This window comes from Legionella pneumophila subsp. fraseri, assembly GCF_000586315.1.
GTDB classification, from domain to species: Bacteria; Pseudomonadota; Gammaproteobacteria; order Legionellales; family Legionellaceae; genus Legionella; species Legionella pneumophila_B.
Window position 1 is genome coordinate 57136 of record NZ_KK074229.1, and the last position, 57147, is coordinate 114282.

Sequence of the window (57147 nt, forward strand, 5' to 3'; positions counted from 1 at the left end):
CATCCGATTGTGTGATCAGAATGACCAGGTTGTTATCTTTGTTAGGCCCAAGCACAGTGGGTGAGTTGGCATAACTGTTGGACAAACCAATTCCAACTGGGTAGGCTCCATTATACTGATCGGCAATATCGAAGCCTCCATCGCCGGAAATATCAAATCGCGCATATTGGAAAGCTCCACCATTTAAGAAATTCAGTTCCAGCAGCATGGATGTGAAACCAAAGCCACACGAATTAAGAGGTGGCGTGTTTATTGTTGCAATAAATGCCCCGTTAATTAGTTCAGGTGTAGTGATTAGTCTTTGTCCCGCTATAGGCAGATCGGCAAACCATCCTACTTTGTTGCTCCAGTTGATGGTATTCGCTGTCGCAGTGATAATGTCCGCAGATAAACCGGATGTCGCTGAGTTAACCAAGGTCAACGTTTGTTGTTGGAGATTGGCACGAACATAAGGTACTGATGAAAGCGGCTTGTCCCATACTCCATAAATGGTTTGTCTTTGGGTAGTGACCAAATCGGCTGTTGTCAGAAGTTGCCCGGTGCCAAACACAACAAAAAGGCCTTGATTGCGGGGATAATTAGGATTCAATGTCACTAAAGGAGGTGTAGTGATAGGCTGTGGTGTACCAGCAGAGTCTCTTGCCTGGAATAATACGCGGGCACTCCAACTGGCAGGATCAGCGGAGGAAACATCTATTGCCCACAGATTGCCTTGTAAATCGCCGGCATACACTACAGTAATAGGATCAGCTTGCAGTCCGTCTTTTTGTCCCAAAGCAACTGTCGATAATCCCTGGGGTAAATTGACATTACAGGCTGAAGGGACAGCAGCGCAAAGATCTATTTTTCTTAGTAGTGTGCCTGTTTGCGGGTCGACAGCATAAAATACGGATTTGTTGTTAGTGCTGTTGTATCCATTGCCGAAAAAGACGGCAAAATTTAATGAAGATGGACTTCCGGATCTGATTTGACCTATTTGAGGTTTGCTATAAGTTAACCCTAAATCCGTATCAGTAAATTCCCATAGCACGGCATTGGCCACTCCTGGTTCAGAACTCAGGTTTGTCGGATTAGTGATATCCAGGGCAAAGATGCTTTTACCACCTGCATTTTCACCTCCTACCAGAATGGTATGCCAGGAACCATCGGAAAACTGTACATCAGCACTTTCAGGAGATCCGTTGACAAAGAATAAATGATTTTGGTTGTACAGGGGAGAGGTGAGTTGATGAAGATTATTAAATACGGCATTGGGGATAAACGCAAAAAACTCTTCTCCAGTGGTTGCATTAAAAGCATGAAGCATTCCGTCATTTGCACCAACGTATAACATGGGCTGTCGATTGGCATTGGCTTTTGCAAAGCTGATGTAACTGGCTGTTAAATAGGGAGCGCTTGGCGGGCCAACATAGATCACCTGGCTATCGATAATGTCTCCCAATACATGCGAGCGATCACGGAATGTTCCTCCGTTTCTTTTTTCCAAACCAGCATTGCCACGCAGGTACTCTAATCGGTTTTCTCCTAATAAATCACTTGGTTGTAATTGTGCTTGTTGGGTTGCATTAATATTGGCCCAGCGAAACGGTATTCCATCTGCGGCTATGGGATCCCAAGTGGCTATCTTCCGGTTAGTCGACCATCCGGTTCCTGATACTAAGGAATCAAGTGTCGATTGGGCTGACCATTGTATAGAATTGGTTGGTTCTCCGGTATCCTCATCGAGTTCTATGGCTGTCAAATTACCTGTCCAATCCTGATAAGGTGTATCTCTTGTAATAAAATTGGCTTGATATTCCACGGTACTGCTGTCGATACGAGTTGAGCTGATGGCTGCGGCAGAGGTTGAAAAAGAGCCATTTTGGATATTCGATAGAATGGAATTTAAACTACTTACCAGAGCTTCAGGACTCGTCGCTGGATAATAGTTTTCAGTGCCTCCTGCAACGGCCATGGCTCTGAGGGTTGCTGCTGCTTCAGGATTTACAGCAGGATCCACACCTGCTCCCATGCCTATGACAAAAGTAAGAACACCATCATTTTTTAAAGCTTTTATTTCATTGATTGCATCGGACAGGGCCTGACTGTTGGTGCTGCTCAGTGAGCCATCTGCATTAAATGTTGCGGTGACTCCATACCCGGTGGCAGCGGCACTACCTAATGGTGGCCAATATCTTGCCTGGAGGTCTTGGGTTGGTAATCCATCAGAAATTAATATGATGTATTGTTTTTGCGGGCAATTGCCACTGGTAGTTCCAACAGTCTTCATAAAACTTCGAGATCTGGTTAATAGTCCCGCAAGAGGGGATTGTACAGCAGCTGCTTTGATTTCAGTCGTGGCTGTAGAATTTGTTTCAGGTCGAAGATGAGGTAAAAACGCATTGATGGCATTGGTAACACTGGTCGTGGTTGGATTGGTTCCGGCTGTAGTCATATTGACTCGCATATTACCCGTGTTAAAAGATTGATTACTATAGTAGCCAAAACCGCGTTGTACATACATTACCTGTTGTGAAAAGGGAACAAAACCTGCATTGGTAGGCCCTGTAGCGAAACTTCCAATCGACGGTCTGGTTGAAGAATAGGAAAGAAGCACATTACCATTATTATAATTGCCAAGAGAAAAATTGGGAGGATAAGGGGTTGCTGGAGATGGGCCATTAAAGCTTACAAAAACCCCGGGAAATCCACTCCCAGCATAGAGAACGTCATTAATAGTTGGATCATCGCTTGATCCACCAATTTGTAAATACTGGCTTGAAGAAACCAGAGTAGTACCATACAAGTTTCCAATGGATGAGCAGTTACTTGAAACAGTTGATGAAGCGGAACCGTAATTATAACAAGGATTGATAACGTACCGATTTCCAGCTACCGGGGTATTGGTGAACACAAAATTACTTCCGGGTGGCGACATGTAATAAACCCATGTGTTATACGAGCTGATGTTACTTGTACTGTAGGTGCCCAATGCAAAGTCGGTGGTAGGCATGTAATTTTCAATAATGGCTTTCACTCCAGCTTTGGCCACATTGAGTCGGCTTGCGCTGTTATCTACTTTATTTCCTCCCTGGATGACAGTATAAGGCGCCAGGCCGTTGGCATCAGGGCCTTGTACTGGCGGGGTGAAACCAGCCGGTACGGTATAATTCACAGGTGAGCTGGAATTGTAAAGGGAGCTTAAACCAGTTGACAGAGAGCCGGAGCCCGTCATAATTGCTCCACTCAAATTACCATCCATCGATTGGGAGTTACCTATGAGTATCAGCACTTGAGGATGAATCGGGCTGGCAATGATGAGTGGGATTTGTGGAATTGTTAATGGAACAGCATAAAGAGAAACAGAGGCAGACAATAAAATAGCTATAAATGTTCGGGGTAGAATTTTAATTGCTTTCTGACTTCCCTTTCTGATTAAATTCGAAAATTTTAAAGCGTCCATGATAATCAAAACCTACTGTTGAATTTGAATTGTACTTTGTATGAGTACGGAACTATCCCCGCTTGCTCCTGCTGATCGGGCAGTTATTCTGTAAACATTACTTGGTTTTTTCATACTCTGGCCTGGCATGATAACGGACGGCAGTTTTTCAAGGAAATAGCTGGCTTGTGCTCCTGTGTTGCCTTGAAAGCTGTTAATGACTGCCGAACCATTTGACCAGTTAATCGTTTTCCAAAGCGGAGTAGTCGCACTTTGGTCAAATAAATACATTCCATTATTACTGGCGAGAAAACTCTGAGGATTATAAGTACCATTGATGACCAGATTGATGGCTTCATTAATGGCACCTTCAGTTTTTTCAAAACTGATTTCTGAATCGGTTGCATTGGTTGCAATCCGAGTTTGAGACGTGTTTTGTGATATCTGGGTCAAGGCCAAGACAGTGAGCATTGACATAAGCACAAGAGAGGTTATCAGGACATAACCCTGTTGCTTTGAATATTGATTTGTGGGGGTTATGTTCATGATATGGAGTTCCTCAAGTTGATGGTCAATTCAAAAACATGCCTTAAGCGGTTATCAGCGGGTACCGTGATTTGCGTATCCAAAACGTTATATTGTCTCGTTGTTAAGCTTCCTGATCCGAGTTGACCTGCTATCAAAAATCCCAAGCGAATAGCATAGACCTGTGCCCAATCGGTTACGGCATTGGCAGAAACGTATCGAGTAATGACACCATTGTTACCAATGCCATACTGTACTTTCATTATTTCCACGCCAGGAACCAATGGTTGTATTGTCCAGTTGTTGCCAACGAGAGAGGCCCGCATTAAAGAACTTTGCCCTCCTTGGCCTTGACCAACAAAAAATGCAGTTTGTTGGATGGGTATGAATTGGGAGCCGGTTTGAAAATTGACAGGGAAAGCACTGCTTGCATTTTGCAGTACTCCGGCACCCGCATCATGAGTAATCGTAGTTCCTGCTACTCCAGTGATTTGAAATATTACGGTTTTACCACAATCAGAGACTGCTCCAAACATTCCAGAGGTAAGGGACATCCCGCTAGTGCCTTGAACTACAAAGGTATTGCTGCCGGGATCAATCGTGGTTATTCCTGTTGGATAGCTGTCAGAGGTAGAACCTAATACCACCAACACATCACTACCTTGTTGAGCATTGCCAACAAGGGTAGAGTCTAATGCGGGTGACCAATGACTGGCATTGGTGCTATTTGCAGGATTACTTTGGGTTATGGTAAAGCTTGCTCCGCTTCCATTGTAACCCATGAGAATCGTTGGTGTTGTATTCAATATTCCCAAAGGCCTTGGGCCACCAGCATTTAGACTAGAAAGTGCGGTGATGATGGATCCGCAGCCGGCAAATCCAGCCGATCTGATCGTTGGTATGAGTAAATTGGATATGGCATTTTCAGTGCTTTGAATCAGATCCTGCGAGTTCGATGCTTTGTAGAGTTGGGTTTGAGCCAGGTATATTTGTAAAATAGAATAAGTGAGTATCAGTCCAACCAAGGTAGCTATCATCAACTCGACTAATGAAAATCCTTGTTGTAGCCTGTAGTTAATATTCATATCTGACTCTGTACTCTGAATTGAACGAAATTAGCAGTTCCTGATGAAGCGCTGCTAGCTCCTAACTCATTTTGTGCTTTACTATCATCCCATTGTACAGTGACCGTAATCACGGTATTCCCCGCCACACCCGAAAGAGCGGAGGTAATTGAACCACTTCCATTAGGCAGTTGGGACACCACTCTGGTAAGCCAATACCAGGTATCGTATTGTGCCAGTTGATTGGGATTGCATACCGATGCATTGCATAATACCGAAGGAGTATTTACGGTCGTAGGGTATCCATTACTGCCAATATTACTGATATTATAACTCCCATTCGATGCCGCTTCTGAATTCGCCCGAATTCTGTCAAAAATATCGTAGACTGCTTGTACGGCTTGCAGTTTTGCATAACTGGAATTATTCGCTTTGTTGCTGACTATCAACATGCTGGCAATCCCTAACATGCCAATGGCTAATATGACAACGGAAATCAATACTTCCAGCAAAGTCATTCCTTTGTATTTTGCGAATGTATCCATTCTGTTCATCATATTCTATCTCCGCTAAGGGCAGTTTAGAGCCCCATTATTCCAGACAGCCTGGCCGGGTGTTGCTCCAGATTGGACAAATCCGGTAGCTAAAACCATTGCTGATCGGGCAAACGCATTTCCTCGGTTATCACACACAGTGAAGTTACTTTGGGTAGTTGATAATCCATGCGGGTCAAAAACAACACTGGATACATTAGATGTGATAACAGGGTCATTCACTGAGGTTTGGTGAGTTTTTAAAAGAGTGGGTGTGCCGGCCGCGGGTTGGGTTACTACTATCCATCCTGAGCTCCAGTTGGCGCCACAGGCCGTTGAACCCGGTGAACCTAACGGACATACTGCCACATTGACGGCCCGATCAAGTGCCACTCCACGCGCATAGTTTAATGAGCTTACCAGTGAGTCAATGTTTGAAGTCAAACGGTTATTCAAAATCATAGTTCTTAATGAAGGCACAATTAGAGTTAAGATGATGGCGAAAACAGATAGGGTGACTAATAATTCAACTAGCGTGAATCCTGCTATGGATAGAGGGTTACTGCTAAGGGGGATTTCAGTATCAAAGCTGTCTTTGCAAAGGTCATTGTATATTATTTTTGTTTCTTTATTTTGTGCTATATTAGATTGTGTGGGCAACACACTTGTGTCCACACAAAATAATAAAGTAGCGATATTGCGCACAGTGAACCTTTGTGATTCCCTTATCACTTTATTCAAAGCCTTATCCCTATCGTTTGATCAAGCCCATTACATTGTAAATTATAGTACAAATTAGTTGATTTTTTTTACAATTGGTTGTCGTAACAACAGTTGGTTGTCGTAATTTTAAAGATTGCATCTCTACTGATACTAAAGAGAGAGAATCATATAGGCGCTCGGGCAAGTAATCTGGCAAAAACTATTTACAGCTTGAAGACTTCATGGTGATTATTAATCCCAATCCATAAATGATTCTATATTTAAATCCGTTTCTTCTTCGACAGGTTTTTTTGTAAGCATTCGAGTTTTATGACAATGATAGTTGTCTTTGAATGTTTTGAGGGCGTCTTCCAGGCTCACAAAAGTGTAACCATTTTGTTTGTATAAATTAATAATATCAGGTAGGACATAGGCATTCAGTAAGTTAGCATGAATTAACAGGATTTGCGCTTGATCTGGATTACGATGATATTGCGTATGCTCTTCAGCCTTTAAAGTTTGTTGCCATATGAAGTCAAGATAAAATGGTTTCAACTCATCCAGATAAGCTCGCCTTCCCAGTTCAGGGACAGATAATAAGCGTTGATTAAAGACAAAATCTTTGCTGTCAATAGTAATCGGGGCAACACGATAGTGATGTTTTTCAAGATAACAGAGGATTTTATTTTTTTTATTTCCAGAACTCATTGCCAAATAGGGATAGCGAAAATACTTGGGTTCAGTGAGGACGGACATTAAAAGTGAATCTGCTTCTTTAATTTCCTGGATATATTCTTTCGCTTTAAGCTTGTTTAAATTGGCATGAGAAAAAGTATGGTTGCCCAATCCGAAACCTGCATCACGGAATTTATGAAGCATTTCCCAGTTATCAGGCCTTACTTCTTTGGCAATGATAAAACCTGTTGCTGGTACTTTTTCATCTTTCATCGTATTCATCATCATATTCAGATGAAAGTTTCGGTATTCACCAACAAAGGGCAAATCATCAATTGTGATTGCCATGGCCTTTTTTTGAGCAAATACGTTGTTAAATCCTATCAGGCAAAATATTGAGAAAAGTAGTAAATATCTCGTAACAGTCTTGATTTTCATTCGAAATTTAATATGTGTAAGGTCAATTGAGAAAAATATTGTCACTATTGTAACAAAAATTACGATGAATAGCTTATATTTAAGAATTTATTAAAATAAGAAATACAAATAAACAGCCTTACTTTTAAAATAAGGCTGTTTATGATAGAGAATCGATATTAATTGCTCAAATTAACTATACTGTCAGTTTACCACTTTCTTCCGCAGTATTTTGATCTTTTAAGTCATCTTCTTCGTCTTCTTCAGACGTGGTTGGTGCCTTTTTAAACCAGCTACCAACATATCCAGTGACTGAACTCGCAATGGAATAACCCTCTTTTTTGGGTTTTAATGCTTCCAGCTCTTCCTTACGTTTGGTGACGCAAGCTTCAATGGCATCAGTACGACATGTTTTTATCATGTTTTGTATTAACGTCAAGACAGAAACCAATTGGAATCCGGCTATGTCTGAAAACATGTTGTTTTCTCGAATGGATTCCTTGGTAATTTTTTTATTTGACTGTTCAGAACGTTCAATGACCATATGACGAATGAACTTATTGGCAGCAGCAATCAGTACTTCCTTATCTTCACAGCAATCGGCATTAGCATGAAGTATAGTGCTTAAACCAGTATGAATCACAGTAGCGCTGATTTTATCGTTGCTTAATGGATCTTTTCCATACTCCTGGGCTATTTGGCCACGAACGATATACATTGCTCCAGCAAGAATTGCCATTTTTTCAGACGACTCAAGAGATTGGTTAGGGATCTTGTCCAGTTGTTCTGCCATGGTTTGTAAAAATTTCAGTTGTGCTGAACGGGCTTGACTTAAAGCAGAAATTTTAGCTACGTTCTTATCAGAAAGTTCATCAAGAATTAATTGATGAAGAGCGCCTTTCATCTCATCCCAGGATTTGAATTGCTCAACAATGGATGAGTCGATTTGTTTTTCTACATGGAAGCTATTCGCATTGACTTTGGTTTTTCCATCAGCAGTCAATTTTGCCAAAGCACTATTTTCAGCTGATTCTTCTTGTTCATAACTCAATTTCGCTAGAGAGAATATCTTTTTTAACGAAAGGACTTGCAGGAAATGCTCCTTTTTTAAGCCTTGACGAGAATCATTGTTTTCATAAATGAAATTTAAGAATTTATTTAATCCTCTGTAAAACATAATGTTTTGCTCAGAGGTCGGCATGTTTTCATCAGTAATACCCATTCCATCCATCAAGCGAGTAAAGAGTAAGCTGTTTTCTTTCTTTTCCATCACCCGCAGATTATTTTCAACGTCTTTGCAAACTAGCAGCATAGCACCATAAAACACATGGACATAGCTTGCCAATGAACGTGGTTTCAGTTCATCTATTTTTGCTTCCAATTGATTGAGAACAGCAGTCAGAAATTGAAGCTCTTCTTTTCTGGGGTTGGGAAGGTCTTCAATTTTGTCCTTTTTTTCGCGTTGAAGGATGATTTTAACGGTGTCATTAAAATGACTTTTCAGTACATCAAATTCCTTTAAAACAAACGTCATGTTAGTCTCCAAAAATCCAAGTAAGATTAATGTAAGAAATACTTACAGTGGCCAGTGTAAACTAAACTTAAGCTGACGTCATGTATTTTCATTATACAATTTAAAAATATATAATAATCATTTTAAAATTAAGAAGCCGCGCTTAGACATGAAGGTCTATCAAAAAACAGGAAACGCAATTTAGGGAATAATTGGCTTTATGGACTTTATTCCCGGGAGCACTTTGTCCGTGGTAACCACAGGCACACTCCAATACTCCACTGGATGCTACCCGGATTTAGTGGTTTAAATAACAGAGGTATATTTTGAGTTTTCAAATAGATAAAGAGATCCAGAAAAAATTCTTTAATTACACCCTGTTTGCATTGATTTTTCTGCTGATATGTCGATTGGTTGCCAATTATTTTTTTCCTTTGTTTGATACGACCGAATCCCGTTACGCTGAAATTGCACGCAAAATGCTGGAGACAGGGAACTGGGTGATTTTGCAGCAGGATTATGGCGTTCCTTTTTGGGCTAAACCGCCTTTATCCACCTGGTTGTCTGCTTTTTTTATGCAACTATTGGGTGTCAATGAATTTGCAGTCCGCTTGCCGGGTCTTTTGCTGTCTATTGGTGTTTTATGGTTGGTTTGGGGAGTGGCAAAAAAACAGAGTGGCTCAATGGCTGCGCTCTTTTCCCTATTAACACTGGCAGGGTCGCTTTATTTTTTCCTTGATGCAGGGACCGTGATGACTGACCCTGCCCTACTTTTTTGTATCACGCTTGCAAGTGTCTCGTTTTGGCATGCCATGGTTTATGAAAACAAGATATGGTCTTATGCATTTTTCGCAGGATTGGGCCTGGGTTTATTAGCAAAAGGCCCAATTGCTGTGGTACTGGTCGGAATGGTTGTATTTTTCTGGGTTCTGCTACGCAATGAATGGCTTAATCTATGGAAGAGATTACCGTGGTTTAAGGGCACATTTCTTCTTTTGTTAATTGCTATGCCCTGGTATATTCTGGCTGAATTACGAACTCCTGGATTTTTAAATTATTTTATCCTGGGAGAGCATTTCCATCGATTTTTAACCCCGGGCTGGTCTGGTGATAAATACGGGATAGTACATCATGTACCTAAAGGAACGATATGGTTATATGCTATAGCAGGCATCTTTCCGTGGAATATTATAGCAGGCGGCTTGCTGGTGACACATGGAAAAGAGCTGCCTTCTCTATGCCAAAGTGAAGACGGATGGTTAAGTTATTTAACTCTTTGGATGATCGCGCCACTTCTTTTTTTCACTTTTGCCAGCAACATTATATATCCCTATGTGTTTCCTTCTCTACCCGCATTTGCTTTGCTTTTTGCTGAAGTTTTGAATCGCTTGAATTTAGGACTGAAACATTTGAAGTGGATCTCTATCTCATCGTTACTCTGTGGAGTTTTATTTTTGGCAGTAGCCTTTGTAGTTGGTGTAAAACCAGACCTTGTGCCTAATACACATAAACCGATTATTGCTACATGGCTGAATCAGAAACCAACTAAAGGCAGTCACCTTGTATATTGGGGATACAAGACAGATTTCTCCGCCGAGTTTTACTCAGGTGGTCAAGTGAAATCTGTTAAAAACCCAAGCGAATTATGTAAATTATTCTCTAACCATTTGGAAAACTATTTGGTTATCAATAACAAAGAAACTCAGCAGATTCCCGGAGAAGTACTTGCAAAATTGACACCCATCAACACATTCAGAGTTCATCGGGATACCTTGATATTGTTCCATTCTCCTGTGCTGACTTGTTGAGCAGTGGTTTCTAATTCCATCTCATAGTAAAGTAAAGCAAACGAAGCTGAAAATAATAAATCTATGGCAAAATTATATTTCTACTATGCCGCTATGAACGCAGGTAAAAGTACCGTCTTACTACAGTCCAGTTATAATTACAGAGAGCGAGGTATGCAAACTCTGTTATTTACCCCAGCCATTGATACACGTTACCAATATGGAACTATCAGTTCACGAATAGGTTTATCTGAGCAGGCTTATGCGTTTAACAATACAGATAATCTCTATGTTTTGACTCAGGAATTGCAACTACAAGCCCCAAAATACTCGTGTGTCCTGATTGACGAGGCTCAATTTTTGACTCGAGAGCAAGTATATCAATTAACTGAAATAACCGATCAAATGTCTATCCCCGTATTGGCTTATGGCTTGCGTACTGACTTTAGAGGTGAATTATTTCCAGGGAGTCAATTTTTACTCGCATGGGCAGACGAGTTAATTGAATTAAAGACAATCTGTCATTGTGGCCGTAAAGCAATTATGAACATGAGAATTGATGAAAATGGGGAGGCTGTTGTTGAGGGTGAGCAGGTATTAATAGGTGGCAATGAATCCTATGTTGCTACCTGTCGGTTGCATTATAAACGAAGTGAAGCAGGAATGAAGTTTCCGCGAAATAAATTGTTCAATAAAGATACCAATGTTTTTTAAGTTTTGCTATAATTTGTCGCAATTTTTAGACCTTAAATAAAGGAGAGATGGTGTCGCATTCTGTCGCATTGGAATCGAGAGCTTTTGTTCCTCGTGGTGACTTTATGGCTTGGGTGGTTTGTCTTTCTGCGGGTCTTTTCTTTTTATACGAGTTTTTTCAACTCAATATTTTTGATGTGATTAATCAGTCGCTTCGAGAAGATTTCCATATAGATGCCACCCAATTAAGCTGGATGTCCAGTACTTATTTATGGGCCGATATCCTTTTTCTTTTACCAGCTGGTCTTATTCTCGATAGATTTTCAACCAGAAAAGTTATTCTGACAGCGATGTTTGTTTGTGTTGTTGGAACCATAGGGTTTGCAATTACAGAATCATTTTTTCTCGCCTCGTTTTTCCATTTTCTCTCAGGAATAGGTAATGCCTTCTGTTTTTTATCTTGTGTTGTTCTGGTCTCTCATTGGTTTCCTCCCAGAAGGCAGGCGTTAGTCATTGGTTCATTAGTGACTATGGCCTTTATTGGTGGCATGATGGCACACACACCTTTTGCGTACTTGAATGATTTGTTTGGCTGGCGGCGCGCATTGTTAATTGATGGGATTGTAGGGGCTTTCTTAATAGTATGGATATACATGATTGTACGAGACAGACCTGAAGAGTCGCCAGCATATAAGTTAACCAATGAAGGACAGATACTATCGAGTTTCATGAAAGCTTTGTCCAATAAACAAAATTGGCTGGCAGGCTTGTATACCTCTTTACTTAATTTACCTATTATGGTCTTGTGTGCCCTATGGGGTGCGAGCTACCTGCAAGTGGCTCATCATTTGTCTGATATTGCGGCAAGTAATGTTGTCAGTCTTATCTTCATGGGTAGCGTTGTCGGTTGCCCATTGGTTGGTTGGTTATCTGATACCCAAGGGCGTCGTAAACCTTTAATGATTTTCGGAGCGGTAGCTACTTTAATTACTACTATTCCTCTATTTATCAATGTGGTTCTGACTCAAATGAGTCTCAGTATCCTCTTTTTTGCTTTGGGATTGTTTACCAGTACCCAAGTGATTTCTTACCCCTTGGTTGCTGAAAGCAATCAGGCAGAAAATACTGGTGCTGCAACTGGAATTGCCTCTGTCATTATCATGGGTGGGGGCGGCGTTGCTCAAGTTCTGTTTGGTTGGCTTATGACACATCACGCGGGAACAAATGTTACGGCGTATACGGTTAGCGATTTTCAATTTGCCATGTGGATGTTCCCCGTTGCCGCAATCGCAGGTCTCGTTGCTGTGCTCATGACTCGTGAAACATACTGCAAGAGATAGAGAGAGGAGAAATAATGCAGGTAGTGGATGAATTTAAGGGATACGATATCAAAGCATCGTTAATACCCTGGCTGGTTTGTTTTGCAGCAACTATGTTTTTCTTTTACGAATTTATTCAGGGAAATATGTTTGCTTCCATTGCAGCAAATATCATGCAGGATTTTCATATTCAAGCCGATAAAATGGCTTATTTATCGAGCATCTATTACTTGGCAAATGTCATTTTTTTGTTTATCGCCGGTATGGTTTTGGATCGGTTTTCAATTAAAAACACCATTTTAATTGCTATGTTTCTCTGTGTGATCAGTACCTTTATCCTTTCTTATTCAGATTCTTTTTACGTGGCTTTATTTTGCAGGTTTGTAACTGGCATAGGGAGCGCATTTTGCTTTTTAGGTCCCGTCCGTTTGGCATCTCATTGGTTTCCTCCTCAGCGTATGGCATTAGTGACTGGCGCTATTGTAACCGTTGCAATGACAGGTGGAATGCTGGCGCAATATCCTTTAACCAAACTCGTTTTATATGTTGGTTGGCGCCAAGCAGTTCAGGACGTCGGGATATTGGGTTTGGCCATGTTAGTTCTGATGTTTTTTTGGATTAAAGAAAGGCCTCAAGTCGCAGTCAAGAAAGAAGGAAAACCTATCAATGTGTTTGTGGCGGCAAGAAAAGCCTACTTAAATGCTCAAAATTTGCGTGCGGCCTTATACACTAGTCTTATGAACATGGCCATTGCAGTATTTGGCGCCATGATGGGGACTTTGTATCTTGAACAGAGATTGGGTATTAGCCCTGACCAGGCAGCTATGATTAATGGTATGCTGTTTTTTGGAGCCATTATAGGATCACCTTTGATGGGGTGGATATCTGATAAGGTAGGATTGCGTGTGCTGCCCATGAAAGGAGGTGTTTTTGCCTCTTTGCTTATTTTGATGGGAGTACTTTATTTACCTGTTTCAGTAACAATGATGTCCGTATTGTTCTTTCTATTGGGATTATTTACCTCAGCTCAAGTTATCAGCTATGCTTTGGTAGCTGAAAGCAGCCCTCCCATGATGACTGCAACAGCCGTCAGTGTTGTTTCCATATTAACTCAAGGCGGATATCTTATTTATCAAAACTTGTTCAGTACTCTGTTGACGAATTATGGTGATGTTCGTTTGATAAATGGTGTGCCAGTCTATTTGCTTGAAGCTTATCAGCATGCAGCAATTATTTTACCCATAGGGTTATTGATCGCATTAATTTTGTTATTCGGATTAAAAGAAACTCGCTGCCAACAAATTGAGCATACAGTATGACCGGGCGAGTTTGCGTATTGCTAATGGATTCTTTTGGAATCGGAGCCAGCCTTGATGCTGCCCGTTATGGAGATGCGGGAGCTAACACCTTGGTTCACATTTATGAAGCCTGTATGCGAGGCGAATGTGATATTAGTGGAGTTCGTCAAGGTCCTTTAATGCTTCCAAATCTTGCGGGCAAGGGGCTTTACCATGCTGCCATGGCCAGTTCAGGATTACCTTTTATTGATTTGGCTACTTTAGCTATTCCTTCTGGATATTATGGATATGCGGTAGAGCAAAGCTTGGGCAAGGATACTCCAAGCGGTCATTGGGAAATGGCTGGAGTGCCTGTGACTTTTGAGTGGGGATATTTCCCGGATAAACCTTACTGTTTCCCTAAAGAATTAATTTCAGAATTCATTAAACAATGTAATTTGCCAGGAGTTTTGGGAGAAAAGCATGCTTCAGGAACGGTCATTATAGACGAGCTTGGTGAGGAGCATATTCATACCGGTAAGCCGATAGTGTACACTTCTGCCGACAGCGTGTTTCAAATCGCCGCACATGAAGAAGCATTTGGTTTGCAGCGTCTATATGATATCTGCAAAATTGCTCGAAACTTGGTAGATCAATATCAAATTGGCCGAGTGATTGCTCGTCCCTTTACAGGTAATCCGGGTTCGTTTAAAAGAACAGGCAATAGAAAAGATTATGCTACTCCTCCTCCCGAAAAGACTTTGCTTGATTTTTTAAAGGAAGCCGGTCGGGAAGTGATTGCTATAGGAAAGATTGCAGACATCTATGCGCATCAAGGGGTTACGCAAGAAATCAAAGCAGATGGCAATATGGCCTTGTTTGATGCCACTTTATCCGCAATGAAAACAGCCCCGGAAGGTAGCTTGGTATTTACAAATTTTGTTGATTTTGATTCTTCTTATGGGCATAGGCGTGATGTAGCTGGTTATGCGTATGCACTAGAAGAATTCGACGCGCGTCTGCCAGAGTTGGATGCTCTCTTACAACCCGATGACATGGTTTTTATCGCAGCAGATCACGGATGTGATCCGACTTTCCCAGGATCGGATCATACTCGTGAGCACATTCCAGTGTTAGTATTTGGTCCTCAAGTAAAGAGCAAGTTTATTGGGCGAAGAGATTGTTTCGCTGATATCGGTCAGAGTATTGCCGAGCATTTGCAATTATTATCCCCGCTCTCCCATGGTGTTTCTTTTTTGTAAAAGATTATGTTTTTTATATCCACTCCCTTACGGTCGTGGCTCGGATTATCGTTCAAACCGAGCCACGACCGTAAGGGAGTGGATATGTGGATATAACGCTTAATACTTTGAGATATTAAGAACACTTAATTTTTCTCCCCTCCCTATTGATTTTTTACGTATCATCCCCATTTACCTCGTTTCTGCAATGTAATTGAGGATTTTATTTTGGAACAATTTCATGGGACAACAATACTTTCGGTACGACGCGGTAATCAGGTGGTCATAGGTGGAGATGGGCAAGTTACTCTTGGCAATACCGTGATGAAAGGCAATGCACGTAAAGTTCGGAGGTTGTATAAAGATAAAGTGATTGCTGGTTTTGCAGGCGGAACAGCAGATGCTTTTACTCTTTTCGAACGGTTTGAAGCAAAACTGGAAATGCATCAGGGGCATTTGATTAGAGCAGCTGTTGAATTGGCTAAAGATTGGCGAACCGATAGAATTCTGCGTCGATTAGAGGCAGTGCTTGCAGTAGCGGATAGCAAGGCTTCTTTAATTATTACTGGTAATGGCGATGTGATTGAACCCGAAGAAAGTTTAATTGCAATCGGCTCTGGTGGTCCCTTTGCTCAAGCTGCAGCCAGAGCTCTTATGGAAAACACACAGTTATCTGCCAAGGAGATTGTCCAGAAAGCTTTAACAATCGCTGGTGACATTTGTATTTACACTAACAACAATTTAACCATAGAAGAATTAAATGATGAAGGCAAATAATATGGTCATGACCCCTCGAGAGATAGTACAGGAATTAGATAAGCACATTATTGGTCAAGATGATGCAAAACGTGCGGTAGCCATTGCATTACGTAATCGTTGGCGTCGAATGAAAATCAAAGATCCGACATTGCGCAATGAGATAATGCCTAAAAATATTTTAATGATAGGCCCTACCGGTGTTGGTAAAACGGAGATTGCAAGGCGTTTGGCTAATTTAGCTAAAGCACCGTTTATTAAAGTGGAAGCAACCAAATTCACGGAAGTGGGATATGTAGGGCGCGACGTCGATTCGATCATTCGTGATTTAACGGATATTGCAATCAAGCAAGAGCGTGAATTCGCTATGAAAAAAGTGGAGCATTTGGCAGAAGATGCGGCCGAAGAGCGAATCCTGGATGCTTTACTCCCTCCTGCTCGAGGGGCATTAACTCCCAGCGAGAAAAACACGACCGCTCGTCAAGTGTTTCGCAAGCAACTGCGTGAAGGCGAACTTAATGATAATGAAATAGAAATTGAAGTAGCGGCAACACCTGTCGGCATTGAAATTATGGCTCCTCCTGGTATGGAAGAGATGACCAGCCAATTGCAGTCTATGTTTCAACAAGTTGGGAGTTATAGAACGAAAACTCGAAAAATGACCGTTGCCAAGGCAATGAAAATTTTGAGAGAGGAAGAAGCGGCAAAATTAATTAACGAAGAAGATATTAAGTTAAAAGCGATTGAAAGTGTTGAGCAAAATGGAATAGTGTTCATTGATGAGCTGGATAAAATCGCCAAACGTTCTGATACTGTTGGTGGGGGAGATGTATCGCGTGAAGGTGTTCAGCGAGATTTATTGCCTTTGGTTGAAGGAACTACCGTTTCAACAAAATACGGTATGGTAAAATCCGATCACATTTTATTTATTGCTTCGGGCGCTTTTCATGTAGCTAAGCCCTCTGATTTAATCGCTGAATTGCAAGGACGTTTACCTATACGTGTTGAGTTGTCAGCTCTCTCGGTGGAAGATTTTGTACGAATCCTTACTGAGCCAACTGCCTCTTTGACGTTACAGTATTCTGCATTGATGGAAACTGAAGGGTTAACTCTTACCTTTGATGAAACAGGTATTCGACGTATTGCTGAAGTAGCTTGGCAAGTGAATGAGCGTACAGAAAACATTGGAGCAAGAAGATTATATACTGTTATGGAGCGTTTATTGGAAGTGGTGTCATTTGAAGCGACTGATAAAGCAGGTGAAACAGTACATGTGGATAAAACCTATGTAGAAAAGAACTTGGGCCAACTAATCGCTGATGAAGATTTGGCGCGTTATATTTTGTAATTTAAAACAGTTAAAACTGAAATTAAGCATTAAAATTTTTTAATATATCAACTTATTATGGGAGATATTTCTTGAAGAAGGAGGTATCTCTCATCGGAGTTTAATTACCTGGTCAAACAATTTTCTTTGCACAAAACAAGCCACTGCCAGTATATTTTGATATCATTATGTACATAATGGTCGTTTTTATTAGTGATATATGAAAACCAAGCGAATTCTTGATCCCAATATTGATATTAGAACGTTTCCTGAAGTAACAGCAGATTTTTCCATGACCGATATTAGCATGGGAGATTTGCACGCTAATGCCTTACTTTTTCTCAATATCCTTGTTCGCCAGGGAATAATTGATATTTCTCCCGAAAACTATGCCAAATTTGCTGAAATTTATACGTTGCCAGAGCTTCAGGCAGATTACTGGGGGACAGAAGCACCTGTTTTTAGCGCTAAAAATAAAAAAGAGCGCCTGGAGGAAATCAAGGAACAATACAATGCATTAATAGCGCAAATCAAAATTATTAATACTAAAAAACTGGTTCGCTTGATAGGTGATGAATTAGTCGATCGCGGTGTTATTGATTATTTCATCTTAAAATTATTAAAAGCTTTACACGATCAAGGTGCTGATTTTGAAATATTACTATCAAATCATGGAATTGAGTTTGTAGAGGCATGTGAACTATTCAAGGAAAATGGTAACAAATTAGTCGCAAAAAGATTGGGAAATATTGAGCATGGTAATTCATTTCATGCTTTACAAGAAGCAATAGCTGCGGGTGCGATTTCAAATGAAGAGGTGTTAAATATTTATCATCAAGTTTACAAAAAACACTTGAAAATTATTTCTTACTCCTTGGATCCTGATGCAAATGAAATTAAAGTTTTTAGCCATGCTGGTATTGGTTTAAGTCATATTCGAGGGCTTGCCCGAAAATTTAAAGTACCCTATTCAGAAGAGTCGGCTGTTGATTTGGCTAAAACAATTGATGCAATTAACAAAAAATTCGCAGAAAAAGCATCTGCGGGAGAAATTCACACGCTTTATACCCATGATATGATGTATAGAGGTTATGCAGGCGAATATTTAAATTCAACAGACGAAGTGGTTGCCGCAACGGTCTGGGGACGTGAATATGGGGATTTAATTCGAACGTCTAAAAAATTTAAAGTCACATTTATTCATGGCCACGATAGTTACGATCCTGAAAAGGTAGAACATGTCACTTTAAATAATCAATTAGGACAATTCCAAAATAATGTAGGTGATTTATATCTCTATGCTACCAATGGCTTGAGAGCAGTTCCAACACAATATTTAAATCCAGATAAAAAAATTCAGAATCAAAGGGAAAAAAATCGACCAGCTAAGTCTAATGATTACGTTGTAAAAATCCATCATACAAAACCATCATTTTTTAAAACAACTAATCCCAAGATGACATTCCCGGACAGTTACAAACAAATATGGGACAGTACAAAAGGGGGATCCAATATCGCCAGGATTAAGGCATTACTTAAAGATTATACCAAGGAAGACAGTGTCTTTGGCTCGTTCTGGGGGTTAATATTCACATTGCACTGGGGGAGACATCATGTCAAATCGGTACATCAGATTGCGCAAACCAGATACACATCTGTAGAAGCAATTCTCGCTGATTTGAAAGCACTTAAGCCAAGAGAAGGCGGTTCATTGGATAAACGCATTAAGTTTATTGAATCGCAAATTATGATTCTGAGGGGTGATAATCCAGGTTCACAATTCAATTTGTAATACGTTTTTGTGCTGCTCAATTGCTTAAGTTATCATTCAGGTTTTAGAAGCCAGTGATACTGGTTTCAGATTGCATTACAGGGCTATCTTGTCTCCTGAATAACCTGAAATCATTACAAGAGGTTATTTAAGTACTATTCCTGTCTTCTTGAATAATTCTTCCAGGTTAATATCCAGGGATTTTTTCAATTCTTCATTATGCCTTTTAAAAGCAGCTCTCCATTGTTCAGCAAGGGATGCTTTGGAATATTGCAGTTCCAGATGAGTTGGCAAGCGATAGGGTAATAATTGAGTCAAATCATAGAGAGTAACGTGACTGAGATCACGACTTAACATGTAATGCCCATCTGCGGTAGCATGGATCAGTTCATGATAAATCAGAGCATTGATCATTTCATCCACGTCCACAGCGAAAGGTTGTTTACTGGCATCCACCAGATCATTAAAACTTAATCCTTTCCCATGTTGTTGCGCTAGCCATAACTGGTGCAGCCAGAGCAATGCGTGTGAAAAGCCATCGAGAGATTTCCCTCCTCGACGCTGATGATGCACTGAAAAGGCATAACTGATTTCAGCACCTAACAAAGTAATAATCCATACCCAATAAACCCAGATGAAAAATATAGGTACTGTGGCAAATGCCCCGTACAACAATTCATAGGTATTATAGCGTATCAAATAATAAGCGAATGCATGCTTGGCTGATTCAAACAAGATGGCGGCAACCAGCCCACCCCAAAAAGCATGGCGGATCTTGACAGGGCAATTAGGCACCACCACGTATAAAAAGGTAAAGCCAATCAGTGAAAGAAAAAATGGGGAATAGTGAAGAATGGTGTAAGGGGCTCCATGATCTGCCAATATTGGCATTGAGAATAAATAAGAGCTTGCTGCCAGGCTCAAACCTAATAAAACCGGGGCAAGAGAGATGATAGCCCAATAGAGTAAAAAGGCAGAGACACCATGTCGAGATGAACTCACCCTCCAGATTTTATTCATAGCCCGTTCAATAGTGAACATGACTAATAAAGCAGTGAAAATTAGAAAGACTACACCCCAAATTGAGAGTTTTGATACCTGGGAGGTAAATTGCTGTAAATAGCTTTGCACAATTTTGCCTGTAGCTGGAACGAAATTGTCAAAAATAAAATTCTGTACCGGCTCAGCCAAACCTTTGAATACGGGAAATGAAGAAAATATCGCCAAACCCACAGACATCAATGGCACAACGGCCAGCAGGCTTGTAAAGGCCAATGCCGAGGCAATATAGGTACAATCGTCTTGTATGAAATGTTGGATAACAAACCGAACAAAGCGATCGCAGGAATAGAATTTAGTTTTTATTTTATCTTTCCAATTCATGGATTAAATAGAAGATTTTTATTGTATAACTATATCGTTTTATACCTGTTTTTGTATAGCCAGGATTTGCGCAAAATTCCAATCCCATTGTTAAAAAAGGTTTTTAATTCGGTCATTTAGGCTGTTTAAACTCTCATGAACAAATCAATTCATAAAAAGTTATTTATCTAATTATCCAATTTATCGATAATATAATACTTCTTTACAATTTTGTGATCATTCAATTGCCCTATCCAATCTAGGCAAGTCAATAGCATATATCAAAACTGTTAAAGCAAAAAAACCTATAAAAACAAGATATAATTATATCAATATGATTCAAATGTTTACATTTATGTTACATTTTAACCGCATGGAAGCATAATCCTTGAACTATTATTAATATGAATAATAGTAAATTTTGAGGACAGGACATGTTAGTAGAATCTGTTATCGGTATAGTGAGAGCCGTCAATGGATTGCTTGAAAAAGTAAATGCGCAAGGACAGGCAAGCCTGGTAAAGTCAGGTGCTCGATTAGAGGAAGGGGATGTACTTACTTTATTAAGTGGTGAGGCTTACATACAATTTATTCATGGATTTCCTGAAGCTCTAGCTTTGGGAAAACCGGTCAAATTGGATGGTGTTTCACCCGCACTGCAAAATGGTGTGGAAGATTTAAATGAGCAACTGGTCCAGGAAGCAATAGCCAAAGGTATTGATCCTTCAGTCATACTTGATGTTCTCGGCTCAGCAGCAGCGGGTGCGGTAGCTGTTGGTTCAGGTGGTGATGCTTTTATTATCGATCCTTTGTTTGGTTTCGGACAGGTCACAGCAGGATATCCTACTGGCCCCATTTCCTTTGCTTATGAGGCAGATACCCAGCAACTATTTTGGTTCGTGCCAGAAGATACAGGGGTGATTGCAGAATCCGAATCGATTACCGAACCTGAATTTATTCCGCAAATTCCCCAATTCACCACAAATCAATCGGTGCTAACAGTCTTTGAGGATGCCTTGCCAAGTGGTATTCCTGATTCAGCAGGACAAGCAAGAACGGCAAGTTCTTCTTTAAGTTCTTTGCTTACATCTTCACCAGATGTTGCTTCCTCCTTTGCTTTTAACACCAATTACAGTGCACTTCCTAAATTAACGTCAGACGGCATAGATCTAATTTATAGTCTATCCGCTGATAAGCGCACCTTATCAGCATCAACTCCTAGCGGGGCAGTCGTTATGCAATTTGAGTTGACAGCAGATGGACAGTTAACTCAAACATTGATGGATTCGATTGATCACCCAACAGCTGATGGCGATGATAGCGAATGGATGAGATTAGATCTTTCACCTTTAATTGATGTGACTTTCACAAGAACAAGTGATGGCACTGTTTTAGAGTCAAGAACACTGCCTGCTAATGCAGTTGTTGCAGGAATTCAAGACGATGTTCCAATAGCAAGGGCTCAATTGACCAATAATGAAATCCTGCTGGATGAAACTATAGGAATGAAAGTCGGTGATGCTGATGCAGCTAATGACGATTTTAATCCAACAACTACAGTGGATCCTTTTAATAATATTTATGGTACACCCATAGGTTTGGTGCAAAATGCGAAACTTATTGATACTAGTACTTCTGAAATGGGGGGGGATTATAAAAATGCAACAATGGCCCATTTCTTAAAAATTACCAATGCGGTTTCAGGATTACAAGCAACAGATGGTACTCCTATCAATCTCTTTTTGGAATCCAATGGTGATATTACCGGAAGAGCAGGTGACATTGGTGCCTCTGCACTTTTTGCAATTCGCATGAATCCAAATACCGGTGCAATTACTGTTGCACAGTATGGCCCAATCAAACAGTTTGATACCAGCAGCCATGATGAAGCGGTTGATTTAACAGGACGCATTTCAGCTTTAGTGATAGTTATAGATGGTGATGGGGATGTATCTAATGCAGAAATACCTATAGGACAGCTGATTGTTTTTGAAGACGACGGTCCTGTGGTGGATATGTCTGTGAAGGCTGGCGCTGCCTTGACGCTTGATGAAACGAAAGGGGCGAAAGTTGGTGATGCGAATGCGAACGACGAAGCGGTGTCTGCCGATGCCAATGACATTGGTTATGCGAAGCTTGTCGGCAGCGATTTGTTTACGCTAACGAAAGACGCGGGCTCTGATGGGGAGCAATCCACACTCTTTAAGCTTGTGGTGGGTGCCCCGGCCTCGGGTTTGGTGGATACGGCCACCAACCAGGCGATCGTCTTGTCTGCCAATGCGGGCGGTACGGAAGTGTTGGGCAAGAATGGCAATGGGGATGTGGTGTTTAAGGTGGCATTAAACGCCAGCAATGGGGATGTGGAAGTTTTTCAATACCGAGCCATCAAACACGAGAATGCCAGCGACCATGACGAGTCTGGCGCCGGAGGCATCATAGAGCGCATTCAAGCCGGGTCTTTGAAATTGGAAGTGACGGTAACGGACAAAGACGGGGACAGTGCGAAAGACGAGCTGGATTTGGGTCAAGTGATGCGCTTTGAAGACGACGGTCCAACAGTTGGCACCATAAGCCTGGTAGCTGATGAGGACAATTTGCCGAGAGGTAATAATGACACAGCTTCCGGAGATGCTGCTCAAAGCAATTTAACTGGTACATTGCCTGTTAATTTTGGTGCTGATGGTGCTGGTAGTGTTGATTTTCAAGGTATGCATGGTCTGAGTGCTGTCATAGGTAATGACAATATTACTTATAACTGGAGTGTTGGTAACTGGAGTGCTGGTACGAATACACTGACAGCCTATCGAACAGGAGGAACCTTAGGGGTTAACGATGTGTTTAAAATAGTAGTTAATCCGACAACAGGTCAGTATACGTTTACTCTGCTGGCTGCTATTAATCATCATGCTGTTGCTGATAATACCGAAGGATTGGTTGATCCATTTGTGAATCTTAATTATCGAGTTATTGATGGCGATGGGGATACTGCAATTGGAACTCTAAAAGTAACAATTGATGACGATGTACCTAAAGCAATTACACCTGAAGAAGGTTTTGTAACGAATCAAGCTGGTATTGTAAGAACATTTGATCTGGATTTTGATGCCAATATTGATAATAACGTCGGTGCTGATCAACTCGGTACAATTGCTTTTTCAGGCATCACTAACGGGCAACTTGTTACAGGGACAGTTGATGGTGTTCCTAATCAGACTTTAACCTCTGGAGGGTCTGCCATTCACTATTACGTGAGTGGTAATAATGTGGTTGAGGGATGGATTAATGGTGGGCCTGGTGACGTGGGTTCCTCAATTGTGTTTAGGACTACTTTGCAGCCGGATATGAACTATAACGCAAGTAATGACACCTATAAATTTGAATTGTTCCAGCCTATTAGTACATCAACGAATGTGAGCATTACAAATTTTAATGGGGTTAATGCGACTAGCAGAGAGTTTATATATCTTGAGAATGCCAGTGCTCCCGGAGAAGATATATTATTTTCTGGTTACATACGAAACGATAATGGCACTTTTACTGACGCTACTGTTAATACAAGTACTCAAGGTATAGGCGTCAATAATCAAAATATGAATGATCGCGAGAATTTACGCCTTGATTTTGTCAGGAATGCTTCTACTAATGGCACAACCTCCAATATGACTTATGAATACGATGATCATTATACCGTTAATAATTTTAGTTTTAAAATTGTTCAGGTTACAGGAAGTCCTCCGGCAGGATCAATAGAAGTATGGGTTCGTGCTTATAATGCTGATGATGATGATCCAACTAACAATACAGTTAGTGCTGCAAATAATTTAGCGCATCAAGATGCATTGAGAGATGATCCGCAAGTAGCGCTCACACAAATTTTAGTGAATGGTGTGCCGGTTACTCCAACCGCGGTTAATGCTAGTGGTGGGTATTTAATTAGCGGTTTAAATTTAAATGATACGATAACACTTAGATCAGCTAATGGATATGATCGCGTAGAGATAGAAAACGCACGTTCAGGAGCTCATGGAGTTTCAAACTCCAGTTTAAATGGTGAAACATTTGATATTGGTTTATTCTCTTACGATACAATTAAAACGACTCCTTCTGAAATCAATATTAATATGGGTCTTTCATTGACTGATTCAGATGGTGATAAAATAACTTCTTCAATAGAAATTAATCTGTCTCCTTCAGTATTTAAGGTTGGAGAAAATGTCGATGATACTTCCATCTCTAATGTCCCTCACCGTGTGGGAGGTGACACTGGTGTTATTGATGGAAGTGCAGGCGCGGATATTTTGATTGGTGATGTTGGCGGTGTAGAGATTGTTGGTACTACTGCTCGAATTGCATTTATCTTAGATGAATCAGGTAGTATGGGTCAAAATTTCGGAGGAACAACTCGTTTAGAAGTACTAAAACAAACGATGACTGATATATTAACTGAGTTAAGTAATACACCTAATGCTAGTATTACAGTTCATTTAGTCAAATTTGCATCAGTAGTTAATGGTACAGGCACTTTTGAAATTACTGGTGGAGAATTGCAACAGGCTTTAGACTTTATATCTGGATTACAGATACAACAAGGTTTATTAGCTGGAACAAACTATGAGGCAGCTTTAGGGCAAACCTTACAATGGTATAATAGCCAGTCTGGAACAGTGGATGTGCAACAAACTCTATTTTTTACTGATGGCGCTCCTACTTTTTATATGGATGGGAATAGTACTGAATATACAAATATTGCTCGTGTCTATGGAAATGGAAGCCAAACAGAGGAAGTTCTCTGGGAAAATCTATTCGGTGAGCATGCTGGAGGACAAGCTACATCGGATCGCATTAATAATCTCACAGAGTCTGACCCCAGAGATTTGGATGGTACTCAAAGCTATTCTGTTGACACTAATGGTGATGGTATTTTTGAAACTCAATCGGTAAATTCACGTAGTTCTGGAACAACACAAACTACAAATGACTACGTAAGAAGTATTGCAGATACTTTCAATGAAGTAGACGCTTTGCAAGCGTATGGTCCTTTGCGTGCGGTTTCTATAGCGGATAATTTTAGCGTTTATTTACAAGAAATAGATAGTACAGGCCAACCTTATATTGCTGACTCTCCTGAAGTGTTACAAGATATACTGGATGAATTAAATCCATTTAATGTTTTGCTTGCAGCGGGTAGTGATACCATTCAAGCTAATGAGGAAAATGATTTAATCTTTGGGGATGTGTTATTCACTGATAAACTGGCTGAAGATGAAGGTCTTGATTTACCTAAAGGATCAGGTTGGGCAGTATTTGAAGAACTCGAAGCTAATCATGGATGGAGCAGGCAAGATACCTTGGATTATATAAAAAATCATGCTGATGAACTTGGCAGAGAAACAGTACTCTCTAGTGGTAGTAAACGTTCTGGTGGACATGACACCATTAGCGGAGGCCAGGGAGATGACAGAATATACGGACAGGAAGGCAATGATATCATTGACGCTGGTTCTGGGGATGATGTCATTGTGGGTGGAACAGGCAATGATACACTCACCGGTGGCTCAGGCGCTGATCAATTCATACTTGTGAAAGGACAAGGAGGCGCCAGTGCAGGCGCAGCTCCGATCGACACTATTACAGACTTTGAAGTGAATATTGATAAGATTGTTATCAATGGTAATAACATTACTGGTGTTAGTGTTTCCACCCCTGTCTCTAACACTTATACCATTAGGGTTAATTATTCTGATGCTGCTACAGAACACTTTAAGGTGACATTATCCAATGGCGCAGTTTTAAATGACTCTGGAAAGACTCACTTGAACGGCGTGGTTATAAGCGGCGGAACAGCTACCATTGATGGAACAATCGTTGGCGCTGTTTTGTATCTGGATTTGAATGCCAATAATCAGGAAGATGAAGGGGAAAGACTAGGTATCACCAATCAATATGGTCATGTGGAATGGGTCGTTGATCTCTCCAAATTCGATGTCAACGGAGATGGACAGTATGTTATAGGCGAGGCTCGTGCTGTTCAAACGGGTGGTTTTGATATAGATACGGGTTTAAGTTATGAAATTAATCTTTACGGGCCAGTAGGTTCAGCAGTCATATCACCACTGACAAGCCTCTTGCAAGCTCAGTTAGAAGCCGGTATGGATTATGAGACAGCTAATGCTGCTTTGGTCGCGCGCTTGGGACTGCCTGAGGGAACACAAATTATCAGTTTCAATCCCATTACTGGCAGTGGTGAAGTCTTGGCTCAAAACGCAGGTGTAATGACTGCGGCCATTCAGTTTGCTGAAATAGCCGCAATACACTATTCAACCGATGAAAGCCATGTTTCATTCGCTGTTTTTGAAGCCATTAGTCAAGCATTACTTGATCTTCCGGAAGGGATAGTCGCTGATTTTAGCGATCAGGGTTTCTTACAGTCTATTTCAAATCATCTGGGATTAGATGCCCTGGTTACAGCGGATATCATTGACTATATGGCAGCTGGCCAGAAAGCGTTAGAGGCTAGTATTTTGACTCTTGAGCCCGGAGAAGATGCTCTGACAGCCATCAGCAAGATACAGCATGTGACCCAAGGTATATATGCCCAAGCTATTGAAATGGCATTGATAGGGTATTTGCCATTAGATGCTCTTAAAAATATGAGTGCCGTTCTTAAGGCTTATGCTGATGGAGATATTACGGATGAACAACTCAATTCTTTTGAAGATAAGCTTTCCGCTGTGGTTGTGAACTGGGAAGAGAATAATGTTGCGGACACATCTCATCAGGCTACATTGCAAACAGAACACACTGTTGATGACCCTTCAGCCAAATCAGAGGTGAATCATGAATTGGCGCAAGAAGTTAATGCCGTGATTAATGATTTTATGGATGAACATAATATTCCTGTGAACTATTATGACCAACAAGCTCAAATGGCCCAGGAAACACAAGAAGAACAACAGCCAGTAGAGGCTCAGGCTGAAGAGACGACAATGCATGACGACGTTGTTCAAGATTTGTTGCTTGATGATCATAGTCTTACCATGTTGGTAAATAACCCTGAATTAAATGGTGGTAATGGCAATGATGTGTTGCATGGTACTACCGGAAATGATTTTATAAGAGGCGGCCAAGGAAATGATACGATGACCGGTGGCGGTGGTGTTGATACCTTCTTCTGGTTAAGCGGCGATGATGATGGTGGCGTAGATACCATCACTGACTTCAAGGCTAATCCTGTTGATCAATCATCAGATGCCAGTGTTCTTAATTTAAGTGATTTGCTATCCGATGCGGATCTGGAAACCAATAGCCTGGATAATTATTTGAATGTTTCTACCACAGAAGAGGGTGACACAGCCATTAAAGTAGATCCTAATGGCAATGGAAACTTTGATGCTCCAGCGCAAACTATTATATTAGAAGACGTGGATTTAACAGCTGTTTTCGCTACCAACAATTCGCATGATATTGTGAATCAAATGATCGCTAATGGAAATCTGGTAGTAGAACAGTAAGATAAACTCATTGCATTGGTGTACAGGAAGTTCACCAATGTTTTATCAATTGGAAAATATTCTCGCGCCATTTTTCTCGCTGCTATATACTCATGCGTTCATTCGATAATAAGCCTTGCAATTCATTTCACGTTATTAAAATGATGAAAAAAGGCAAAAAACGCTATGGAGCAGTATCATGTCTAATCCTTATGTTTTGGTTTTATACTATTCCCGTACTGGAGCAACGGCACAATTAGCACAATATATCGCTCGTGGAGTGGAAAGTGTGTCTGGGATTGAAGCCAGATTACGTACTGTACCTCCTGTTTCTACCACCTGCGAAGCAGTGGATAAACCCGTGCCTGACGCTGGCGCAATTTATGTTTCCTTGGATGATTTGCGTCACTGCCATGGGTTGGCTTTAGGTAGCCCTACTCGCTTTGGTAATATGGCTGCTCCAATGAAGTATTTTTGGGATGGAACTACTTCTTTGTGGCTGGGTGGAGATCTGGTGAACAAGCCTGCTTGTGTGTTTTCTTCTTCAGCCAGTATGCATGGTGGACAGGAGACGACTTTGATTTCCATGATGATTCCTTTGTTACATCATGGCATGATTTTATTGGGTGTTCCCTATACTGAACCTGCCCTAACCGGTACGCAGTCTGGCGGCACACCTTATGGAGTAACCCATGTGGCTGGTGCTGATAGCGATAATCCATTAAGCCAGGATGAGATCACATTGGCTAAAGCGATGGGGGAAAGACTGGGACGTGTAGCAATGGGACTGAAGGTTTGAGAGGGTTTGGATGTTTATTTCCCCTCTCCCTTACCCTCTCCCCAAAGGGGCGAGGGGATCCTTAATGAAACTAAAGCTTTCTTAAAGTTGATGGTTATGTGAGTTGATTGATACTGATATTTAAACAAAAACTCCCTCTCCCGCGAAAGAAATTGTATAAAAAAATTTGGGTATGATTCGCGGGAGAGGGGTGGGGAGAGGGGAATAAGTGGTTCCAGCTGATGCTAAATTATTGAAACAAGCAAAATCTCTCCGGAAAAGGAGCACTGATGCTGAAAATTGTTTATGGTACTATCTAAGAGCACATCGATTAAAAGGATACAAATTTAAAAGACAAGTTCCTATTGGGAATTATATTGTCGATTTTGTTTGTATTCAGAGAAAACTCATTGTTGAACTGGATGGTGGACAACATCTTTTAAATAAAGAGTATGATAAAGACCGGAGCGCCTATTTTAGCACATTAAGTTATAAGGTTTTGCGGTTTTGGAATGATGACGTGTTATTGAGAACTGGGGACGTACTTGAGAGTATTGTCAGATGCTTGGAAGAATCATAAGGTTGATAAGATTAACATTTAACTGTTCAATAATGACAGCGGAGTACCCTAAGTAATGAAAGTAATTAGTTTTAACGCCAATGGCATACGCTCTTCTGCCCGTAATGGATTTTATGATTGGCTTGTAGGGCAGGATGTTGATTTTGTATGTATTCAGGAAACTAAATCGCAAGTAGAGCAATTAATCCCGGAAGAACTTTATTTTCCAAGGGATTATTTTTGTGATTATTTTGATGCTGAAAAGAAAGGCTACAGTGGGGTTGCCATTTATTCAAAATATAAACCCGTGCGTATTGTGAAAGGGCTTGGGTTTGATTATTGTGATAAAGAAGGGCGTTATATCCAATTTGATTACCCTAAATTAAGTGTGATTTCTCTTTATTTGCCCTCTGGAACAAGTGGTGAGGATCGGCAAGAAGTGAAATATGCTTTTCTGGAGCAATTTGCCAGACACTTGATGAATTTAAAAAATGAGGGAAGAGAGTTAATTATTTGTGGTGATTACAACATCGCGCATAAAAAGATAGATTTAAAAAATTGGAGAGGGAACCAGAAAAACTCAGGATTTTTACCCGAAGAACGTGCCTGGATGGATGAGTTATTTGGTTCTATGGGGTTTGTAGACGCTTTTAGGGTACATAATCAGGAAGAAGAGCAATATACCTGGTGGTCTTATCGAGCTAGAGCCTGGGAAAAGAATGTCGGGTGGCGGATTGATTATCAGGTGATTACGCCTGGTCTGACTGAATATGTCGCGGACAGCCGAATTTTTCGCGAAGCACGTTTTTCGGATCATGCCCCTTTAATGATTGAATACAAGGGAGACTGGTGTGTTTAAACTCGCTAGCTGGAATGTTAATTCATTAAAAGTCCGTCTGGAACAGGTTTTGCAATGGCTTGAGTCTTCACAAGTTGATGTGCTTGCCATGCAGGAGACTAAGCTGACTGATGAGAACTTTCCTGTTGTTTCATTTACAGACAAAGGGTACCACGTCATTTTTTCAGGTCAGAAAACTTATAACGGGGTTGCCATTATTAGTCGATATCCTATGACAGATATTCAAACCGATATTCCAGAATTGGAAGATCCTCAGCGGCGTATCCTGGCTGCTACGGTAAAAGGAATCAGATTGATTAATCTTTATGTGCCTAATGGTGGAGAACTGACTTCAGACAAGTACCAATATAAACTGGATTGGTTAAATAAAGTGACTCGTTTCATTCAACATGAGATAAGCATTTATTCTAAAGTAGCAGTTGTGGGTGATTTTAATATTGCGCCCGAAGATCGGGATGTCCATGATCCAGTTGAGTGGGAAGGTTGTGTTTTGGTCAGCCCTCCTGAAAGGCAAGCATTTATGAAGATACTTGAATTGGGTTTACATGACAGTTTCCGTAATTTTGCTCAGGAAGAAAAAGCGTTTAGCTGGTGGGATTATAGAGCCGCAGCATTCCGACGTAATCGTGGTTTGCGCATTGATCATGTGCTATTGAGCCATGAATTAAATGCTTTATGTCGACAATCCAAAATCGATAAAGAACCAAGAAAAGCAGAGAGGCCTTCCGATCATGCGCCGGTTTGGGTTGAGCTAGAATTATAAATGTCTGAGGTGTTTGAGAAAAAATTGCTTTATGAGATCATTTCTGCTATTGTTTTGACTCATTTGTGTAGAGTATGGTGCTTGGCAATAGCGTCCAGGTGGCGATACTTATTTGAAACTAGAAGAGAGTGGTATTATGAAAGCATCAGTTCATCCTGATTATCAAACAGTTAAAGTAACATGCAGCTGTGGTGAAGTATTTGAAACTCGTTCTACTTTGTGTAAAGATTTGAACATAGAAGTTTGTTCAATGTGCCATCCTTTTTATACAGGAAAACAAAAGTTGGTTGATACTGGTGGCCGTGTTCAGAAATTCCGTGACAGGTATAATATGCGTACTGGGCAAGCCAAATCAAAAGAATAATATTTTAATTTTTGAGTTTTTAACAAAGGCACAAATTTTTTGTGCCTTTTCTCTAAGAGAGGATTAAAAATTCAAATTTTTGATATGATGTTTTCACCGCGTGATCTGAAATAGAGAGTATGCACTTTGGATAATGAAGTAATAAAGCAGCGGGCATTGGATTATCATGAGTTCCCTGTTCCAGGGAAACTCTCTGTTCATCTTACAAAATCGACTAATTCCCAAGACGATTTGTCTTTGGCCTATACACCTGGTGTAGCTGCCCCAGTTTTAGCCATAGCTGAAGCGCCAGAAAATGCTTATCGTTTTACCAGCAAAGGCAATCTGGTTGCGGTGATGACCAATGGCACCGCAGTGTTAGGTTTGGGAAATCTTGGACCTTTAGCGAGTAAACCTGTGATGGAAGGCAAAGCGGTATTATTTAAACGATTTGCTGATCTGGATGTCTTTGATATAGAAATCGATGCCGAGGATCCACAGTCTTTTATTGCTACTGCAAAACGCATTGCCCCAACTTTTGGCGGCATAAATCTTGAAGACATCAAAGCTCCGGAGTGTTTTGAAATAGAACAAGCTTTGATTGAGCAGTTAAATATTCCTGTATTCCATGATGATCAACATGGTACTGCTATTGTAGTTGCAGCAGGCTTGTTAAACGCGTTGGAATTACAGAACAAGAAATTAAGCGACATTAAAATTGTCTGTATGGGCGCTGGAGCTGCAGGTATTGCTTCTATGCGACTTCTTGTGGCATTAGGGGCTCTAAAAAGTAATATGCTTCTTCTGGATACCAAGGGAGTTATTCATTCGGGCCGTGAGGATTTAAATCCCTATAAGTTTGCTTTTGCTAGAAATACTTCCTGTCGTTCACTGGAAGATGCTTTGGTTGATGCTGATGTGTTTATTGGCGTTGCAAGGCCAGATTTGCTAAATGCCCATTTATTAAGCTTGATGGCACCCAATCCAGTGATTTTTGCGTTATCTAACCCTGATCCTGAAATCAAACCCGAATTGGCTCATAGTGTGCGTAAGGATCTGGTGATGGCAACAGGCCGAAGTGATTATCCTAATCAAGTTAATAATGTATTATGTTTTCCTTATATTTTTCGTGGTGCGTTAGATGTACGTGCCACTTGCATTAACCAGGCCATGCAAATTGCAGCTGTTGAAGCCATTCGTCAATTGGTGCATGAGCCTGTTCCTCAGGTAGTGAAGGACAATTACCCAGGAGTTGTGAATTGGGATTTTGGACCTGACTATATTATTCCAAAGCCTATCGACCCTCGCCTTAAAGAGAGGGTTCCTGCTGCTGTAGCGAAAGCTGCGATAGCGAGTGGCGCGAGTCAATTTAATAATTTATAAGGTAATAAATTCACCTTATAGAAGTAAGCAGTTTAGGTCTTATTAGCGTTTAAACAAAGGATATCCTGGAAAATTCTTTGAAAGCCATCGCTGGTTTTCTGGAAGACTGCAAGATGAGCTTTTGTGCGCTTATAAGATATGCTGGGATGCAGAAATGGGAACTAAAATAGGATTTAAAAATACTTGACTAATTGTTAAGGAGATAATTTTGCATACAGAAAACCGAACTAACTATGCAATGATAGGATGGCTACTTTGTGGGCTGGGGGCAATATTTTATAGTTATGAGTATTTGTTACGCATTGCACCAAGTGTAATGGAAAACGCTTTAAGGACTCATTTTAATTTATCGGCGTCTGGTTTTGGCTTCCTTTCTTCCATTTATTATCTAGCTTATGTTCCTATGCAATTGCCAGTTGGGGTTTTATTGGACAGGTATGGGCCGAAGAGACTGTTAACAATGGCCTGTTTGGTCTGCGTTATTGGAACGTATATGTTTACTGGGACAACTATTTTTTGGGTGGCCGCAACAGGTCGCTTTTTAGTTGGATTTGGCTCCGCTTTCGCCTTTGTCGGTGTGTTAAAGATCGCCACTCTTTGGTTACCTGAAAACCGGCTGGCCATGATATCTGGCATGACGTCCGCATTAGGCCCTATCGGTGCTATGCTGGGCGATAACTTTCTGGAATTGTTCATCGTTAAAATGGGCTGGGTTAAGACACTTAACATGACCGCAGCTTTCGGTATTGTATTGACTTTAGTCTTGTGGGCAGGGATCAAGGATAGGAAGGGGCAGCACAGGCAAAGCGGAACAGTTCCCACTCTTAAGAAAGGGTTAGTTGATCTGGGAATTATTATTACTAGCCGGCAGATATGGGTCAATGGAATGTATGGCTGTTTAGTTTACCTGCCTACTACGGTCTTTGCAGAATTGTGGGGTATTCCCTATTTACACCATGCCCATGGTTTAACTACTCAAGCGGCAGGATTGGCTAATTCCATACTGTTTTTAGGATTTATTATTGGCGCTCCAATAATGGGATATATTTCAGATCGCTTGTATCGACGTAAATTTCCAATGTTAATTGGTGCTAGTGGCGCTGCAATTGTCATGATGATGATTTTATATTTACCTGGATTAAATGAATCAAATATTCAGGCGTTAATGTTTTTATTAGGATTGCTTTATAGCGCTCAAGCCATCGTTTTTGCGGTGGGAAGAGAGTTGAGTCCTGGTGAGGCGGCTGGAACAGCAATGGCGGTGACTAATATGATAGTCATGCTTGGCGCTATGTTTTTGCAACCGTTAGTAGGACATTTATTAGACTTCAGTTTATCAACTCATTTAAGTGATACTACCGGTATTGCAGTGGATAACATGAGTAAACTATATACCGTAGATGATTATCAGTTTGCCTTATCCATAATTCCATTGGGTATACTGATAGCAGCCATTTTAACTTTCTTTCTAAAAGAAACTCATGCAAAAGCACCTAAATAATATGACTACTAAAAAACAAATTTCATATGGTGTCCTGGTCTGTTTTGTCGGGGCTGTTTTTTACTGTTATGAATTTATCCTCAGAATTGTTCCGGGAGCTTTGCAAACGGAGTTAAGTACGGCTTTGGGACATATTTCTGCTACCACTTTTGGGCAGATTTCAGCCCTGTATTATTTTGCATATTCGCCCATGCAAATGCCAGTAGGGATGTTAATGGACCGCTATGGGCCGAGACGACTTTTAACTTTTGCCTGCTTGTGTTGTGCCTTGGGTTCCTGGATGTTTACTTTAACCTGGTCAATTCTACTGGTGGGTATTGGTCGATTCCTGGTCGGATTTGGATCTTCCTTCGCTTTTGTTGGTGTTTTATCTCTGGCCTTGCATTGGCTGCCACGCCGTTATTTTTCTTTAGTGGCTGGTTTGATTACTACGCTAGGTATGCTAGGACTGGTTTATGGTGAAATCAAAATAACCGAATGGTCAGAGATCATAGGTTGGGATCATGTTTTAATGCATATTGCAATGATTGGTTCTGCGTTGTGTATATTAACATTCTTTGTCGTTAGAGATGGTCCAGAAGGATATCAACCCAACAAATATCCTTGGCCTGAATTTTTCCATAACGTACTTAAAGTACTTATGTCTCATGAAGTGTGGCTTATTGGATTTGTTGGAGCCTGTCTTTATACTTCATTATCAGTATTTGGAGAGTTATGGGGTAAAACCTATTTGGAGCAAGCTCATCATTTAACCAAAGTAGAAGCTGCAAAAACTGTTTCTGCTGTTTTTCTGGGATGGGCCGTAGGAGCTCCATTGGCGGGGTACATATCCGATATTACCCGCAGGCGATTATTGCCTTTGGTGATTGGTGCGATAGTATCGTTAATATGCATTAGCTTTGTTTTGTATTGCCCCGGGCTATCCTATCTTACCTTGAATATATTGTTATTCTTGTATGGTGTTTTCAGTGCGACTGAAATTATAGTTTTTATTATGGCTAAGGAATGTAGTGGTGCCAAATTATCAGGGACAGTTTTTGCAGTAACCAATATGATTATTTCTTTGGCTGGCGCTGTTTTTCAACCACTCGTGGGAAAGTTACTGGATACATTTGGCGATAGCGGTATAGTGGCAGGTGAACATATCTATACTGTTGATGATTATCAAGTCGCACTTTCGATATTACCCATTTCATTACTTTTGGTAACTATTTTGGCTTTCTTTATTAAAGATAAGGACCACTCCAGTAATTCTGAATCTTAATTTTGGCAAAGGTCATCCTTTGCCTTTGTCAGGATGGACAGTTGAATATCGCAATCAGCTCTTTAACAGGTAGCCGCAACTGACTTCTGCAGCTTATCCAGCGTGGCACATAAAAACTCTTTATCTGTGCTTTCTTGTAATAATGTCGTGTAAATTCAGTATCATGATTCGATATGATGACAGGAATTCCTTTGGAGGCTGTTTCCCGAGCTAATTCTGCCAGCTCAATTTGATCTTCTAAAGAAAATAATTTTTGGTTATAGGGTAATGTTTGATTGTTTTCAGTCAGTGGCACATAAGGTGGGTCACAGTAAATGACATCACCTGGTTCCGCCAAAGCAAAAGTGTTTCTAAAATCCCCGTGAATGAATTGGGCTGAAGGACATTTTTTATAGAACAGCATCATTTCCTTACTTGGAAAATAAGGTTTTTCGTAAAGACCAAAAGGGACATTGTATTTTCCTTTTGAATTGTATCGGCACAAACCATTATATCCATGCCGATTAAGATAGAGAAAAACTGCTGATTTTTGATTTGAATCCATTAAATTATTAAATTCACTTCGCAGCTCATAATATTTTTCTTTGCAATTGGCTTCGGGGGTAAAATATTGCTGACAATAGTCTATAAAGGATTCGCCATCTATCTTTAGAACCCGGTAAATATTAACCAGGTCAGAATTGCTTTCGGCCAGTAGATAGGATGAGTAGCTGGTATTCATAAAAACTACACCTGAACCTGCAAATGGCTCAATTAAACGCTGGCCAGTGGGTAAAGACGAGATAATTTCATTTAAACAGTTGTACTTACTTCCTGCCCATTTCAGAAAAGGTCTGATTTTTACCATAACTTATAAAATCAATATTTTAGGATGAAGTATCTCTTATTTTCAGGATAAAGAACAGAACAATGAATAAAGGTTCCTTATCTGATTTACAGGATAGCCGTTCAATTGGTTTCACTGTATATTTTAAATCTTGTCAAATTTGTACTTTTTAACACTGACATTCAGGATTTTAATTAATACATGATCGCAATAATAAGCAAACCAATGGCGATAAATCCTATAAGGCCTAAAGCTGGATTTCCTCCTGGAACCAAATGAGTTTCTGATGGCGATTGGCTACAGGTTTGTCTCCCTTTCCATGCCATGATAGAGGGTAATAACAGCAGTAATATCACACAACAGACCCCAGCATAACTTAATGCATGCAGGTAGATGCCTGGGTTAAACAACACCACTGCCAATGGAGGAATAAAAGTGAGAGCCAGCGTATATTTGCCTTGATTGCCAGATTTTTTGAGCTTTAATCCATCAGCAAGAAAATCAAATAACCCTAATGAAACGCCCAGAAATGCGGTAACCATACAGATAGAAGTGAAAAAACCAAAAAAACCACTGATCCACTGACTGCTTACTGATTGGCTAAGCGCTTCTGTGAGACCGCTGGTTGCATGATCCGAGTTCATTAAGGACAATAAACCATTTTCTCCCTCACGTGAGATAACGCCCATAATCACTGCATCCCAGACGATGTAGCAAAATAATGGGATAAGCGAACCAAACAAAATAACCCGACGCAGGCTACGTATATCATCATTAAAATAATCACGTAAACTGGGCACTATGGATGCAAATCCAAAAGAGGTAACCAAGATCATGAGAGTACCAGTAAAGGCTTTCGCTGATCCGCCTGTTAATCCAGCTGCTGATACATGCGGACTGATAATGATAACCAATAAAACATAGACGCCTAGCTTGCCAAACATAAGCCCACGATTAACGTAGTCTACGGAGCGTATCCCGCTATATACAATGAGGCTGAACAAGGCAGTAAAGATTACAGAGGTTATCCAATTGGGTAAATCAATATGAGCCTTGTGCAATAAACTGCTGAATACATCGCTTCCACCTGAAATATAGGCTGCCAGCAAGGTGTAAAGAAGCAGAAGATACGTTATCCAAGCAATCACCTGGCCTGGTAGGCCCAAAGTTGATTTCGCCATTGAAATCATATTGCTGCCTGCCGGAAGCCGAAGATTTACCTCAAGAATTAACAAAGCTCCTGCGGTCATCACAAACCAGCAAAAAACCAGGAAAAATAATGAGTTCGCGAATCCCACCTCGGCTGTAGAGACAGGTAGTGCAAGCATACCACCACCAATCGAAGTGCCTACTATGAGCAATATACCGCCAATTAATTTTGAATTGATCACGAAGTATAACCCAAAAACAGTGCAAATATAGAACAAAATGATACTTTGTTCCTCAATAAAAGTCAACTTCCTTGTCACAGGCATTGGTCATTTTTTCTGCTCAAATGGCCTAAACGTTCAATTTACACATCCTGTCTATTAAGTTTTAATGTTTTACCTGCTATCAAAGTAAAAAAGCCAGTAATAACACTAATTCATTTATTTAAAAAGTGTAATAAATTCATGTGCCAACAATGCCACAGAAACAATAATCACTGAGAACTGTGATATTTTACCGCCGGGAACCAAAAAGGGCGATTTGTAGCGCTTTCTGCCAAAATAACACATTAGGGCGGGCAATAATAGTAGTAATATAATGCAAAATACGCCGGCATAGCGCAAAGCATAAATATAAGCCCCGGGATAATAAATGACGATGAGTAAAGGCGGTAAAAAAGTCAAAACAAATAAACCAAATCCATGGCGGCCTCGCTCACGTAATTTTAAGCCATCGGCAAGAAAACTGAATAAACATAGTGATACACCTAAAAAGGCAGTTAACATACAAATAGAAGTAAAAAAATTAAAGAGAGCACTGATGGTGGTGTTTTGGACTTTATCGGTTAACAAACTGGCTAGTGCACTGGTTGTACGCGGATTTTGCATTAGACTTTCAAGTCCATTGCTCCCGGCTGAAGGGAGTGAACCAATAATTACGGCATCCCATGCTATGTAGCATATTAAAGGTATTAATGAACCAATAAAAATGACTTTTTTTAATGTCTTAATGTCATCATCAAAATAATCTCTCAGATTTGGCACGATAATAGCAAAACCAAAAGAAGTAATTAAAATCATAATGGCACCACCAATGTGCCGATAATCACCATGTTGAAAATAGTGAAATTCGATGTGCGGGGCAATAAGGATAACGAGTATGCAGTAAACAGCTAATTTACCGAACATGAGAGCACGGTTAGCAACGTCGACAGAATGAATGCCGCCATATACCACCAGGCCAAAAATTAAAGTAAATATCGAGCTTGCTTGCCAATCACTGAGATGCCAATTGACCTTGGACAAAAGGCTGTTCAATACATCAGCACCGCCAGAAATGTAAGCGGAAAGCAAGGTGTACAATAAGAAGAGGTAACTAATCCAGGCAGTAAGTAATCCATAATCACCCAGAGTTGCCTTGGCCATAGAAACCATGTGTTTTCCTCTGGACAAGTACAGATTTGCTTCCAGGATGAAAAAGGCCCCGAAGGTCATAAAGGCCCAGCAGATAAGAAGAAACAGAGATGATTGCCAAAAACCGGTTGCTGCATTGGCTACTGGGAGAGCTAACATTCCACCACCAATGGAGGTACCAACTATCAATAAGATGCCGCCTATAAATCTTGAACGCATTAATAAACCTTTATTTTACATAAGCCACTTGTTGTTGCGCGGGTTGAGCAGGGCTTGTAAACCACTGGATCTCGATTCTTCTGTTCTGAGCGCTGCCATGAATAATAGCATTGTCAGAAATCGCATTTTTATCTCCATAACCCTCTGCTTTTAGTCTTTTAGCTGCAATACCATTAGCCCAGAGAAAAGTCATCATTGTTTCAGCTTGCGCTTGAGAAAGCTTTCTCTTATGACTGCGTGATCCAACATTATCAGTAAATCCCGCAACATAAATTGTGCTTTGAGGATAAAAATTTAACAGTCTGATGATATTGTTTAAGCCAGGATAGCATATTTCATTAAGACGGGGGCTGCTAAACATGAAATATTTGTCTGTAGGAATAATTAACGTTCTGGTATCTCCATATTCAACATACTGAATATCCTGTTTTTGCAGGTCTCTGATAATTTTGCGTTTGCTGTCTCTGTAGATACTTGCAACGAGACCTACCGTACCGCCAGCAGCTGCTCCAATAAGCGTTCCTGAAGCAGTGCCACTGGCGATTACTCCAGCTACTGCGCCAATCCCGGTGTCTACTCCCACTCTTTTAACAGCGCGTCGATCGGGTTGAAAATTGTTATAAGGAGGATGAAAGCAGCCCGCAAGAAAGCAAATCATTAATCCATAACCAAGGATTCGTGTATTGGCTAATTTGCGTGACATATCCACTCCTTTAATCAATGATTTAATCATTATTAAGCATCTCATTAAATTTCGCAATCTAACACTTTATATTTTTACAGGACGCATTTAAAAAAATAATTTTCTTCGTCTATAATTGAAATTATCAAGGAAGAAACAGAGTGATGCACTGTGAAAGGAAATTCAAGGGGCTAACTCACCAAAATGCAAGGAGCGGTATGCCTGGCTCATTACCCGGTTTGCCGAAAAAGCTATGAAAATTCCAGTCCAACTCAAAAATCTAGGTGGTAATATCCCAGAAAATGATATTGCTTTGCAAGTTTCTTATTTTGTGAAATCTCAGAATGAGGAATTGCTTCCCCAAAGTGACGCTTATATTGCTCCTGCTTCAGGCAAGATTGATATCAGCTTTGGGAATAATCTTGCGCGAAATAAAGATGTTTTCTTTGCTGTTGCATTACAAAGCAACAATATTCTGGCTCAAACCTCAACATCCGCTACTCAATTAAGAGACGAAGTACCCATTACTTTGGAATTTGATTATAGCCCGCTGGTGTTATCAGAGCCTGATGATCAAATTGTTTCTCCCAGACCATTGTTTGTTTATGGGCGCTTGCTTGATAAAAAGGGCAAGAAAAAACTGGAAGATGTTCAAATCATTTTTGAAGCAACACGTGCTAATGATGGAGGTTTACAACCTATCGCAAGCGTAAGAACAGAAGCTGAGGGTTATTTTTTTATTGAGTATCCGCAAGGTAGTTTTATTGATGCCTATGCCCGTGTGGGATTGCCACTTCGTGACAACCCAATCCCTATCCGCCTTGATGAAATCAGGATTGATGGTGACATTTCGCATAAGGTATTTCCTCGCAATGTCATTTTAGTCGCAGAATTAATCGAAGCGGAAGAAGCGGTTGTCGAGAAGGAATGTGGCTGTGAGGTACTGGATGTTCATGGGAGTAAAAGGATTTTGGAGGAATATTCCTTTTATAGTGTGGTGCGCACTACAGAGCCCGAAATATTGGGGTATGTTTTAAAAGAAGAAGATGAAATTACTTTGGATGAAGTATTAACCCAACATCCTATCCGTATTTGGGAGATTATCGATCCTATTTTTCAATTACCCGCATTTAGCCATCTTGCAAATCGCGCAAGAGTAAACCTGCCAGAAGTCACAGAAAGAAGCATCAATACAGAAATAACAACAAGAACTCACGGCCGGGCAAATCCTGCACCTAATCCGCCTCAAGACAATGAACTGGCTGAAACTTTAAAACAAATTAAAATTAATCGCAGTGTGTTAAATAACTTTTTACAAAGAGAAGCCAATATCACCAAAGATAACATTGTCAGTCTCATTGAAATGAATGAAAGTTATCGCTTTAAGCAAAAAATGACTTTGGGAGAAACAAAACCTCTGGGAAGAGTCGTATTGAATTCTGAGAATTCTGTGGATTGGGATTTAGAGCCCACACTATATCAGGCCGTATCGGTTGCCCATGGGCATTTACTTCATTATAAGTCAGAATGGATTGCCGATGGTTATTCTCTTGGAGATCTCCTTTACAGCTTACCATTGGCTCCAGGCCAAAAAAAACAGATTGTTGTATTTGATTGGGAACGAAGAGAGTCAGCCACCAATATACAATCTTTAGAATATGAAGAAAGTTTATACAATTCACTTAGCCGCGATAGAGATATCTTTGAAATCACGAAAGGAGTGATTGAAGAAAACATAAAAGGTAAATCGAGCGCAACTACGGCGAGTGCCAGTGCTGGTATTGGAGGGGTAGTGGGTGGTTTGCTTTTTGGGGTTTCAGGTGGGGTTGGCCATTCTGGCTCGACCGCCTCTCAAAATAGTCTAAGGCAAACTTCGGCAAGTGACTTGCAAAAAATCAGAGATCGCATTGTTCAATCGGCTAATGCTGTTCGTAGCCAGCGTTCTTCAGTGATTCAAGCGGTTTCTCAAGGAGAGCGTTTTGAAGTCTCGTCTGAAACAGTGGCTAACTATAATCATTGCCATGCCATTACGATTCAGTACTATGAGGTATTACGTCATTTTAAAGTGCGCCAGCGTTTTGCAGAAGCGCGCGAATGCTTGTTTGTTCCACTGCTTATGAGCCAATTTGAGTTAAATAAATTATTGCGTTGGCGAGAAAGTATTCAATTTGCTTTATTGAATCCCAATCTATCAAAAGGGTTTGACGCTGCAGAAAGAATTAAAAATAAATGGATCGGCAGTAATTTTCCAGGGGGGACTTTCGCTTCCGAGAAAATTCTTAATGCATCAGGCAACTTCCAGATTAAATTTATTATCCGCAGGCCCGACGATAAGATGGTTGAAGTGGATGATTATTCAAAGCCTATCTATGGTGGCCAGAATATGATTATCGGATATCAGAAAAAAACAGTCGAGGATATCAACGAAGCAAACTGGCAAAGTTTAATTCCTTTTCTGGGCTCGGATACTCCTAAAGGATTTTATGATCATCATTTAAGAGATGCAAAAAACAAGGATGAAGTATTTCATCGATTGCTTGGAGAGAAAATTGCAACGGCATTTGTTGGTGCGCTCACTTTCCATGTTGCGGATGAGACGGGTAATGAAATTTCTTCAATCTCTTTTGATACGACTCTGACTTCAAAATATAGAAAAGAAGGTGTTTTAAATGTTTCTGTGCGGTTTATGGGACCTTCCCAATTTAGCAGAGACAAAGTGCATTATATTAAAATTCGTTGTGGTACGACCAATGTGTTACCCGATTATTCATCAATTATCGTTACTTCAGGATTTATAAGATACAAGACGCCTCATTATGAAGGCTTTTTATGTCGTTTCCAAAGTATTTATGACGATTTATCTCCTAGCGATGGTGTAACGCTTTATGCTGGTCCTTCACTTGATGAGCTACGTGATCCAAGAAAAGAAGATATTGCTCTGGTGAATTCGCTGATTGACCATTTAAACGATAATTTGGAATGGTATCACAAAGCGATCTGGCAACTGATGCCTGCCGAAAGAAGATTTTTACTTCTTGATGGTATCGTATTGCCCGGTAATAAAGGGTTAGGCAGAAGCCTGGCATCGCTGGTGGAAAATGAGCTAATTGGTATTGTAGGTAATAGCCTGGTTTTTCCTGTGGCAAAAGGATTAAATCTGGATCCTAATTTTGGTGCTTCAGATTCTCTGACCGATTACTATATGGTGGCTGCTGGTGATCCTGTCAATGTTTCAATCCCAACGAAAGGTGTCTATGCTGAGGCGATGATGGGGCGTTGTAATTCTTGTGAAGAAAAAGATGAAAGTCGCTTCTGGCGTTGGGAAGAATCTCCTATACCTGACACTCCAACAACAATCAATCCAATCAGTACCGAGAGTCGAAGAGCGGAACCTGGTAATTTGCAACCTGCTGCTTTTCCCAATCCAATGGTTAATATTCAAAATGCACCAAATGCGCCTGATCCCACTGGTTTGGCAGGAACACTGTCTTTATTAGGGAAAGGGGATTCATTCAGGGATATTACAGGACTTGCTCAAAATCAAACCAATGCGTTGGACGCTTTGAAAGCCTCCTTTGATGCGACCAAAACATTTGGGCAAGAGGCGGCGAAATTGGAAATTCAAAAAATGATGGATAAACGATTAGACAATGCGATTAAAGCGATTAATAACAATCCCAATCTGGATCCAAAACAAAAAATGGAGCTCACAGAAAAGGCGTTAAATGCTTATCTTGGTGCCGGGGCTAATACAACGCAACCACCGAAAGATGCCAATGCTGACAAGTTGCAGGAAGGTATTAATAAAAATCTGGATAAAGTGAACAGCAGCAAGAGTGGTGAGATGTCTGTAACAAAACCGGATGGAACCAAAGTCAATACAAAATTTGACGGGGGTACTACGCCTCCAGCTATTGAAACCAAAATAGGTAAAGGCGGCATTACTCCTATGAAACAAGAAAACAGCAATGCCTGTTGGGCAACAGTGGCTACCATGATGTTGCGATGGAAAGACAGCAAGAATTATACAATTGAGGAGGTTTTAACGAAAGCAGGAACTCAATACCTTAATTATTACAAGCAAAAGGTTGGCTTGCCGTATACAGAAAAACAGAATTTTATTACTTCTTTAGGCATGAAAGGGGAGCCCGTAGCCAATTATACTGCACAAAATTACCGTGATTGGTTAGTTGAGTATGGGCCGTTATGGGTCACAACAGATACTGATCAAAGCAAAGGTTTTTCAGCGCATGCGTTGATTATTACTGGTATTAGTAGTGACTTAAAATCCCTGGAAGTTATTGATCCCCTGCAAGGCAGAAAGCTTGTTCAATCTTTCGATGAATTTGCCAATGCATTTAAGGAGCTTATTACGGACAGTGATCTTTTACCAACAACCCAAGTGGTTCATTTCCTGGAGAAAATCGAGGCAACAGAAGGAGCGCCAACTCCTGCTGATATTGTTAAAAGTTTAAATGAATACAATCCTGCCAGTTCAGAAACTTTGGTAATTAATATGGTTGAGTTCAATACTGGTATTTCAGGGATTACCAATTACAAAGATTGGAAAACAGACAGTTCCGTGATACACAACAAGCGTAAAAATGCTTACAGAGATCCGTTTGGTATTAAACACCTCGTGCTTCACGAAACAGCGGCTGAAAGCGGCGATGGTTTTGATGATTCCAATAATGAAACCTCGCATATGTCAGTTAAAAGAGATGCAACCATTCTACAATTTAATGACTTGGTCGAGTTTGAAAATCATGGCTCGGGGATGAACACGACCAGTATTGGCATAGAGTTTGTGAATCGAGGATGGCTATCCTCTTCCACTGCGGATGGTGGAGAAGGGATACCTGCTAAAGAATCCAGTCTGACTGCAGCACAAAAAGAAACCTACAAAGAGGCTAATGGGTATTTATGGGCATTTTGGGGATATGGCTTTAACATTTATCGTGTTCCTCCGTCTATTGATCAGTTAGAAAAAGAAGTGGAACTTGTGAAGTGGCTCACCAGAGATTTTCCTGCCTTACTACAATCAATAAGTGGTATTTCTATTTATAATCTCTTTCCCTCAATTGACGATACTTGGCTACAACTTATCTCCTACGAGGAAGTAAAGAATATATGGACTTTCAAAGCTGCGGATATACCTCCTGAAGCGGAAAGGACTGATAAGAATCTCTTTGTTATGACAACAGGCTATGAGTATCTGGAGCCCAGTTACTTAACTGATAAGAGTGGTATTATTTCACATAATGCTTTTTACGAGAATCACAGCGATGGTTCGTTCCTAACATTATATACCTGGCTGCGTTTGGAGAAAGGAAAATCAAAAACGGATGCATTGGATATTGCCAAGAAACTGATGAAGGATCATTACATCCGGGTTTCTTTAACAAGCAATACAGACAAGAAAATAATCTTGCTGAATGTTAAGGATGGTAATTTGGTTTAATAGGTAAGATCCAGAATTATGCAATGCAATTAGTAACTCCACTACGTCATCCCGTTAGCAGCGCGGGATCTGGCTATGCTCGACATGGACGTGAGCAGTGACTGCGATTTCGTGTTTATCCAAGGTACATCTATTAGGAATAGAGTGTCTGTGTAAATTTTGATCCACTCCCTCACAGTCGTAGCTCAGGTTATTAATCAGTATTAACTCGCTTCATGCCCCCGATTTAAAACTATTTTAAAATGATAAATTATGGCATTATGAGGCTTTATTTGTACTTTCTTAAGAACAGGATTTAAGAAAAACCTCAAGGTCGAGGCAAAAAATGTTTTTAACAAAGAGATTAGGGTTTTGCGTAAGTCCTGAAGAAAATATAATGCGGACAAAGGGTTGGTACGCTAAGTAATTCATGGAGAACTATATGAGTAAAAAAGCGATAGCAATAAGCATCGTCATCGCACTTTTTTTCATCACAGCAATTTGGTTCGCGTACGGCTTTGCCAAACAAGAAGAAAATCAAAACTGGCTTACCCTTTACGGAAACGTCGATATACGTGATGTCTCATTATCCTTTCGTGTCTCAGGACGTATTCTGTCTATGGCTGTTGATGAAGGTGCTCATGTTAAGAAGGGTCAAGTACTCGCAAAGCTTGATAAAGATACTTTTATAGCCAATCTGGAAATGGCGAAAGCCCAATTGGAACAAGCCATTGCCAATCAAAAAAATGCAAGCAGAACTTATAAAAGACGTGAACAACTGGTAGACAACGGGGCTGTTTCAAAAGCTCTTTTCGATGATGCCGTTGCGATGAAAGATTCGAGTAGTGCGGAAGTTTCTGTGGCTAAAGCGAATCTTGAGAAAGCTCAAATATCACTGAACGATACGGAAATTCATGCTCCTACTCATGGGACGATACTGACCAGAATTCAGGAACCAGGAGCTATTGTTAATATTGCGGAGCCAGTTTATACATTGGCTATTGATAATCCGGTATGGGTAAGGACTTACATTGATGAACCTTTTTTGGGTAAAATTTATCCGGGACAGGAGGCTTTGGTTTACACGGATTCCAATCCGGAAAAACCCTATAAGGGGCATATTGGTTTTATTTCCCCACAGGCAGAATTCACACCCAAAATTGTTGAAACAACTCAATTGCGAACGGATCTTGTCTATCGTATAAGAGTAGTTATTGATCAACCTGATAACGGATTAAGACAAGGAATGCCTGTTACTGTGAAAATCCATTTAAAAGCGAATTCATAGTAATGAATAGTTCAAAGCCACTTGTCAGTATTAATGGGGTCAGTAAATGTTTTCCTGGAAACATTGATCCTGCGTTAGATAATGTTTCTGCAACAATTTTTGAAGGGCAAATCACGGGTTTAGTTGGACCGGATGGGGCGGGAAAATCAACTCTTATGCGTCTTATATGCAGCCTGATGATGCCTACGGAAGGAACAATTACAGTAGATAGTCTCAATACCCGGACCGACTCGGAAAAAATTCATGCAATTACCGGCTATATGCCGCAAAAATTTGGCTTGTACGAAGATTTGACCATTATAGAAAATTTGAGGCTTTATGCTGAACTTAGGAATCTTCATGGTGAGAAACGTGAAGAGCAATTTAGAACATTACTTAAATTTACAGCACTGGAGCCTTTTCAGAAACGTTTGGCTGGTAATCTCTCAGGAGGAATGAAGCAAAAGTTAGGACTGGCTTGTGCCTTAATGGGTGAGCCTAAGCTATTATTACTTGATGAGCCGAGTGTTGGCGTTGACCCAATCTCCAGAAGGGAGTTGTGGACTATGGTCCAGGGACTACTTGGAAAGGGTATGGGCGTTGTTTGGTCAACTGCTTATCTTGATGAGGCTGAAAAGTGTGATCAAATTCTTTTACTTAATGCTGGAAAGCCTATATACCATGGAAAACCGGGGGATTTTTTGCAAAAAACCAAAGACCGGACTTTTCAAATTTGCGGTGTTTCCCTGTTAAATCGTCGCCAGGCTCTAATGAATGCTCTTAATACCCCTGAAGTCATTGATGGTGTCATCCAAGGTAAGAATATTCGTATTGTCATTAGTGATAAAAAAATAAAGCCAAGTTTAAATGGCATAACTCGGGAACCTGGAGTTACCTTTCAAGATGTTGAACCGCGTTTTGAAGACGCTTTTATTGATAGTCTGAAAACTAAAATAAGCGGCCGCTCTTTGTTAGCCGAACATATTACTGAAAAACCTCATAGTGACAAGCCTATCATCGAGGCTCGCAAGTTAACCAAACGTTTTGGCAGTTTTACTGCCGTTTCGAATAATGAATTTACAATCAAACGTGGTGAAATCTTTGGTTTATTAGGCCCTAACGGAGCTGGTAAATCAACCACATTTAAAATGATGTGTGGTTTATTGCAACCGACTGAAGGTCAAGCATTTGTCATGGGGCTTGATTTGAAAACCTCATCCTCAGAAGCAAGAAGCCGTATTGGGTATATGGCTCAGAAATTTTCACTATACAGCCATCTCGATGCGTTGCAGAACATGCGTTTTTTTTCTGGCTTATACGGGTTATCCGGAAAAAGGCAGGAAGCACAGATTAACAGCATGATTGAAATTTTTGATCTTAAAAAACACTTAAAGCAAAATTCAGGTGATCTTCCATTAGGATTTAAACAACGTCTTGCTCTGGCCTGTGCCGTAATGCATGAGCCTGATGTGTTATTTCTGGATGAGCCAACTTCGGGGGTTGATCCATTGACCCGACGCGAGTTTTGGACACATATTAATGGTATGGTGAATAAAGGTGTGACTGTGATGGTAACCACCCATTTTATGGATGAAGCGGAATATTGCGATCGTATCGCCCTTATTTACAGGGGGAAGAATATTGCTACAGGAACACCAGATGATTTAAAGGATAAAGTACGTAACTCTACATTACCCAATCCTACTTTAGAAGACGCTTTTATCGAGTTAATCCGATTGGATGAGTTGCAAGAGCCAGTACATTAACACAGGGAGAACAGTGGTTGAATATTCGCTTTCTAAAGGCTTTGGTCATTAAGGAAACTCTGCAAATTATCCGTGATCCCAGTACTATATTAATTGCTTTTGTATTGCCCTTAATTTTGCTTTTTATTTTCGGCTATGGTGTTAACCTGGACACTGATCAAGTCAAGTTTGGCTTGGCTTTAGAGAGTTATGATTCTTCGACCGTCAGTCTCTCTCAATCTTTTAGCAGTTCCCGATTTTTGGATGTATCCATTTCAACCAACAGACAAGAGTTTCGTTATGGCTTGGTTAATGGGACAATTCGTGGTTTTATTGATATCCCTCAACGGTTTACTGCCAATAGCCTGAGTGGAAATCCCAAGCCAACTCTGCAAACTATAGTTGATGGCTCTTATCCGCAGGTTGCCGGTTTTGCAGAAAATTATGCGCTTGGCGCTTTGCAAACCTGGATTAGCTCTCAGGCTTATGAACATGGCCAACTGACGGTTAAGTCTGGTATTAATCTGGAGCCGAGATATTGGTACAACCAAGAGCTGAAAAGCAGGAATTTTCTTATTCCTGGCTCAATAGTTATTGTTATGACTTTGATTGGAACATTGCTCACCTCATTGGTTATAGCTCGTGAGTGGGAAAGAGGAACGATGGAAGCGATGATGGCAACGCCAATCTCTATTGTTGACATCATCTTGGGAAAATTAATCCCCTATTTTGTGTTAGGGATGGGCTCCATGTTTTTATGTACCATTATTGCAACATGGTATTATGGGGTGCCTTTCCAAGGCACTCTTTTGGCATTGACATTAGTTTCCGCTGTTTTTTTAGTCGCTGCTTTGGGACAGGGATTATTAATTTCCACCCTTGCAAAAGATCAGTTTGTGGCTTCGCAATTGGCTTTGATGTCTGCGTTTTTGCCTTCATTTATTCTTTCCGGGTTTATTTTTGAAATCAATTCGATGCCAAAATGGATACAATTACTCACTCATTTGTTTGCAGCACGTTATTTTGTGACAAGTCTGCAAACCTTGTTTTTAACAGGTAACATTTGGACGCTTTTGGTTCGTTGCCTCTTTGCGATTGCACTGATTGGGTTTGCATTCTTCTTTATTACCGCGCATAAAACCAGAAAAAGGCTTGATTAATGGCAAAATTATCTCCAACAACAAGGATTTTTGCTCTTGTCATTAAGGAAATATTGACTTTATTTAAAGATCCCAAGGGGCGAATTGTATTGATAGCTCCTCCTCTCCTCCAGTTATTGATTTTTTCTTTTGCAGCGACTATGGAAATCAAAAATATTTCTATAGGCATTTTGAATCAGGATTCTGGAAAGCATGGTTATGAAGTGATTCAACGCTTTATAGGCTCACCAACTTTTTCAAAGGTGTTTTTTATTCAAAAACAATCCGATATCAAACCTATTATTGATAACCAGGAGGCAATGGTTGTAATGACCATCCCTCAAGATTTTTCTCGTAAAATCGAATCGCATTCACAAGCGAATATTCAGTTAATTTTGGATGGTCGACGTTCCAACGCAACGCAAATTGTAAATGGTTATATAAGCAGTATTATTGAAAATTATGATCAGGAAATTCAAAAAACGAGTGGTCCAATCATGACCCTTCCGGTGATGGTGACTCGTAGTTGGTTTAACGAAAATTTACTTTATCTTTGGTTTACCGTTCCTTCATTAATTTGCATATTATCCATGCTGATTTCTCTTGTGGTTACCGCTTTATCGGTAGCCAGAGAAAGAGAATTGGGAACGTTTGATCAATTATTAGTGTCACCTCTTACCCCCTACGAAATTCTTATCGGCAAGACTATTCCTGCCATTATTATTGGGCTGGCAGAAGGTTTTTTGATGTGGATTGCTGCGGTTTGGCTATTTGATGTTCCTTTTTATGGATCTTCATTACTGATGATTTATGTTTTATTTATTTTTATTATGTCAACGGTGGGTGTTGGCTTATTCATTTCTTCTATGTGTAAAACCCAGCAGCAAGCTATTTTGGGCGTATTTATCTACATGGTGCCTGTTGTGACGCTTTCCGGTTACGCTTCGCCGGTTGAAAACATGCCAGAGTGGCTTCAGGATTTAACCTGGTTTAATCCATTAAAATTCACCTTAATTGCAGTAATTGGCATTTTTTTAAAAGGTATGTCGGCTTTAGAGGTTTTTATCACAACGTGGCCACTTCTATTGGTAGGGGCTGTTACATTATTTATTGCGGGCTGGTTTTTTAAACAGCGTATGGAGTAAGAAACAGTATGGACAGAAAATTAGCGCTACTATTCAGTATTTCTTTTTTATTTGGCTGTACTGTCGGCCCTAATTATCAACGCCCCGACATCAAAATTCAGGAAAAATGGCCAACAAGCAAGACGGAGAAAAAAAATTCCAGTGAGGCTCCTATTAATTTAACCTGGTGGAAATCATTCCGCGACCCTTTACTTGACCAATATATTAATGAAGCAGCCACTAATAATCTTGATATCAAAATAGCGGAGGCTCGTATTCGTCAAGCCCGTGCAATGAAACAAATGTCCATTGCCAATTTTTACCCGCAGATAAATGGCTCGGTAAGTGCTAATTCCTTGCAAATCAGTAAGGGTACGTTGGAGGGTATTTTTGCAAATTCTCCAACATATACTCTAATTGATAGAAATCAATGGATATATAATTTGGGTTTTGATGCACAATGGGAGTTGGATTTATTTGGTAAAACAAGAAGAAAAGTTGAAGCAAGCAAAGCAAGCCTGGAAGAGGCTTATGAATCACGCCGTACCATTTTACTATCTACGATAGCCGAGATCGCTAGAAGTTATATAGAATTGCGGGGCGCACAACAGTTGTATGGTATTGCGCAAAAAAATGTGGAATTGCAAAGAAAAACGTTGACTCTTGTCCGCCAACGCTATAAAGCAGGTGTTAGCAGCGAAGTCGATGTTTCTTTGGCCGAAGGCCAGTTAAAAAATACAGAATCTGTTTTACCCAATTATATTACCCAAATACAGATAAATGCTTATCAAATTGCCGTTATGCTGGGTAAAGATCCGCAAACAATTCTCAAAGATATTGCAAAAATTCAATCTTTACCCAAACCACCGCAAAAAGTACCTATGGGATTACGTTCAGATATTCTGCGCCAGCGTCCAGACATAAGGGCAACAGAGAGGCAATTGGCGTCTGCCGTAGCTGAAATTGGTGTGGCAGTTGCTGACTTTTTCCCGCAATTTAATCTTTCTGTTTCCAATCTTGCTTTTCAGAGCACTTCTGTTGATACGTTATTTCAATCCAGCAGTGGATTTTGGCTCATGGGTCCTCAAGTCAGTTTACCCATATTTCATGGTGGCCAGATTAGAGCTAATGTTGAGAGTAAGAAGGCGGTTGCTCAGCAAGCAGCAATCCAATACAAAAAAATAATCCTCCAGGCATTGCAAGAGGCTCAAAGTGCTCTTGTCCGCTATAGCCAATCGCTCGATACAAACCATAGCTTGCGCGCTGCCATTATTGCTAACAAGAGAGCTGTGCAATTTGCCAAGAAACGATTTCAATACGGTGAGGATGATTATTTATCACTACTGCAATCAGAGGCTGCTCTTCTGAATGCCGAGACTCAAGAAGTCAATTCGGAGGTTTCTTCATTGACTGCGTTGATTAGTCTATATAAAGCGCTTGGCGGAGGTTGGGAAAACTTTGAGGCTTAAAGTAGCCCTAAACATCCGCGCATGCTCTAAAATCAGGAATTTTATCAATAAATTAATGTAATAAGCTATGGATAAGGTAGGTCATTATCTTGAATCGTTCGGGCTGAGGAGGCATTGATGCCGTCTCGAAGCCTTGTATGGAATTTAATGTTTCGTGCCAAGGCTTCGAGACGATGCTTATGCATCTCTCAAGCCCAAACGGACCCTGGATATCAACAGCTTCTTATATAACTCTCGCCCATTAGGTTAAATTAGCAAAAGTCAGACAGGTAGCTCGCAAACGTAGATCTGGCTATAGAACGATTTACGTTTACTACCATGAAAATATCTCTTACAAAGGTGTTAGAAACCTATTCATATCAGGCTGTTGGTTTAAACGGTACTGATAAACAATATAAAAGGCCATTACATTTTTTAGATAATTTCGTGTTTCTTGCCAGGGAAGTGTTTCAATCCAGATATCTATTTCTTTGGGCGGGTGATTTTTAAGCCAATAGACTACTTGTCTGGGACCGGCGTTGTAAGCGGCAGCAACAAGAACCGGGTGGTTGCTGAAGCGCTTGGTTAAGTGCTGTAAATAAGCAATCCCTATATTGATATTCTTTTGAGATAAAAACAATTGCTTATGATCCGAATACGGTATTTTGCTGGTTTTGGAAATAGCACTGGCTGTTTGCGGCATGACTTGCATTAGACCTTTAGCACCAGCAGAGGATGTCACATCTTCTCTAAAACCACTTTCCTGACGAATAATAGCATAAACAAGCTCAGGTGGTATGGCGTATTTTGACGCATATAGTTTTATTGTGTCTTTGTAGGCTAATGGAAATCTCAAGGCCAATTGATTATTGAGGGTGTCATTATTGCTTAAGTAAACTGATTTTCCGTGCCATTTTAGTTCGGTGGCTATCCAATAGACCAGAGCGCTTGCTTCTTCTTTGGGTAATTCACTAATAAAATCATTCAATAACCTTGATGCTTGTAAAAGTTGTTTGGAGTTGTAAAGATTTTTAACTTGCGCTATGACAGGCTGATAGGGTTTGAGAATCTCTTTGTTGGTAGTGGGTTTTTCATTATCAAAGCTGGGCCTTTTTTTCAAACGTTTGCTGGCTAGGAAACCATAATAATGTCTGTTTTTAGCCAGTGGCTCATAAATTTTAATCGCTTCTGCTTTTTTCCCTTGCTCTTCCAGGGAACGGGCTAACCAATATTGCCAACAAGGCATCTCTTTATTTGGCGCATTGTTAATTAATTTCTCAACTTGTTTCCAGTTGTTATTTTTCAGGGCAAAGCGTATTTGCCAATCGACTAACACATCGGTGTAGTATTCAGGTTTGATTTTGGCAAACCACTCTTGTGCATCAGCATGATTCCTCATAGCCTTATATAAAGCCAAATGCGCAAGAAAAGCTTGTTTTTGCCGTTCATTTAGCATGATTTTGGTTTTTTTCTCTTGCCATAATTTCAGTGCTTTATCCATGTTGATGGATACTAACCTTTTTAATCCATAAAGATAAAAGTAATCGTTTAATTTACCAGGGTTTAATTTGGAGATATTGGAAGGGTTTTCGTAAACACTGGTTAAATTTTTTATTTCTGTATCGTGAGGTGTTTTATATTGTTTTAACAGGTAACGAGCCAGATGAACATTACGGTTGTCCAGTGCCAGTGTTATACGTTGCGTAATGAATTTTTGATCAAAGTTATCCTGCTTTAACAGTAATGCAAATAGGGTATTGCATGCTTGTGGTCTGGATTCTCCTGTTAACCAGATTGGAATAGAGCCTGCAATAGCCTCCTTGTATAATCCTAAATTAAATTTGGCAATTTGCGCAAAGCATCTGAGGTTTATGTCGTTTGTGGGTTGATAATACTTATTATAATTTGCCCAATCCTTTATCCTGGCCAGTTCATATAGCCATTTATCTCGTAATTTATTAGCAAGCGGCGTGCTTTCTTTTACAAATTCCAAAAATTCTGGTGAAGGGTTAATGGGCAGGTGTTCATACCATGCGAGATAGCGATTAAATCTGTCCATGTAGGCTTGTCCAGATAAAGCAAACAAGTTGAAAGAACAGAGAAGCCCACATAAAAAAATTAATAATCTTTTCATAATTCCTCTTAATAAGGCTTGAGGGCAATTATTTGGCACTTTTAAATGCTTGCTAATTGTTCACGCATACGTTTAATGGTTTCACTATAATTACTGCTATTGAATATAGCAGAACCTGCAACAAATTGGTTAGCTCCGGCATGTGCTAATGAAGCAATATTTTGGGGTGTGACTCCACCATCCACACAAAGATCGAGATTTGGATGGTTTTGCCGAATTTTGGAGAGCTTGGGTATAACCTCAGGGATAAGTTTTTGACCTCCAAATCCTGGGTTCACTGTCATGACCAAAACAAATTTTAGATTATGGGCGCACCAGGTTAGTATGTCGATCGGCGTAGCCGGATTAAACACTAAACCAGCTTCACATCCAAGGCTATTGATTAATTGCAAACTCCTGTCTAAATGAATGGTAGCGTCTGGATGAATACTAATACGTTTTGCCCCTGCCTTGGCAAATGCTTCGATTAGCGTATCAACCGGGGTTGTCATCAAATGTACATCAATAGGCAAATTTGGAAATTTCTTGATTAAAGCGTCACAGAAAGCGGGGCCAAAGGTCAGGTTTGGTACATAATGGTTATCCATGACATCAAAATGAATAAAGTCAGCGCCGGCTTTCATAACGGCATCTACTTCCTCTCCTAAACGGGTCATATCGGCTGACAGCAAAGAGGGTAAAATTTGGAATGTCATGATCTGGTAATTCGATGGTTTGCTTCTACATATAATAAGCCGACTTTGGTAAACATTCCAGCATTACAATTTGGATTCCTATTAAGTTTTATTGTTTTAATACTGGATTTTGAGTTTGACCAAATCAAGATAACAAAAACTCCATCCTCTCTCATTCTTTAGGGAGAGGATGGCAAAGAAGGTTTAATGCTTCGAACTATAGAGTTTAAAGATTCAATTAATTGTCTAATTTCAAATAAAATCGTCTGATTAAATAATCAATTGATAATTTTCCTGGGCCGGTGCATAAAAGCATTAAAATCATGATTCCCCATTGCATGTGATCGGTAAGCCCAACTGCACCATCCGGTGTCCACAAGAATTGATAAGAGAAAACTGCAAATAAGTTAAATAGAAAAAGTCCAAATAAAACAAGTCTGGATCCAATTCCCAAGGTAATCAGTACAGGAAAACCCAGTTCACAAGCTGTTCCCAGATACGCGGCAAAAGTAGGCGACATGACAGGAACCATGTATTCATTTTGGAATAAAGAAAGAGTTGCCTGCCAATTACTGATTTTGGTTAAGCCAGATAGAAAAAAGACTTGTGCCAGATAAAGGCGGGTTATAAGGATAAAAATTGGGGCAAAAAAATCAAAAATTTTATCAGCCAGCAGATAGGTTTTTGCTATAAGTGCTTTCATATAGCCTCCAGTGAAAAATGATTAATCCATTGATAACGAAGAGCCTTAGTTAGAATGTCACCAATTTTTTCTTCGTTAATCCATTTACTTAATTCTGTTACCACTTTTTGCCATGGTCTCTGGTTTCCAGAGGATAAATGTTCCAGAAAAAGATATTCCTCCTTACTAATTAGCATAATACAAGGTAAATCATTATGCTGATAAATAACAACTTTTTCAGGGGAACCTGATATTTGTATTTGCTTATCCTGCTGAAAATAGTTCATAGCCCAAATTTGATAAATAGGGTATTGAGAATCAAGTATTTTTAAATTGGGAGTCAGATGAAAACATAAAGATTGAAAGCTCATCTCATCTATGCACGCAAAAGATTCAAAATCAAAAGATTTGGCCGGTGAGGCAAGTTTTAATGTGTGCCAGTGCCATTCAATAGAGCATAACTCGTGTAAATAAGGCAGCTCTTTAGCTGGTTCAAAATTCGCAATAAATTGAGGAAGGCTATCACCGTATTGATTGATGTCGTATTGAGTAGATTCGTAATGATTGATATAGCGATGCAATAAAGCATACCAGAATGCATCTCCTACCAAACGCATACAGAGAGGAAAAGTTGATTTCAAATGATTGAATAAAGTAGCATGGTGGCTTTCCATGTAGACACTAATGCCATCAAAATTAGAAAGAACGAGCCTGTTGTTTAAGGGGTTTGATAGTGATTCCTCTCTGAATTGTGCTATCCATTCGTTTTGAATTGTTTCAAGCAGAGTATTATGCATAATGATTGATACTCCTCTCTGCCACACGCTTTATTATCGTTTTTGCTTTACACATGTCCTCATACAGAAGTGAAAAATCAGGCAAGTCATTATCCCACTCGATAACTGTTGGCGTGTTTACAAAGAGATTTTGAGCCTTTTCATAAAGCTGCCAAACGTCTTGATATACTTTATCACTATGGCTATCCAGCAAATATCCTTCTTGTTTTGAAAATCCCCCAAGATGCATCTGCCATACGTTTTTGGTATTAATCGAGTGAAGATATGTATCCGGGTCATCACCATGGTTATACCAATTCACGTACAAATTATTCACATCCAATAAGATGCCACAGCCTGTGGCTGTGCTTAACTCATTAAGAAACTCCGCTTCAGTTAATGTGTTTTGCTGATAAGTGACATACCTTGATACGTTTTCATACATTATTGGCTGGTTTAGATAGTCCTGAACGCGGTTTGTTTTTTCAATAATGAAAGATAGTATTTCTTCAGTATAGGGAAACGGTATCAACTCATGGGTAAAAAATTGTTTGGCATGGGTCCAGCATAAATGGTCAGATATTAGTCTGGAATTTAAACAATGAGCCAAATCTTTTATTTGTTGCAAATATTGGTAATCAGGTTCAGAAGATGTGGCAATAGACAAGCCGACACTATGTAAGCTCATTGGATAAAATTCTGCAATCTTGAGCAATTGTTTAAATTGAATTCCTGATTGTTTCATATAGTTATCAGCCAGGACTTCAAAATAATCGACTGAGGGATGCTCTTTTAAAATATCGTCGATATGCTCAAGCCGCAATCCAATGCCTGAGCATCCAGAAAAAGGCGCGGCTTGATTGATAGAATTATTTGAATACATTCTAATTAGCTTTTAACTGTGCCGTTAACAAGCTTATCACAAGTACCTTTGGGCAGATAAATCCAGTCTGTTGTTGAACCATCTGTTTTGGATTGGCCAGCGCAGGCATGTTGAGCTGTACCGCAATCATTTTTTCCAGCTTTGGCTACACCTTGGCATTTTTCCATATCATTTGGAGTATCTGCATTAGCGGGTATGGTGGCCATTGAAAGTCCAGCAGCCAT

At 40.2% G+C, this 57147-nt stretch carries 41 protein-coding genes (1 of these 41 only partly in view); 23 read left to right on the forward strand and 18 right to left on the reverse strand.

Features of this window, described 5'->3' with window-relative positions; all coding sequences use genetic code 11:
• The 7 genes from CC34_RS0115760 to CC34_RS0115790 all read right to left on the reverse strand — a co-directional run.
• Nucleotides 1–3442, reverse strand: partial view of a pilus assembly protein gene (locus CC34_RS0115760; RefSeq protein WP_028379725.1) — the 5' portion only. Its footprint begins 68 nt before the window's first position; 3442 of the gene's 3510 nt are visible here — the first part of the coding sequence; its start codon is at nucleotides 3440–3442; its stop codon lies off the left edge, out of view.
• Between the two features lie 12 nt (nucleotides 3443–3454).
• Nucleotides 3455–3967: a pilus assembly PilX family protein gene (locus CC34_RS0115765; RefSeq protein ID WP_027228449.1), complete on the reverse strand. Its 513-nt coding sequence runs from the start codon at nucleotides 3965–3967 to the stop codon at nucleotides 3455–3457.
• On the reverse strand, nucleotides 3964–5031 hold the full coding sequence (locus tag CC34_RS0115770) for a PilW family protein (protein WP_028378188.1): 1068 nt from the start codon (nucleotides 5029–5031) through the stop codon (nucleotides 3964–3966). Before CC34_RS0115770 ends, CC34_RS0115765 begins: the two co-directional genes overlap by 4 nt.
• The gene (pilV, locus tag CC34_RS0115775; RefSeq protein ID WP_027228451.1) at nucleotides 5028–5567 is read right to left on the reverse strand and encodes a type IV pilus modification protein PilV; all 540 of its coding nucleotides are present in this window, start codon (nucleotides 5565–5567) and stop codon (nucleotides 5028–5030) included. Before pilV ends, CC34_RS0115770 begins: the two co-directional genes overlap by 4 nt.
• Before the next feature lie 12 nt (nucleotides 5568–5579).
• Nucleotides 5580–6284 carry a GspH/FimT family pseudopilin gene (locus tag CC34_RS01000000116710; protein WP_027228452.1) on the reverse strand — a complete coding sequence of 235 codons (705 nt, stop codon included), beginning with the start codon at nucleotides 6282–6284 and terminating at the stop codon, nucleotides 5580–5582.
• A 213-nt stretch (nucleotides 6285–6497) separates the two neighbouring features.
• Entirely contained in the window at nucleotides 6498–7358 is an 861-nt protein-coding gene (locus CC34_RS0115785) for a polysaccharide deacetylase family protein (RefSeq protein WP_027228453.1), read from the reverse strand.
• 175 nt (nucleotides 7359–7533) lie between these two features.
• The gene (locus CC34_RS0115790; protein WP_080272249.1) at nucleotides 7534–8883 is read right to left on the reverse strand and encodes a lpg0634 family Dot/Icm T4SS effector; all 1350 of its coding nucleotides are present in this window, start codon (nucleotides 8881–8883) and stop codon (nucleotides 7534–7536) included.
• A gap of 293 nt (nucleotides 8884–9176) precedes the next feature.
• Between CC34_RS0115790 and CC34_RS0115795 the strand changes: the two genes are divergently transcribed.
• The 8 genes from CC34_RS0115795 (at nucleotide 9177) to wip (ending at nucleotide 19042) form a co-directional block, all read left to right on the forward strand.
• Nucleotides 9177–10658, forward strand: a complete 1482-nt coding sequence (locus CC34_RS0115795) for an ArnT family glycosyltransferase (RefSeq protein WP_027228455.1) — start codon at nucleotides 9177–9179, stop codon at nucleotides 10656–10658.
• A 63-nt stretch (nucleotides 10659–10721) separates the two neighbouring features.
• A complete protein-coding gene (locus CC34_RS0115800; RefSeq protein ID WP_027228456.1) occupies nucleotides 10722–11351 on the forward strand; it encodes a thymidine kinase in 630 nt (209 codons plus the stop codon).
• Between the two features lie 47 nt (nucleotides 11352–11398).
• Nucleotides 11399–12670, forward strand: a complete 1272-nt coding sequence (locus CC34_RS0115805; RefSeq protein WP_080272250.1) for an MFS transporter — start codon at nucleotides 11399–11401, stop codon at nucleotides 12668–12670.
• Between the two features lie 14 nt (nucleotides 12671–12684).
• Nucleotides 12685–13968 carry an MFS transporter gene (locus CC34_RS0115810; protein WP_027228458.1) on the forward strand — a complete coding sequence of 428 codons (1284 nt, stop codon included), beginning with the start codon at nucleotides 12685–12687 and terminating at the stop codon, nucleotides 13966–13968.
• A complete protein-coding gene (locus CC34_RS0115815; protein WP_027228459.1) occupies nucleotides 13965–15188 on the forward strand; it encodes a phosphopentomutase in 1224 nt (407 codons plus the stop codon). Before CC34_RS0115810 ends, CC34_RS0115815 begins: the two co-directional genes overlap by 4 nt.
• A 207-nt stretch (nucleotides 15189–15395) precedes the next feature.
• Entirely contained in the window at nucleotides 15396–15944 is a 549-nt protein-coding gene (gene hslV, locus CC34_RS0115820) for an ATP-dependent protease subunit HslV (RefSeq protein ID WP_010946377.1), read from the forward strand.
• Nucleotide 15945: 1 nt separating this feature from the next.
• Complete coding sequence (hslU, locus tag CC34_RS0115825) at nucleotides 15946–17271, forward strand: ATP-dependent protease ATPase subunit HslU (protein WP_027228460.1); 1326 nt, start codon at nucleotides 15946–15948, stop codon at nucleotides 17269–17271.
• Between the two features lie 199 nt (nucleotides 17272–17470).
• Nucleotides 17471–19042, forward strand: coding sequence for a Dot/Icm T4SS effector Wip (gene wip / locus CC34_RS0115830; RefSeq protein ID WP_027228461.1), 1572 nt, complete (start codon nucleotides 17471–17473; stop codon nucleotides 19040–19042).
• 123 nt (nucleotides 19043–19165) lie between these two features.
• Here the strand turns inward: wip and CC34_RS0115835 are convergent, their stop codons facing one another.
• Nucleotides 19166–20404 (reverse strand): YihY family inner membrane protein, encoded by a 1239-nt coding sequence (locus CC34_RS0115835; RefSeq protein WP_027228462.1) that lies wholly within the window; start codon nucleotides 20402–20404, stop codon nucleotides 19166–19168.
• 413 nt (nucleotides 20405–20817) lie between these two features.
• Between CC34_RS0115835 and rtxA the strand changes: the two genes are divergently transcribed.
• From rtxA to CC34_RS0115880, 9 genes are all read left to right on the forward strand, one after another.
• Nucleotides 20818–27894, forward strand: coding sequence for an enhanced entry virulence factor RtxA (gene rtxA / locus CC34_RS1000000117780; RefSeq protein ID WP_050598248.1), 7077 nt, complete (start codon nucleotides 20818–20820; stop codon nucleotides 27892–27894).
• A gap of 178 nt (nucleotides 27895–28072) precedes the next feature.
• A complete protein-coding gene (wrbA, locus tag CC34_RS0115845) occupies nucleotides 28073–28672 on the forward strand; it encodes an NAD(P)H:quinone oxidoreductase (protein WP_027228655.1) in 600 nt (199 codons plus the stop codon).
• A 208-nt stretch (nucleotides 28673–28880) separates the two neighbouring features.
• Complete coding sequence (locus CC34_RS0115850; RefSeq protein ID WP_011213236.1) at nucleotides 28881–29231, forward strand: endonuclease domain-containing protein; 351 nt, start codon at nucleotides 28881–28883, stop codon at nucleotides 29229–29231.
• A 55-nt stretch (nucleotides 29232–29286) separates the two neighbouring features.
• Nucleotides 29287–30069, forward strand: coding sequence for an exodeoxyribonuclease III (locus CC34_RS0115855; RefSeq protein ID WP_011213237.1), 783 nt, complete (start codon nucleotides 29287–29289; stop codon nucleotides 30067–30069).
• On the forward strand, nucleotides 30062–30832 hold the full coding sequence (xth, locus tag CC34_RS0115860) for an exodeoxyribonuclease III (RefSeq protein WP_011214866.1): 771 nt from the start codon (nucleotides 30062–30064) through the stop codon (nucleotides 30830–30832). Before CC34_RS0115855 ends, xth begins: the two co-directional genes overlap by 8 nt.
• 136 nt (nucleotides 30833–30968) lie before the next feature.
• Entirely contained in the window at nucleotides 30969–31196 is a 228-nt protein-coding gene (rpmE, locus tag CC34_RS0115865) for a 50S ribosomal protein L31 (protein ID WP_010946387.1), read from the forward strand.
• 126 nt (nucleotides 31197–31322) lie between these two features.
• On the forward strand, nucleotides 31323–32558 hold the full coding sequence (locus CC34_RS0115870) for a malic enzyme-like NAD(P)-binding protein (RefSeq protein ID WP_028378191.1): 1236 nt from the start codon (nucleotides 31323–31325) through the stop codon (nucleotides 32556–32558).
• Nucleotides 32559–32766: 208 nt separating this feature from the next.
• Nucleotides 32767–34059, forward strand: coding sequence for an MFS transporter (locus CC34_RS0115875; RefSeq protein WP_027228652.1), 1293 nt, complete (start codon nucleotides 32767–32769; stop codon nucleotides 34057–34059).
• Nucleotides 34040–35323, forward strand: a complete 1284-nt coding sequence (locus CC34_RS0115880; protein WP_028378192.1) for an MFS transporter — start codon at nucleotides 34040–34042, stop codon at nucleotides 35321–35323. The genes CC34_RS0115875 and CC34_RS0115880 overlap by 20 nt, the downstream gene beginning before the upstream one ends.
• 28 nt (nucleotides 35324–35351) lie before the next feature.
• Here the strand turns inward: CC34_RS0115880 and CC34_RS0115885 are convergent, their stop codons facing one another.
• From CC34_RS0115885 to cmpA, 4 genes are all read right to left on the reverse strand, one after another.
• Nucleotides 35352–36170 carry a Dam family site-specific DNA-(adenine-N6)-methyltransferase gene (locus tag CC34_RS0115885; protein ID WP_028379726.1) on the reverse strand — a complete coding sequence of 273 codons (819 nt, stop codon included), beginning with the start codon at nucleotides 36168–36170 and terminating at the stop codon, nucleotides 35352–35354.
• Between the two features lie 173 nt (nucleotides 36171–36343).
• Nucleotides 36344–37540: an amino acid permease gene (locus CC34_RS0115890; protein WP_027228649.1), complete on the reverse strand. Its 1197-nt coding sequence runs from the start codon at nucleotides 37538–37540 to the stop codon at nucleotides 36344–36346.
• A gap of 198 nt (nucleotides 37541–37738) precedes the next feature.
• Nucleotides 37739–38929: an amino acid permease gene (locus CC34_RS0115895; protein ID WP_027228648.1), complete on the reverse strand. Its 1191-nt coding sequence runs from the start codon at nucleotides 38927–38929 to the stop codon at nucleotides 37739–37741.
• 10 nt (nucleotides 38930–38939) lie between these two features.
• Nucleotides 38940–39632: a C-OmpA-like family protein CmpA gene (gene cmpA / locus CC34_RS0115900; RefSeq protein WP_028378194.1), complete on the reverse strand. Its 693-nt coding sequence runs from the start codon at nucleotides 39630–39632 to the stop codon at nucleotides 38940–38942.
• A gap of 232 nt (nucleotides 39633–39864) precedes the next feature.
• Between cmpA and CC34_RS0115905 the strand changes: the two genes are divergently transcribed.
• The 6 genes from CC34_RS0115905 to CC34_RS0115930 all read left to right on the forward strand — a co-directional run bounded on the left by CC34_RS0115905 (nucleotide 39865) and on the right by CC34_RS0115930 (nucleotide 51795).
• Complete coding sequence (locus tag CC34_RS0115905; protein WP_028378195.1) at nucleotides 39865–45072, forward strand: papain-like cysteine protease family protein; 5208 nt, start codon at nucleotides 39865–39867, stop codon at nucleotides 45070–45072.
• Nucleotides 45073–45493: 421 nt separating this feature from the next.
• Nucleotides 45494–46339: an efflux RND transporter periplasmic adaptor subunit gene (locus CC34_RS0115910; RefSeq protein ID WP_028378196.1), complete on the forward strand. Its 846-nt coding sequence runs from the start codon at nucleotides 45494–45496 to the stop codon at nucleotides 46337–46339.
• A gap of 2 nt (nucleotides 46340–46341) precedes the next feature.
• Nucleotides 46342–48084, forward strand: coding sequence for an ATP-binding cassette domain-containing protein (locus CC34_RS0115915; protein WP_028378197.1), 1743 nt, complete (start codon nucleotides 46342–46344; stop codon nucleotides 48082–48084).
• A 17-nt stretch (nucleotides 48085–48101) separates the two neighbouring features.
• Nucleotides 48102–49223, forward strand: coding sequence for an ABC transporter permease (locus CC34_RS0115920; RefSeq protein WP_028379727.1), 1122 nt, complete (start codon nucleotides 48102–48104; stop codon nucleotides 49221–49223).
• A complete protein-coding gene (locus tag CC34_RS0115925; protein ID WP_027228642.1) occupies nucleotides 49223–50347 on the forward strand; it encodes an ABC transporter permease in 1125 nt (374 codons plus the stop codon). The genes CC34_RS0115920 and CC34_RS0115925 overlap by 1 nt, the downstream gene beginning before the upstream one ends.
• 8 nt (nucleotides 50348–50355) lie before the next feature.
• Nucleotides 50356–51795: an efflux transporter outer membrane subunit gene (locus CC34_RS0115930; RefSeq protein ID WP_028379728.1), complete on the forward strand. Its 1440-nt coding sequence runs from the start codon at nucleotides 50356–50358 to the stop codon at nucleotides 51793–51795.
• A gap of 331 nt (nucleotides 51796–52126) precedes the next feature.
• Here the strand turns inward: CC34_RS0115930 and CC34_RS0115935 are convergent, their stop codons facing one another.
• The 6 genes from CC34_RS0115935 to CC34_RS0115965 all read right to left on the reverse strand — a co-directional run.
• The gene (locus CC34_RS0115935) at nucleotides 52127–53908 is read right to left on the reverse strand and encodes a transglycosylase SLT domain-containing protein (RefSeq protein ID WP_028379729.1); all 1782 of its coding nucleotides are present in this window, start codon (nucleotides 53906–53908) and stop codon (nucleotides 52127–52129) included.
• 41 nt (nucleotides 53909–53949) lie between these two features.
• The gene (rpe, locus tag CC34_RS0115940; RefSeq protein WP_028379730.1) at nucleotides 53950–54603 is read right to left on the reverse strand and encodes a ribulose-phosphate 3-epimerase; all 654 of its coding nucleotides are present in this window, start codon (nucleotides 54601–54603) and stop codon (nucleotides 53950–53952) included.
• 217 nt (nucleotides 54604–54820) lie between these two features.
• Entirely contained in the window at nucleotides 54821–55285 is a 465-nt protein-coding gene (locus CC34_RS0115950; protein WP_027228638.1) for a DoxX family protein, read from the reverse strand.
• Nucleotides 55282–56061 (reverse strand): HvfC/BufC family peptide modification chaperone, encoded by a 780-nt coding sequence (locus CC34_RS0115955; protein WP_028379731.1) that lies wholly within the window; start codon nucleotides 56059–56061, stop codon nucleotides 55282–55284. The genes CC34_RS0115950 and CC34_RS0115955 overlap by 4 nt, the downstream gene beginning before the upstream one ends.
• The gene (bufB, locus tag CC34_RS0115960) at nucleotides 56054–56923 is read right to left on the reverse strand and encodes an MNIO family bufferin maturase (RefSeq protein ID WP_028379732.1); all 870 of its coding nucleotides are present in this window, start codon (nucleotides 56921–56923) and stop codon (nucleotides 56054–56056) included. The genes CC34_RS0115955 and bufB overlap by 8 nt, the downstream gene beginning before the upstream one ends.
• A 5-nt stretch (nucleotides 56924–56928) precedes the next feature.
• A partial coding sequence (locus CC34_RS0115965) for a BufA1 family periplasmic bufferin-type metallophore (RefSeq protein ID WP_028379733.1) occupies nucleotides 56929–57147 on the reverse strand: 219 nt, incomplete at its 5' end.

Coding starts and splice junctions, on each gene's coding strand:
- CC34_RS0115810 (WP_027228458.1), top strand. CDS start 12,685: ATGCAGGTAGTGGATGAATTTAAGGGATACGATATCAAAGCATCGTTA.
- bufB (WP_028379732.1), bottom strand. CDS start 56,923: ATGTATTCAAATAATTCTATCAATCAAGCCGCGCCTTTTTCTGGATGC.
- CC34_RS0115895 (WP_027228648.1), bottom strand. CDS start 38,929: ATGCGTTCAAGATTTATAGGCGGCATCTTATTGATAGTTGGTACCTCC.
- CC34_RS0115785 (WP_027228453.1), bottom strand. CDS start 7,358: ATGAAAATCAAGACTGTTACGAGATATTTACTACTTTTCTCAATATTT.
- CC34_RS0115905 (WP_028378195.1), top strand. CDS start 39,865: ATGAAAATTCCAGTCCAACTCAAAAATCTAGGTGGTAATATCCCAGAA.
- rtxA (WP_050598248.1), top strand. CDS start 20,818: ATGTTAGTAGAATCTGTTATCGGTATAGTGAGAGCCGTCAATGGATTG.
- CC34_RS0115955 (WP_028379731.1), bottom strand. CDS start 56,061: ATGCATAATACTCTGCTTGAAACAATTCAAAACGAATGGATAGCACAA.
- CC34_RS0115855 (WP_011213237.1), top strand. CDS start 29,287: ATGAAAGTAATTAGTTTTAACGCCAATGGCATACGCTCTTCTGCCCGT.
- CC34_RS0115915 (WP_028378197.1), top strand. CDS start 46,342: ATGAATAGTTCAAAGCCACTTGTCAGTATTAATGGGGTCAGTAAATGT.
- hslU (WP_027228460.1), top strand. CDS start 15,946: ATGGTCATGACCCCTCGAGAGATAGTACAGGAATTAGATAAGCACATT.
- wrbA (WP_027228655.1), top strand. CDS start 28,073: ATGTCTAATCCTTATGTTTTGGTTTTATACTATTCCCGTACTGGAGCA.
- CC34_RS0115770 (WP_028378188.1), bottom strand. CDS start 5,031: ATGAATATTAACTACAGGCTACAACAAGGATTTTCATTAGTCGAGTTG.
- CC34_RS0115815 (WP_027228459.1), top strand. CDS start 13,965: ATGACCGGGCGAGTTTGCGTATTGCTAATGGATTCTTTTGGAATCGGA.
- CC34_RS0115930 (WP_028379728.1), top strand. CDS start 50,356: ATGGACAGAAAATTAGCGCTACTATTCAGTATTTCTTTTTTATTTGGC.
- CC34_RS0115950 (WP_027228638.1), bottom strand. CDS start 55,285: ATGAAAGCACTTATAGCAAAAACCTATCTGCTGGCTGATAAAATTTTT.
- rpe (WP_028379730.1), bottom strand. CDS start 54,603: ATGACATTCCAAATTTTACCCTCTTTGCTGTCAGCCGATATGACCCGT.
- rpmE (WP_010946387.1), top strand. CDS start 30,969: ATGAAAGCATCAGTTCATCCTGATTATCAAACAGTTAAAGTAACATGC.
- pilV (WP_027228451.1), bottom strand. CDS start 5,567: ATGATGAACAGAATGGATACATTCGCAAAATACAAAGGAATGACTTTG.
- CC34_RS0115935 (WP_028379729.1), bottom strand. CDS start 53,908: ATGAAAAGATTATTAATTTTTTTATGTGGGCTTCTCTGTTCTTTCAAC.
- CC34_RS0115885 (WP_028379726.1), bottom strand. CDS start 36,170: ATGGTAAAAATCAGACCTTTTCTGAAATGGGCAGGAAGTAAGTACAAC.
- CC34_RS0115910 (WP_028378196.1), top strand. CDS start 45,494: ATGAGTAAAAAAGCGATAGCAATAAGCATCGTCATCGCACTTTTTTTC.
- CC34_RS0115765 (WP_027228449.1), bottom strand. CDS start 3,967: ATGAACATAACCCCCACAAATCAATATTCAAAGCAACAGGGTTATGTC.
- CC34_RS0115835 (WP_027228462.1), bottom strand. CDS start 20,404: ATGAATTGGAAAGATAAAATAAAAACTAAATTCTATTCCTGCGATCGC.
- cmpA (WP_028378194.1), bottom strand. CDS start 39,632: ATGTCACGCAAATTAGCCAATACACGAATCCTTGGTTATGGATTAATG.
- wip (WP_027228461.1), top strand. CDS start 17,471: ATGAAAACCAAGCGAATTCTTGATCCCAATATTGATATTAGAACGTTT.
- CC34_RS0115925 (WP_027228642.1), top strand. CDS start 49,223: ATGGCAAAATTATCTCCAACAACAAGGATTTTTGCTCTTGTCATTAAG.
- CC34_RS0115880 (WP_028378192.1), top strand. CDS start 34,040: ATGCAAAAGCACCTAAATAATATGACTACTAAAAAACAAATTTCATAT.
- CC34_RS0115800 (WP_027228456.1), top strand. CDS start 10,722: ATGGCAAAATTATATTTCTACTATGCCGCTATGAACGCAGGTAAAAGT.
- CC34_RS0115805 (WP_080272250.1), top strand. CDS start 11,399: ATGGTGTCGCATTCTGTCGCATTGGAATCGAGAGCTTTTGTTCCTCGT.